The 41,272-nt window shown below is 70.9% G+C and carries 49 protein-coding genes and 2 pseudogenes (1 of these 51 running past the window's edge); 37 read left to right on the forward strand and 14 right to left on the reverse strand.

From position 1 onward, the window contains the following. From mshA to nagB, 3 genes are all read left to right on the forward strand, one after another. Positions 1-1,000 carry the 3' portion of a D-inositol-3-phosphate glycosyltransferase gene (gene mshA, locus ABD908_RS02745; protein WP_385924507.1) on the forward strand. 374 nt of this gene lie to the left of the window's left edge, so the window shows 1,000 of its 1,374 coding nt (coding positions 375-1,374); its start codon lies off the left edge, out of view; the stop codon is at positions 998-1,000. Then, positions 997-1,512: a type III secretion system chaperone family protein gene (locus tag ABD908_RS02750; RefSeq protein ID WP_344990508.1), complete on the forward strand. Its 516-nt coding sequence runs from the start codon at positions 997-999 to the stop codon at positions 1,510-1,512. Before mshA ends, ABD908_RS02750 begins: the two co-directional genes overlap by 4 nt. Positions 1,513-1,577: 65 nt before the next feature. Beyond that, positions 1,578-2,357: a glucosamine-6-phosphate deaminase gene (gene nagB, locus ABD908_RS02755; RefSeq protein ID WP_344990510.1), complete on the forward strand. Its 780-nt coding sequence runs from the start codon at positions 1,578-1,580 to the stop codon at positions 2,355-2,357. Positions 2,358-2,440: 83 nt separating this feature from the next. On the opposite strand, the gene ABD908_RS02760 is transcribed toward nagB, so the two are convergent. Next, positions 2,441-3,433, reverse strand: a complete 993-nt coding sequence (locus tag ABD908_RS02760) for an aldo/keto reductase (RefSeq protein WP_344990512.1) — start codon at positions 3,431-3,433, stop codon at positions 2,441-2,443. Continuing rightward, the gene (locus ABD908_RS02765) at positions 3,430-3,936 is read right to left on the reverse strand and encodes a MerR family transcriptional regulator (protein WP_344990514.1); all 507 of its coding nucleotides are present in this window, start codon (positions 3,934-3,936) and stop codon (positions 3,430-3,432) included. The genes ABD908_RS02760 and ABD908_RS02765 overlap by 4 nt, the downstream gene beginning before the upstream one ends. Positions 3,937-4,106: 170 nt before the next feature. Here ABD908_RS02765 and ABD908_RS02770 point away from each other — a divergent pair, with 170 nt between their 5' ends. The 4 genes from ABD908_RS02770 to ABD908_RS02785 all read left to right on the forward strand — a co-directional run bounded on the left by ABD908_RS02770 (position 4,107) and on the right by ABD908_RS02785 (position 5,630). Beyond that, positions 4,107-4,370 (forward strand): hypothetical protein, encoded by a 264-nt coding sequence (locus ABD908_RS02770; protein ID WP_344990516.1) that lies wholly within the window; start codon positions 4,107-4,109, stop codon positions 4,368-4,370. Between the two features lie 73 nt (positions 4,371-4,443). Continuing rightward, positions 4,444-4,707, forward strand: coding sequence for a hypothetical protein (locus ABD908_RS02775; protein WP_344990518.1), 264 nt, complete (start codon positions 4,444-4,446; stop codon positions 4,705-4,707). 73 nt (positions 4,708-4,780) lie between these two features. Continuing rightward, positions 4,781-5,044: a hypothetical protein gene (locus tag ABD908_RS02780; protein ID WP_344990520.1), complete on the forward strand. Its 264-nt coding sequence runs from the start codon at positions 4,781-4,783 to the stop codon at positions 5,042-5,044. 115 nt (positions 5,045-5,159) lie between these two features. Beyond that, the gene (locus tag ABD908_RS02785) at positions 5,160-5,630 is read left to right on the forward strand and encodes a polyhydroxyalkanoate synthesis regulator DNA-binding domain-containing protein (protein WP_344990522.1); all 471 of its coding nucleotides are present in this window, start codon (positions 5,160-5,162) and stop codon (positions 5,628-5,630) included. A 199-nt stretch (positions 5,631-5,829) separates the two neighbouring features. Here the strand turns inward: ABD908_RS02785 and ABD908_RS02790 are convergent, their stop codons facing one another. The 3 genes and pseudogenes from ABD908_RS02790 to ABD908_RS02800 form a co-directional block, all read right to left on the reverse strand. Next, a complete protein-coding gene (locus ABD908_RS02790; protein ID WP_344990524.1) occupies positions 5,830-6,972 on the reverse strand; it encodes a GDSL-type esterase/lipase family protein in 1,143 nt (380 codons plus the stop codon). Positions 6,973-6,998: 26 nt separating this feature from the next. Then, positions 6,999-7,592, reverse strand: coding sequence for a DinB family protein (locus ABD908_RS02795; RefSeq protein ID WP_344990626.1), 594 nt, complete (start codon positions 7,590-7,592; stop codon positions 6,999-7,001). 83 nt (positions 7,593-7,675) lie between these two features. Then, positions 7,676-8,333: pseudogene (locus ABD908_RS02800) on the reverse strand (ABC transporter ATP-binding protein); the annotation flags it as partial. A 339-nt stretch (positions 8,334-8,672) separates the two neighbouring features. On the opposite strand from ABD908_RS02800, the gene ABD908_RS02805 reads away from it, so the two are divergent. Continuing rightward, positions 8,673-9,302, forward strand: coding sequence for a Fic family protein (locus ABD908_RS02805; protein WP_344990527.1), 630 nt, complete (start codon positions 8,673-8,675; stop codon positions 9,300-9,302). Positions 9,303-9,331: 29 nt separating this feature from the next. Here the strand turns inward: ABD908_RS02805 and ABD908_RS02810 are convergent, their stop codons facing one another. Continuing rightward, positions 9,332-10,111: an ABC transporter ATP-binding protein gene (locus tag ABD908_RS02810; RefSeq protein ID WP_344990529.1), complete on the reverse strand. Its 780-nt coding sequence runs from the start codon at positions 10,109-10,111 to the stop codon at positions 9,332-9,334. A gap of 49 nt (positions 10,112-10,160) precedes the next feature. Here ABD908_RS02810 and ABD908_RS02815 point away from each other — a divergent pair, with 49 nt between their 5' ends. Continuing rightward, positions 10,161-10,925: a methyltransferase domain-containing protein gene (locus ABD908_RS02815; RefSeq protein ID WP_344990531.1), complete on the forward strand. Its 765-nt coding sequence runs from the start codon at positions 10,161-10,163 to the stop codon at positions 10,923-10,925. A 78-nt stretch (positions 10,926-11,003) separates the two neighbouring features. Here the strand turns inward: ABD908_RS02815 and ABD908_RS02820 are convergent, their stop codons facing one another. Further along, positions 11,004-11,918, reverse strand: coding sequence for a LysR family transcriptional regulator (locus ABD908_RS02820; protein WP_344990533.1), 915 nt, complete (start codon positions 11,916-11,918; stop codon positions 11,004-11,006). A 93-nt stretch (positions 11,919-12,011) separates the two neighbouring features. Here ABD908_RS02820 and ABD908_RS02825 point away from each other — a divergent pair, with 93 nt between their 5' ends. The 4 genes from ABD908_RS02825 to ABD908_RS02840 all read left to right on the forward strand — a co-directional run bounded on the left by ABD908_RS02825 (position 12,012) and on the right by ABD908_RS02840 (position 15,361). Further along, the gene (locus tag ABD908_RS02825) at positions 12,012-13,229 is read left to right on the forward strand and encodes an MFS transporter (RefSeq protein ID WP_344990535.1); all 1,218 of its coding nucleotides are present in this window, start codon (positions 12,012-12,014) and stop codon (positions 13,227-13,229) included. Positions 13,230-13,240: 11 nt separating this feature from the next. Continuing rightward, entirely contained in the window at positions 13,241-14,029 is a 789-nt protein-coding gene (locus tag ABD908_RS02830) for an LLM class F420-dependent oxidoreductase (RefSeq protein WP_344990537.1), read from the forward strand. Between the two features lie 191 nt (positions 14,030-14,220). Further along, a complete protein-coding gene (locus ABD908_RS02835) occupies positions 14,221-14,967 on the forward strand; it encodes a phosphoglyceromutase (RefSeq protein ID WP_344990539.1) in 747 nt (248 codons plus the stop codon). 106 nt (positions 14,968-15,073) lie between these two features. Beyond that, positions 15,074-15,361 carry a GNAT family N-acetyltransferase gene (locus ABD908_RS02840; RefSeq protein WP_344990541.1) on the forward strand — a complete coding sequence of 96 codons (288 nt, stop codon included), beginning with the start codon at positions 15,074-15,076 and terminating at the stop codon, positions 15,359-15,361. Between the two features lie 20 nt (positions 15,362-15,381). Here the strand turns inward: ABD908_RS02840 and ABD908_RS02845 are convergent, their stop codons facing one another. After that, complete coding sequence (locus ABD908_RS02845) at positions 15,382-16,548, reverse strand: serine/threonine-protein kinase (RefSeq protein WP_344990543.1); 1,167 nt, start codon at positions 16,546-16,548, stop codon at positions 15,382-15,384. A 96-nt stretch (positions 16,549-16,644) separates the two neighbouring features. Here ABD908_RS02845 and ABD908_RS02850 point away from each other — a divergent pair, with 96 nt between their 5' ends. The 4 genes from ABD908_RS02850 (at position 16,645) to ABD908_RS02865 (ending at position 19,750) form a co-directional block, all read left to right on the forward strand. After that, a complete protein-coding gene (locus tag ABD908_RS02850) occupies positions 16,645-17,931 on the forward strand; it encodes a sensor histidine kinase (protein ID WP_344990545.1) in 1,287 nt (428 codons plus the stop codon). Further along, a complete protein-coding gene (locus ABD908_RS02855; protein ID WP_344990548.1) occupies positions 17,928-18,617 on the forward strand; it encodes a response regulator in 690 nt (229 codons plus the stop codon). Before ABD908_RS02850 ends, ABD908_RS02855 begins: the two co-directional genes overlap by 4 nt. After that, positions 18,614-19,003: a rhodanese-like domain-containing protein gene (locus ABD908_RS02860; protein ID WP_344990551.1), complete on the forward strand. Its 390-nt coding sequence runs from the start codon at positions 18,614-18,616 to the stop codon at positions 19,001-19,003. The genes ABD908_RS02855 and ABD908_RS02860 overlap by 4 nt, the downstream gene beginning before the upstream one ends. Before the next feature lie 153 nt (positions 19,004-19,156). Next, positions 19,157-19,750 (forward strand): cupin domain-containing protein, encoded by a 594-nt coding sequence (locus ABD908_RS02865; RefSeq protein WP_344990557.1) that lies wholly within the window; start codon positions 19,157-19,159, stop codon positions 19,748-19,750. Between the two features lie 6 nt (positions 19,751-19,756). Here the strand turns inward: ABD908_RS02865 and ABD908_RS02870 are convergent, their stop codons facing one another. Beyond that, on the reverse strand, positions 19,757-20,572 hold the full coding sequence (locus ABD908_RS02870; protein ID WP_344990629.1) for a DUF3109 family protein: 816 nt from the start codon (positions 20,570-20,572) through the stop codon (positions 19,757-19,759). Between the two features lie 56 nt (positions 20,573-20,628). On the opposite strand from ABD908_RS02870, the gene ABD908_RS02875 reads away from it, so the two are divergent. From ABD908_RS02875 to ABD908_RS02915, 9 genes are all read left to right on the forward strand, one after another. After that, complete coding sequence (locus tag ABD908_RS02875) at positions 20,629-21,564, forward strand: Ppx/GppA family phosphatase (protein ID WP_344990559.1); 936 nt, start codon at positions 20,629-20,631, stop codon at positions 21,562-21,564. 197 nt (positions 21,565-21,761) lie between these two features. Beyond that, positions 21,762-22,868, forward strand: coding sequence for a hypothetical protein (locus ABD908_RS02880; protein ID WP_344990561.1), 1,107 nt, complete (start codon positions 21,762-21,764; stop codon positions 22,866-22,868). Between the two features lie 42 nt (positions 22,869-22,910). Continuing rightward, a complete protein-coding gene (locus ABD908_RS02885; RefSeq protein ID WP_344990563.1) occupies positions 22,911-23,759 on the forward strand; it encodes a sugar phosphate isomerase/epimerase family protein in 849 nt (282 codons plus the stop codon). Between the two features lie 33 nt (positions 23,760-23,792). Next, positions 23,793-24,668 (forward strand): thioesterase family protein, encoded by an 876-nt coding sequence (locus ABD908_RS02890; RefSeq protein WP_344990566.1) that lies wholly within the window; start codon positions 23,793-23,795, stop codon positions 24,666-24,668. Continuing rightward, positions 24,665-25,459: a pyrroline-5-carboxylate reductase gene (proC, locus tag ABD908_RS02895; RefSeq protein ID WP_344990568.1), complete on the forward strand. Its 795-nt coding sequence runs from the start codon at positions 24,665-24,667 to the stop codon at positions 25,457-25,459. Before ABD908_RS02890 ends, proC begins: the two co-directional genes overlap by 4 nt. Before the next feature lie 131 nt (positions 25,460-25,590). Then, complete coding sequence (locus ABD908_RS02900; RefSeq protein WP_344990570.1) at positions 25,591-25,842, forward strand: helix-turn-helix domain-containing protein; 252 nt, start codon at positions 25,591-25,593, stop codon at positions 25,840-25,842. A gap of 194 nt (positions 25,843-26,036) precedes the next feature. Further along, positions 26,037-26,138, forward strand: a complete 102-nt coding sequence (locus tag ABD908_RS02905) for a 30S ribosomal protein bS22 (protein ID WP_003402602.1) — start codon at positions 26,037-26,039, stop codon at positions 26,136-26,138. A gap of 184 nt (positions 26,139-26,322) precedes the next feature. Beyond that, positions 26,323-27,387 (forward strand): NAD-dependent epimerase/dehydratase family protein, encoded by a 1,065-nt coding sequence (locus ABD908_RS02910; RefSeq protein WP_344990574.1) that lies wholly within the window; start codon positions 26,323-26,325, stop codon positions 27,385-27,387. After that, the gene (locus tag ABD908_RS02915) at positions 27,387-28,454 is read left to right on the forward strand and encodes a lysophospholipid acyltransferase family protein (protein ID WP_344990576.1); all 1,068 of its coding nucleotides are present in this window, start codon (positions 27,387-27,389) and stop codon (positions 28,452-28,454) included. Before ABD908_RS02910 ends, ABD908_RS02915 begins: the two co-directional genes overlap by 1 nt. A gap of 118 nt (positions 28,455-28,572) precedes the next feature. Here ABD908_RS02915 and ABD908_RS02920 read toward each other — a convergent pair whose 3' ends face one another. Further along, on the reverse strand, positions 28,573-29,463 hold the full coding sequence (locus tag ABD908_RS02920; RefSeq protein WP_344990632.1) for an HAD family hydrolase: 891 nt from the start codon (positions 29,461-29,463) through the stop codon (positions 28,573-28,575). Positions 29,464-29,638: 175 nt separating this feature from the next. On the opposite strand from ABD908_RS02920, the gene ABD908_RS02925 reads away from it, so the two are divergent. The 7 genes from ABD908_RS02925 (at position 29,639) to ABD908_RS02955 (ending at position 36,242) form a co-directional block, all read left to right on the forward strand. Beyond that, entirely contained in the window at positions 29,639-29,920 is a 282-nt protein-coding gene (locus ABD908_RS02925; RefSeq protein WP_344990578.1) for a glutaredoxin family protein, read from the forward strand. A gap of 138 nt (positions 29,921-30,058) precedes the next feature. Further along, positions 30,059-31,396 carry a glutamyl-tRNA reductase gene (locus tag ABD908_RS02930; protein WP_344990581.1) on the forward strand — a complete coding sequence of 446 codons (1,338 nt, stop codon included), beginning with the start codon at positions 30,059-30,061 and terminating at the stop codon, positions 31,394-31,396. Positions 31,397-31,446: 50 nt separating this feature from the next. Further along, positions 31,447-32,394, forward strand: a complete 948-nt coding sequence (hemC, locus tag ABD908_RS02935; protein ID WP_344990583.1) for a hydroxymethylbilane synthase — start codon at positions 31,447-31,449, stop codon at positions 32,392-32,394. Between the two features lie 156 nt (positions 32,395-32,550). Beyond that, positions 32,551-34,194 (forward strand): bifunctional uroporphyrinogen-III C-methyltransferase/uroporphyrinogen-III synthase, encoded by a 1,644-nt coding sequence (locus ABD908_RS02940; RefSeq protein ID WP_344990634.1) that lies wholly within the window; start codon positions 32,551-32,553, stop codon positions 34,192-34,194. 20 nt (positions 34,195-34,214) lie between these two features. Next, complete coding sequence (gene hemB, locus ABD908_RS02945; RefSeq protein ID WP_344990586.1) at positions 34,215-35,201, forward strand: porphobilinogen synthase; 987 nt, start codon at positions 34,215-34,217, stop codon at positions 35,199-35,201. Positions 35,202-35,214: 13 nt separating this feature from the next. Continuing rightward, positions 35,215-35,757 carry a hypothetical protein gene (locus ABD908_RS02950; protein WP_344990589.1) on the forward strand — a complete coding sequence of 181 codons (543 nt, stop codon included), beginning with the start codon at positions 35,215-35,217 and terminating at the stop codon, positions 35,755-35,757. Then, on the forward strand, positions 35,754-36,242 hold the full coding sequence (locus ABD908_RS02955; RefSeq protein WP_344990592.1) for a DUF3093 family protein: 489 nt from the start codon (positions 35,754-35,756) through the stop codon (positions 36,240-36,242). The genes ABD908_RS02950 and ABD908_RS02955 overlap by 4 nt, the downstream gene beginning before the upstream one ends. A 13-nt stretch (positions 36,243-36,255) precedes the next feature. Here the strand turns inward: ABD908_RS02955 and ABD908_RS02960 are convergent, their stop codons facing one another. Together ABD908_RS02960 and ABD908_RS02965 are read right to left on the reverse strand one after the other, a co-directional pair. Continuing rightward, complete coding sequence (locus ABD908_RS02960) at positions 36,256-36,729, reverse strand: NUDIX hydrolase (RefSeq protein WP_344990594.1); 474 nt, start codon at positions 36,727-36,729, stop codon at positions 36,256-36,258. Between the two features lie 52 nt (positions 36,730-36,781). Further along, positions 36,782-37,549: a crotonase/enoyl-CoA hydratase family protein gene (locus ABD908_RS02965; RefSeq protein ID WP_344990596.1), complete on the reverse strand. Its 768-nt coding sequence runs from the start codon at positions 37,547-37,549 to the stop codon at positions 36,782-36,784. Positions 37,550-37,671: 122 nt separating this feature from the next. Between ABD908_RS02965 and ABD908_RS02970 the strand changes: the two genes are divergently transcribed. After that, a complete protein-coding gene (locus tag ABD908_RS02970; protein ID WP_344990599.1) occupies positions 37,672-37,875 on the forward strand; it encodes a heavy-metal-associated domain-containing protein in 204 nt (67 codons plus the stop codon). 126 nt (positions 37,876-38,001) lie between these two features. Further along, positions 38,002-38,820, forward strand: coding sequence for a DUF1266 domain-containing protein (locus ABD908_RS02975; RefSeq protein ID WP_344990602.1), 819 nt, complete (start codon positions 38,002-38,004; stop codon positions 38,818-38,820). A gap of 13 nt (positions 38,821-38,833) precedes the next feature. On the opposite strand, the gene ABD908_RS02980 is transcribed toward ABD908_RS02975, so the two are convergent. Further along, complete coding sequence (locus ABD908_RS02980) at positions 38,834-39,781, reverse strand: hypothetical protein (RefSeq protein ID WP_344990605.1); 948 nt, start codon at positions 39,779-39,781, stop codon at positions 38,834-38,836. Between the two features lie 144 nt (positions 39,782-39,925). On the opposite strand from ABD908_RS02980, the gene ABD908_RS02985 reads away from it, so the two are divergent. Further along, entirely contained in the window at positions 39,926-40,420 is a 495-nt protein-coding gene (locus ABD908_RS02985) for a hypothetical protein (protein ID WP_344990608.1), read from the forward strand. On the opposite strand, the gene ABD908_RS02990 is transcribed toward ABD908_RS02985, so the two are convergent. After that, positions 40,417-40,941: a GNAT family N-acetyltransferase gene (locus tag ABD908_RS02990; RefSeq protein WP_344990611.1), complete on the reverse strand. Its 525-nt coding sequence runs from the start codon at positions 40,939-40,941 to the stop codon at positions 40,417-40,419. The two genes, ABD908_RS02985 and ABD908_RS02990, sit on opposite strands and share 4 nt — an antisense overlap. 104 nt (positions 40,942-41,045) lie before the next feature. Between ABD908_RS02990 and ABD908_RS02995 the strand changes: the two are divergent. After that, positions 41,046-41,246, forward strand: a pseudogene (locus tag ABD908_RS02995) (LysR family transcriptional regulator); the annotation flags it as partial. Positions 41,247-41,272 lie beyond the last annotated feature (26 nt).

Below are 41,272 nucleotides of genomic sequence, written 5' to 3' on the forward strand. Positions count from 1 at the left end.
CCAGGTGGGCTGGCTCGCGCGGGACCGGTGGGGAGTGCCGCTGGTGCACACCGCCCACACGCTCGCCGCCGTGAAGAACTCCGCGCTCGCCGTGGGGGACACGGCCGAGCCGCCGGCGCGGGTGATCGGCGAGCAGCAGGTGTCCGACGAGGCCGACCGGCTGATCGTGAACACCGACGTGGAGGCCCGGCAACTCGAGCGGCTGCACGGCGTGGCCCGCGGTCGTATCGACGTGGTGCACCCCGGGGCCGACCTGCGCCGCTACACCCCCGGCTCACGTTCGGCCGCGCGCGCCGCGTTGGGGCTGGCAGACGACGAGGTGGTGCTCACCTTCGTGGGCCGGATCCAGCCGCTGAAGGCCCCCGACCTGCTACTTCGCGCCGCGGCACCGCTCATCGCCGCGCACCCGGAGCGGCGGATCCGAGTGCTCGTGGTGGGCGGCCCGTCGGGGTCCGGCTTGGACCGACCCGACGCGCTGATCGGCCTGGCGCGCGACCTCGGCATCACCGACTCCGTGACCTTCCTCCCGCCGCGGGCCCCCGACGATCTGGTACAGGTGTACCGGGCGTCGGACCTCGTGGTGGTACCCAGCTACAACGAGTCGTTCGGGCTGGTGGCGGTGGAGGCGCAGGCGGCCGGCACGCCCGTGCTGGCCGCGGACGTGGGCGGCCTGTCGGTCGCGGTGGCAGACGGTGTCTCGGGTCGCCTCGTGCAGGGGCACGACGACGCCGCCTGGACGGCCGCCCTGGCCGACCTCACCGCCGATCGGAACCTGCGGGATCGGCTCGCCGCCGGCGCCGCGGCACACGCGGCGCGGTTCTCGTGGGCCGGCACCGTCGACGGGCTGCTCGCCGGCTACGAGGCAGCCGCCCGGCAGAGCGGGAGTGGCCTCTACCTGCGGTCACGGTCGACGGGGCCCGCGCGGCGCGGCCCCGCGCGGTCGCTGTCACTCGACCCGACGCCCGACGAGCTGTCACTCGCGGCGGGCGGTCGGCGATGAGCGCCGAGGACCTCGCCGGGCGGATCGAGCAGGCCCTGGCGGAGCGGCAGATCGACTTCACCCGCAAAGAGGAGTCCGGACGGGACTCGGCGCACTTCGTCGTCGAGCTCCCCGGCGAGAAGAAGCTGAAGACCGTGGCGCTGCTGTCCGTGGGCGAGCACGGCGTGCGGGTGGAGGCGTTCGTGTGCCGCCACGCCGACGAGAATCACGAGGGCGTGTACCGATACCTGTTGCGCCGCAACCGTCGTCTGTACGGCGTCGCATACACGCTGGACGACGCCGGCGACATCTACTTGACCGGCCGGTTCGCGGTCGAGACGTTCGACGACGCCGAGCTCGACCGTGTCCTGGGGCAGGTGCTCGAGGCCGCCGACGCCGACTTCAACGTCCTGCTGGAGCTGGGCTTCTCGGAGTCGATCCGTCGGGAGTTCGACTGGCGTGTCGCCCGCGGCGAGTCGCTCGCCAACCTCGTGCCGTTCCAGCACCTGCTGCCGGAGTTCCCGCAGGACTGAGGGGCGGCGCGCGGATTGCGCGGAGCCTCACCGCTGGGTGCGCCGGGTTACCTAGGATCAGCAGCATGGAAGTCGTGATCCGTCGCACCCCCGAAGAAGTCGCCGCAACCGCCGCTGGGATCGTCGCCGACTACGTCCGGTCTGGACCCAGCGTGCTGGGACTCGCGACAGGTTCGACGCCGCTCGCCACCTACGCCGATCTGATCCGCCGCCACCGCGACGAGGACCTCAGCTTCGCGCAGGCGGTCTCGTTCAACCTCGACGAGTACGTCGGCCTCCCGGCCGCGCACCCCGAGAGCTATCGCTCGGTGATCCGGCGGGAGTTCACCTCGCACGTCGACCTTCCCGACGCCGACGTGCACGGTCCCGACGGCAACGCCGAGGACGTGTTCGCAGAGGCGAAGCGGTACGAGGCGGCGATCGACGCCGCCGGCGGCGTCGACGTGCAGCTGCTGGGGATCGGTACGGACGGCCACATCGGATTCAACGAGCCCGGCTCGTCGCTCGCGTCGCTCACGCGGATCAAGACGCTCACCGAGCAGACCCGCGAGGACAACGCCAGGTTCTTCGAGTCCATCGACGAGGTGCCGATCCATGTGCTCACGCAGGGGCTCGGCACCATCTCGCGCGCGCGGCACCTGCTGCTGCTCGCGACCGGGGCCGGCAAGGCCGAGGCCGTCCAGGCCGCCGTCGAGGGGCCCGTCACGGCCTTCTGCCCTGCCTCGGTGCTCCAGCTGCACCCGCACGTCACCGTCGTCGTCGACGATGCCGCCGCCGGTCGGCTGCGGCTGGCCGACTACTACCGGTACGTGCTCGCGAACAAGCCCACCGGACAGGGTTTTTAAACATGTGCACCCACCCGTCGACCGACGGATGGGTGCACATGTTTGGTGGGGACGATCCAGCCGGGGTATGAAACCCGCGCGGGTCAGCGGCTGGCGGCCTGCGCCGCCCGCGCGGCGTCGTACCGGTCGCCCGCGGCGCTGAGTGCAGACAGCTGCGCGAGCTGCTCCGCGGTCAGGGCCAGGTCCACGGCGCCGAGGTTGTCGGCCAGGTTGGTGCGGCGGCGCGTGCCGGGGATGGGGACGACGTCGTCGCCCTGCGCCAGCACCCAGGCGAGCGCGACCTGTGCCGGGCTCGCGCCGGCACCGTCGGCGATCTCCCGGATACGTTGCACGACAGCCATATTAGACTCCAGGTTCGCTGCCTCCCAGCGTGGCAGGCGGCGCCGGAAGTCGTCCGGTGCCAGGTCCGTCGTGCTGGCCGCCGAACCCGTGAGCATGCCGCGGCCGAGCGGGCTGAACGGAACCAGCGCTGCGCCGACCTCCCGTGCGGCAGGGAGGATCTCGTCCTCGACGCCGCGGGTGAAGATCGAGTACTCGCTCTGCAGAGCGGCGATGGGGTGCGTCGCGGCGGCGCGGCGGATCTGCTCGGCCGACGCCTCGGACAGCCCGATCTGCCGGACCTTGCCCGCGGCGACCTGTTCCGCCATGGCGCCGACGGTGTCCTCCACGGGCACAGCCGGATCCACGCGGTGCAGGTAGTACAGGTCGATGGTGCCGATGCCCAGGCGGGTCAGCGACGCATCGACGCACTCCGCGACCCGCTCCGGGCGCCCGTCCACGCGGCCGGGCAGGCCGTCGGCGCCTGGGAGGAAGCCGAACTTGGTGGCGAGCACCACCTCGTCACGCCTGGTCGCGAGCACCTCCGAGAGCAGTCGCTCGTTGGCGCCGACGCCGTAGATGTCGGCGGTGTCGAGGAGCGTCACGCCAGCGTCGAGTGCGGCGTTGAGGGTGGCGATGGACTCGTCGTGGTCGGCTGGGCCGTACGCGTGGCTCATGCCCATGCAGCCCAGGCCCAGCGCGGAGACCGTCAGGTCGCCGATCACTCGCTGCGGGAACGCGTTGTCGGAGTTTGTCATTGCTGTTCTCCTTCGTCGATGGATCCGGTGTCACAGGAGCCGAGCGTGCCGCCGTAGGTGGTGATCTTGTAGTCGATCACCGCGAGGGACGCCTCGAGTTCCTCGATCTGCGCCGCCACCGCGGCGCGGTGCGCCCGCAGCAGGGCGAGCCGGGCGGGCTCGGTGCCGGCGCCCTGCTCGACGAGCCCGATGTATTCGGTGATCCGTGCGATGGACATGCCCGACAGGCGAAGCCGCGTGACGAACATGATCCGTGCGATCGCGGGCCGGGAGTACCGACGGTGTCCGGCGCCGTCGCGGTCCACTCGCACCAGCCCTATCCGCTCGTAGTAGCGCAGTGTGTGACCGCTGATGCCGAGCAGGTCGGCCATCTCGGCGACGGTGAGCGGCCCCCCGCCGGCCGGCCCCGCGAGCAGCTCGTCGAGGCTGGGGAGTGCGTTCCCCGCGGCGAGGTCCGCTCCTGCGTCGATCAGCGTCCGCAGTCGATCGTGTGCTGTTGTCACGACCACCACGGTAGGAGTTGGAGCGCGGTCGAAGTCAAGCGCCGCCGGGCCACTGTGTGAAGTGCGTCACAACGCGTTGCGTAATGATTGCCCTGATGCGTAATCTCTTAATTACGCAATCGCGTAACAAACGAAAACGTTCGACACACACCTCGACGAAGGAGCCCAGCATGGCAACCCAGACCGCTACCCTCCCGGCTACCACCGAGTCCACCGACGACAAGGCCATCTTCACGACCTTCTTGTCCTCGGTCGTCGACTCCACCAAGGTGCTGGTGGACGACGTCCTCGCCGATGCGAAGAAGGCCGAGAAGGGTGCCCGCAAGCGCATCAACGACATCGCCGACGCGGACCTGCGTAAGACGCTGAAGAAGCAGACGAAGGCGCTGAACAAGCAGGTCGAGAAGCTGAGCACCATCCGCTCGGGCAAGTGATGCCGGCGGGGCTTCGGCCTCGCAGCACGAATACCTCCACGTAGTACCCCACTATCGACAAAGGAGTCGAATCATGAGCAAGACCGCCACCAAGAAGTCCGAGAAGAAGAACACCATCACCTCGACCTCGACGTTGACCAACTACCTGTCCTCGGTCGTCGACTCGACCAAGGTGCTGGTGGACGACGTCCTCGCCGATGCGAAGAAGGCCGAGAAGGGTGCCCGCAAGCGCGCCAACGGTGTCGTCGACGCGGACCTGCGTAAGACGCTGAAGAAGCAGACGAAGGCGCTGAACAAGCAGGTCGAGAAGCTGAGCACCATCCGCTCGGGCAAGTGATGCCGGCGGGGCTTCGGCCTCGCAGCACGAATACCTCCACGTAGTACCCCACTATCGACAAAGGAGTCGAATCATGAGCAAGGCCGCCACCAAGAAGTCCGAGAAGAAGAACACCATCACCTCGACCTCGACGTTGACCAACTACCTGTCCTCGGTCGTCGACTCGACCAAGGTGCTGGTGGACGACGTCCTCGCCGATGCGAAGAAGGCCGAGAAGGGTGCCCGCAAGCGCGCCAACGGTGTCATCGACACAGACCTGCGTAAGACGCTGAAGAAGCAGACGAAGGCGCTGAACAAGCAGGTCGACAAGCTGAGCAAGGTCCGCTCGGGCAAGTGACCCGAAGTCGGGCGGGCGACGATCGCCCGGGACGAGATCGCTCGTTCCGGGCGATCCTCGCTGCGCGTGCCCGGTCGGCGACTGCGCATCCCTCCACCCCCGTCAGGAGAGCACGATGGCCGAGAACGATCCGTACCTGATCAAGCGCTACGCGAACCGCAAGCTGTACGACTCCGCACGCCGCAGATTCACCACGCTCGACGAGATCGCCGCCTTGCTCGAGTCGGGAAGGCGGATCGCCGTGCGGGACCACGACGGTGGCGTCGACCGGACCGACGAGGTGCTCGCGCAGGTGCTGCGCCGGCGCGCGAAGAGCCGCCCCGGATCGTCGAACTTCTTCGCCGACCTGATGCGCGCGCCTGTCGGCGTCGCGCAGAACGTCGTAGGTCTCAGTGGGGCGCGCATCGGCTCGCCGGACGAATCGGGCCCGACGGTCGCGGCGGACGAGCCCTCCCCGGAGGCACCGTCGGCCGCGGAGAGCGAGATCAGGGAACTGCGCGAGCAGGTCTCCCACCTGACCGACGCGGTCACGCTGCTGCTCGAGGAGCGCATCGGCGGCGCGGCCGCGGCCGAGGCGGCCGGCTGATCCCGGATCGGCCATCGGACCGTCTCGACCTCACGTGTAACCGCTGAAACCGCGGCGTGAGCGGCGCGCCTGCGTCCCTCGGCGGGGGCGGGCCGCACAGGCCGCGACGTCATAGGACACTCGACTGCGTAGGCGGGATCGATACTGCATCGCCGCGCTGGTGGCTGCCGCTCCGCGTCAATCGGCCCCCGCTGAACGGTCAGTAGCCGGCGAACACCGCCGCGGCGAACCGCTCGCCGATCAACCGGTGCGCCTCGGGCCCGGGGTGCAGGTTGTCTGCGAGGGGATACGTGTCGTGGTCGCCGGGGCCGTAGAGGTCGAGTCCGTCCACGTACCGCAGGTTCGGGTCCTCGGCGGCGCGTCGGTAGACGATCTCTCGCAGCTCGCGCCGGATCACGGTGAGCGTCAAGCGGCCCCGCGCCACGTCGGCGGGATCGCCCGAGGCACGGAAGCGCATCGTGCCGTCCGCGAAGTCCGGCACACCTGGGCCGGGGGTGTCCTCGTGGATGGGGCAGTACACGGGCGACGCCACCACCAGCGGCGTCGTCGGATGCCCGTCCCGGATGGTGTCGAGGAAGCCGTGCACCGCGGGTCCGAACGCCCGCAGCCGCATCAGGTCGGCGTTCACCAGGTTGATGCCGATCTTGACGCTGATCAGATCGCCGGGGGTGTCCCGCATCGCGCGCGCCGTGAACGGGTCGAGCAGCGCGGCGCCGCCGAATCCGAGGTTGATCAGATCGACGCCGCCGAGTCGCGCGGCGATCGCCGGCCACGTCCCCGTCGGGTGCACGGCATTGGAGCCCTGGCTGATCGAGCTCCCGTGGTGCAGCCACACGGGGGACGTCACCGCGACGGGCGTGACGGGACGGTCGGTGCGCAGCGCGACCAGTTCGGTGATCTCGTTGTGCGGCAACCACAGCTCGATGGTCTTGTCACCGTCGGGCAGGCCCGCGAAGCGGACGGTGCCGACGGGCCCGGGGATCGTCTCCGCGGTCCCGGCGGTGATGTCCATGAGTAGGACATCGCCGCCGGATGCGGTCGCCTGGGCCGCGAGCCGGCCGTCGACGACGAGGTCGTATACACCGTCGGGGCGCGGCGCCACGCCTCGGTAGGCGGGCCGCGTGCGGACGGCGTCGAGCTCGAGCACCGTCGCCCGGGTCCGCAGCACCAGCCGAACGCCGGCCGGCTGCGCCTCGACCATGGCCAGCTGCCGATCATCGGATCGGGCCCGCGCCCGCGCGGGGAGGCGGTGCACACGCAGGCCCCGCGCCGTCGGCTCGAGCTCGGCCGCCCCATGCAGGAGCGGGGCGGTGATCTTGGTGGGCTGCAGCGGTTCGGGCACCAGCCCACCGTGTCACATCGCTCCGGCTACGCCCGCGCCGGCGGCCGCCAGGCTTTGAGGAACGGCTGGTCGCCGAGCCCTTCTGCGGCCGCGGTGAGCTCGTACATCGTTGCACCGTCGATGTTCTCGCGCGTGATATCGGCGTGCCCGGCATGCCGGGCGACCTCCTCGACCAGGTGCAGGATCACCCAGCGTGCCGTCCACGACGAGACGTCCTTCGGGAACCACGGAGCGTCGGGGACCGGCACCGCGACCTCGAGGTCGACGGTGTCGATCGCGCCGAGGGCACGGGCGGTCACCGCGTCGAAGCGCGCGAGGATCGACTCGAGCGTGTCGGCGTCGGACACGACGAAGTCGTCGAGGTATGTGATCTCTGCGTCGTCGATGCTCTTCGGCGCGGGCGCGGCGGGCGCGGCCTCGATCCGCTCGATCCAGCCCTCGGTGCAGTTCATGACGTGCTTGAGCAGTCCGCCGATGGTGAGCGTGGACCGGGTCGGCGCGAGCCGGATCTGCTCCTCGGTGAGGCCGAAGGAGACGTTTCGGACGCCTGCGAGCTGCTGTGCGAGGTAGGCGCGTAGGCCGGCGCGCTCGGTGGGGGCAGCGGTGGGGTGGAACGGCATGGTCGACTCCTTGTCTGCGGTGCCCGGGCCGGCCGGGCGGTACATGAAGTACACCCCGTATTGCGGTCGGTTTCTGTCCGCTATCAGGCGGCGGCGTTCCATCGGCCGCCTTGTCGGGTGATGGTGATGGGGTGGTCGAAGGCCTCGCTGATCCGGGCGGTGGTGAGCACGTTCTCGACGGGGCCGGCGGCGGTGATGATGCCGTCGCGGATGAGCAGGGCGTGGGTGGTGGTCACGGGGATCTCCTCGAGGTGGTGGGTGACGAGGATGGAGGCGAGGTCGGGGTGGGCGTGGCGGGCGAGCGTCGACGGCGGTCAGCAGGCGTTCGCGGGCGGCGAGGTCGAGGCCGGTGGCGGGTTCGTCGAGCAGCAGTAGGGCGGGTTCGGCCATCAAGGCCCGTGCGATGAGTGCGCGGCCGCGTTCGCCTTGGGAGAGTGTGGGCCAGACGGATTCGGCGTGCTTCGACATGCCGAGGGCGTCGATGAGCTCGTCGGCGTGTGCGCGCTGCGGCACCGTCGGCGCCCAGCGGGGCGGGAACTCGGGGGTGTTGGTGAGGCCGGTGAGTACCACGTCGCGCACGGTGAGTGGCACGTCGACCCGGTGCCGCGGGTTGACATGCCCGATGTGCGTGCGGAGTTCGCGCATGTCGATGCGGCCGAGGCGTTTGCCGAGCACGTCGACGGTGCCGCGCGTGGGGTGGGTGACGGCGCCGCACAACCCGAGCAAGGTCGACTTGCTAGCAAGTCGTTAAGACCCCCTATTGTCAGTGCCATCGCTGTGTAGCCCGCGGACATCCACAGACGCGATCCCGCTGGGGCCGACCCGGGCGGTTGATCGCCTGCCGCCCATGTCGTGACCTGGGGCAATGGTAGGTGGAAGCGTCTAGAATCAACCCATGAGCACAACCGGGAGGGCAGATAGGTCGCGGCAGGTGTCGGACGAGGCGATCCGCAGGACCGCGACGCGGTCGACCAGTGCATCGGCACGGCTCGAGAACCGGACCGTTCCGGCTGGGTTCCGTCGATCGGTGAAGGCGCAGCGCTTCGTGGCTGCGATCGAGGCACGCCACAAGCGGTCTTGATGCCGGTCGATCCGGGATATGGCGAGACTCCGCTATCGGAAGAAGACGCTCGAGCGTTGACGGCGGAGGCCCGCGGTGTCGTGGGTGACACTCCCGACAAGATCGATGTCTACGACCTCGAGCAAGCAGCCCAGCGTGTGGTCACGGACACCCTGATCCGATCAGTACTGGACGGCGATCTCCACGTCGAGGACCTGGCCACCGATCACTTCCTCCGCGAGTTGCACGCTGATCTCTACGGGGACATCTGGCAATGGGCAGGTCGGCTCAGGCGTCGGGAGGCGACCATTGGTATCGACCCGAATCTGATTGCCGTCGAACTCCGGGCCGGCCTGGACACGTTGGTGTGGCGATGGACGAACACCACCGATTGGACGGCCCATGAGTTCGGCATCGCCGTTCATGCCGAGACCGTGCGGATCCATCCGTTCGTCGACGGTAACGGCAGGACGACCAGGCTGCTCGCTGACCTGGTGTTCCTCGCCGTGCAGGACGACGAGTACCCGCCGGCGACATACGACTGGAACGTCGACAAGGCCGAATACGTGCGGCTGTTGCAGCAGTTCGACCGGGATCGCGATCCGGCTGCCCTAGCGCGTTTCGTCAGGACTGTGTCCGTGGTGGACTGAAACCGAGCCTCACCACTGTTCGTCGAGGTTCAGGCGGTGGCGTTCCATCGGCCGTTCTGTCGGGTGATGGTGATGGGGTGGTCGAAGGCCTCGCTGATCCGGGCGGTGGTGAGCACGTCACCTACGGGCCCGGCGGCGGTGATGATGCCGTCGCGGATGAGCAGGGCGTGGGTGGTGGTCACGGGGATCTCCTCGAGGTGGTGGGTGACGAGGATGGAGGCGAGGTCGGGGTGGGCGTGGCGGGCGGCGTCGACGGCGGTCAGCAGGCGTTCGCGGGCGGCGAGGTCGAGGCCGGTGGCGGGTTCGTCGAGCAAGAGTAGGGCGGGTTCGGCCATCAAGGCCCGTGCGATGAGTGCGCGGCCGCGTTCGCCTTGGGAGAGTGTGGGCCAGACGGATTCGGCGTGCCGCGCCATGCCGAGGGCGTCGATGAGTTCGTCGGCGTGGACCCGCTGCGCGGGGGTGGGTGCCCAGCGGGGCGGGAACTCGGGAGTGTTGGTCAGGCCCGTCAAGACCACGTCCCGGACCGGGAGCGGGACGTCCAACCGGTGCCGCGGGTTGACGTGGCCGATGTGGGTGCGCAGCTCGCGCATGTCGACGCGGCCGAGTCGCTTGCCCAGGACGTCGACGGTGCCGTGGGTCGGGTGGGTGATCGCCCCGCACAGCCCGAGCAGCGTGGACTTGCCGGCGCCGTTGGCGCCCAACAGCACCCAGTGCTCGCCGCGGTGCACCGTCAACTCGACTCCGGAGAGCAGCGCCCGCCCGCTGCGCACCAGATCGACGCCGTGCAGTTCCAACACCGAATCATCCACGGTGCGTCAGCGTAGCCCGATGGCACAGTCTCGATGGCACAGTGGAGTCGTGAGCACATCCGAGCATCAGTGGGACCCCGGCAAGTATCTCGAGTTCGGGGACGAACGCACTCGCCCCTTCATCGACCTCCTCGCGCGGATCCCGGTCGTCGACCCCGCCACGATCGTCGACCTGGGCTGTGGCCCCGGCAACGACGTCCCGCCGCTGCAGCGGCGCTGGCCCGGGGCGGCGCTTCGCGGGGTCGACTCCAGCCCGGAGATGATCGAGCGGGCGCGTGCCGCCGCACCCGGGGTGGAGTTCGAGGTGGGCGACCTCGCAAAGTGGCACGGTAGTGCCGATCTGGTGGTCTCCAACGCGACCCTGCAGTGGGTGGCGGGGCACCGGGCCCTGCTGCCGCGCCTCGCCGACGCCGCGTTGCGCGCCTTCGCGTTCCAGGTGCCGGGTAACTTCATCGCGCCCTCGCACGTGCTGCTGCGGGAGATCGGCGCGCGGTTCGGTATCACCGATGTGCGGCCGCTGGAGGTGGCCACCGCATCCGAATATCTCGCGGACCTCGCCCGCCCCGGCTGGACGGTCGATGCCTGGGAGACCACGTACTGCCACGTGCTGCTCGGCCCGGACGCCGTCTTCGAATGGGTGTCCGGCACCGGCGCCCGCCCCTACCTGCAGGCGCTGTCGGACGCCGACCGCCCCGCGTTCGTCGAGCAGTACAAGGCGGCGCTGCGGGAGGCCTATCCGCAGAGCGAGATCGGTGGGGAACCGGTCACGGTGCTGCCGTTCCGGCGGATCTTCGCCGTCGCCGTCCGGACGTAGCGGTCGGGATCGCGGCGGGAGGGTGTCGGCACAGCCGTGGAGGCGATGCCGTGGCCGTGGAACCGAGGAGCCGACCGCTCAGCCCTGCGCCTCTCGCCCCTGCGCCTCTCGCCCCTGCGCCTCGGCCAGGGCGTAGTCGCGGAACGCCCGCACCGCCCTAGGGAGCGGCACGTCGGGCCGCCAGATGATGCCGACCTCGCGGGTGGGCGCCGGGCCGGACAGCGGGACCAGCACCAGGCCCGGCGGTAGCAACGGGTCGGACTCCACGGGCATCAGTGCGACGCCCAGCCCCGCCGCGACCAGCCCGGCGATGGTGAACAGCTCCGACGTCTCGAACGTGATCCGCGGCCGGAAACCCGCAGCGGCACAGCGCTCCTCGAGGATCCGGCGCATGCCGAACTCGGGGTACATGGTGATGAAGTCGGCGTCGGCGGCGTCGGCCAGGTGCGCCGTGGCGCGGCCGGCGAGTGGATGGTCGGCGGGAACCGCGAGGGCCAGTCGCTGCCGACGCAGCAGGCTCCACGCCACCGACGCGGTCGTGGGCCGCGGCGAGACGATTGCGAGGTCTGCCTCGCCGGCCACCACCTGCTCGGTCACCGTGCCGGCCGCGAACTGCGATAGCCGGAACGTCACCCGCGGCTCGCCGCGTCGGAAACCCGACACCAGCCGGGGAACCAGGGCCACGCCGAACGAATGGAGGAACGATAGCCGGACGGTGCCCAGCGACGGGCTCGCGAGGTCGGCGATCGCGGCGCGCGCGGCGTCCAGCTCGACGCGGGCGCGACGCGCGTGCTCGAGGTACACCTCTCCGGCGGCGTTGAGCACCAGGCGTCCGTGCATCCGGTCGAACAGCGGCGCACCGACGTCGGCTTCGAGCCGCGCCAGCATGCGGGAGAGAGTCGGCTGGGTGACCCCGAGCTCGGTGGCGGCGTCGGTGACGTGGCCGTGCTCGGCGAGGGTGATGAATCTCACGAGGTCGTCTCGGACGTTCATCGGTGTGCGCCGCCTGCAGTCATGCGTCCCGTCTATCACATTGCCGAGATCAATGTATTTCACACATCGATGGTGCTGGGGGACCCTGAGAACATGACCGCCACCGTCGATAAGAACCAGGTCCAGCCCCTGCGTAGTGGCACGCGTGACTACCGGCACGTGACGCTCGCCCTGTTCGTCGCAGGACTCACCACGTTCGGTTCGATGTACTCGACGCAGGCCGTGCTGCCGGAGCTGACGCATGTGTTCGGTGTGGCGCCGGCGGTCTCGGCGCTCGCGGTGTCGGTGACCACCGGCCTGCTGGCGCTGACGATCATCCCGGTCAGCGCCCTATCGGAGCGGTACGGCCGGACGCCGGTGATGATCGCGTCGGCGGTCGCGTCGGTGATCCTGGGCCTACTGGTGCCGCTCGCCCCGTCGATGGGTGTGCTGCTGGCGCTCCGTGCGGTGCAGGGTGTGGCGCTGGCCGGTGTCCCCGCGGTCGCGATGGCCTACCTGGCGGAGGAGGTGGACGGCCGCGACCTCGGCGGCGCGATGGGGCGATACGTCGCGGGCACCACGATCGGCGGCCTACTGGGCCGGGTGGTCACCGCGTGCGGGCTGGATGTGCTCAGCTGGCGCTGGGCCATGGAGGTCTTCGCGATCGCGGCAGCCATCCTGACCGTCGTGTTGGTCCGGTTGCTTCCGCCATCGAGATTCCATGTGCCGCAGTGTGTCTCGGTCGCAGCGACGGTGCGTAACGTGGCCGGACACGTGCGCCGGCCCGCGCTGGGGGTGCTGTTCCTGCTCGCCTTCCTGCTGATGGGCGGATTCGTCAGCGCCTACAACTACCTCGGCTTCCGCCTGCTCGCCGCGCCGTTCCACCTGCCGTCGGCGGTCGTGGGCCTGGTGTTCCTCATCTACCTCGCCGGCACCTGGTCGTCGGGCCGGGCCGGGCGCCTCGCCGACCGCATCGGGCGCCGCACGGTGCTGCTCGCCTCGATCGCGTGCATGGGCCTCGGGCTGCTGCTCACGCTGCCCGACTTCCTCCCGACGCTGCTGGCCGGCACCGTCGTGCTCACGGCCGGGTTCTTCGGCGCGCACAGCGTCGCCAGCGGCTGGGTCGGATCGCTCGCCACCGAGCACCGCGCCGAGGCGTCGTCGGCCTACCTGTTCTGCTACTACGTCGGCTCGTCTGTGGTGGGTGCGGCGGCGGGCCTGGCGTACACCGCCGGCGGCTGGGCGGGCATCGTGGCCGCGGTCGGGACGGGCGTGCTGATCGCGCTGCTGGTAGCGGCTGGCGTCCTGCGCGGTCACCGGATTGCGGCATAGGGTGGATTCCCGTGACCAAGAGTATTCGAATCGGAGTTCAGTTCGTCCCCCAACACCACTCCGGCTACCAGGCCATCCGTGACAACGTCGCGCGGCTCGATCAGTCCGGCGTCGACATCGTCTACAACTGGGACCACTTCTACCCGCTCAGTGGCGACCCCGACGGCACCCACTACGAGTGCTGGACCATGCTCGGCGCCTGGGCCGAGCAGACCTCCCACGTCGAGATCGGCGCCCTGGTCACGTGCAACAGCTATCGCAACCCCGACCTGCTCGCCGACATGGCGCGCACCGTCGACCACATCTCCGGCGGCCGGCTGATCCTCGGCATCGGCTCCGGCTGGTTCGAGCGCGACTACATCGAGTACGGCTACGACTTCGGCACCGCCGGCAGTCGCCTCGACGACCTAGGCGCGGCCCTGCCCCGGATCACGGCCCGCTGGGGCAAGCTGAATCCTGCTCCGCTGCGCGACATCCCGATCCTGATCGGAGGTGGCGGCGAGAAGAAGACGCTGCGCCTCGTCGCCGAGTATGCGGCCACGTGGCACTATTTCGTGGACGTCGAGAGCTACCGCCGCAAGGCCGAGATCCTCGGGCGGCACTGCGCAGACGTGGGCCGCGACCCCGCCGAGATCGAGCGGTCCGTGGGCCTGCGTGGCGACAACCCCGACGAGGTCGTCGCGCTCGCCGACGCGCTGCTCGCCGAGGGGGTCACGCAGTTCACCGTGAACCTCCATGCGCCGGACTACGACTACTCGGTGATCGACGCCCTGCTGCGCTGGCGCGACGCGCAGCGGTAGGCATCCCGAGTGCCGCCTGAGATCGACAGAATTTTTCGGGCCCCGGGAACGAATGCCCAGGTCGCGGTATCCGGGCCCGAAGAAATTCTGTCGATCTCAGCGCCGTCTCCCCGTGCGGAGCCAGGCCGGCGTTCGCCGGCCTGCCACCAGATCCCGCGCCGCGCTGGAGGCGGCCCATTATGCTGACCCGCATGACTTACGGGACCCTGATCGTGCTGCGCCACGGCGAGAGCGAGTGGAACGCGTCCAACCAGTTCACCGGGTGGGTGGACGTGGCCCTGACCGACAAGGGGCGCGGCGAGGCGACCCGCGGCGGAGAGCTGCTCAAGGAGCGGGGCCTGCTGCCTGACGTGGTGTACACCTCACTGCTGCGGCGCGCGATCACGACCGCCGACCTGGCGCTGGATGCCGCCGACCGGCTCTGGATCCCCGTCATCCGCGACTGGCGCCTCAACGAGCGCCACTACGGGAAGCTGCAGGGGCTCAACAAGGCCGAGATCAAGGAGCAGTTCGGCGACGAGCAGTTCATGCTGTGGCGCCGTAGTTACGACACCCCGCCGCCCGCGATCGACCCGACCAACGAGTACAGCCAGACCGGCGACCCCCGATACGCCAACCTCCCGCAGGTCCCGCTCACCGAGTGTCTGCTCGACGTGGTCAAGCGGTTCGTGCCCTACTACCAGGCCGTTATCGAGCCGGTCGTGGCCGAGGGTAAGACCGTTCTCGTTGCCGCGCACGGCAACTCGCTGCGTGCATTGGTCAAGTACCTCGACGGCATCTCGGATGAGGACATCGCCGGGCTCAACATCCCCACCGGCATCCCGCTGGTGTACCACTTCAACGAGGACGGCACCGTCGCCAACCCCGGCGGCGAGTACCTCGACCCCGAGGCCGCGGCGGCCGGCGCCGCGGCCGTCGCGAACCAGGGCGCGAAGTAGAACCGTCGCACTCACGGTTATCAGGTTCGGCACAGGTTTCTGACGGGTTAGGTCCGGTGTCCACGACTAACGTTGTGGCACGGACCACATACTTCGGGAGGTATCGATGGCGGACGTGCAGGTGACCCATTCCCCGCAGGAGGAGCGATACGTGCTCACGGTCGACGGTGAGCGCGCGGGCTTCATCGACTACCTCGACGAGATCGAGGTGCGGGTGCTCACGCACACGGTCGTGGAGGCCGAGTACGAGGGGCGTGGGTATGCGTCGCAGCTGACCAGGTTCGCGCTGGAGGACATCCGGAACCAGGGGAGGCAGGCGCGCGCGGTGTGCTCGTATGTGGCCGCGTACATCCAGAAGCACCCCGAGTACTCGGACCTGGTCGCGGTCGGCTGATCCAGGTCGTCGGTCCGCGATCAGCCGACCAGCAGCACCACTATCAGCGCGATCACAGCAATGCTCGCCGCCACCGCGACCGAGATCGCGAGCGCGGGCAGGCGCGAGGCCTGCTGGCGGCCCGACGGTGCCGGATGCTGCTGCGCAGGTGGTGCCTGGTACTGCGGGGCCGCCGGCCGGGCTGCGAACGGCTGGACCTGCGGCACCTGCGCGGAAGACGGCCACGCCGGAGCGACGCCGGCGCCCGCCGTCGGGTGAGCCGGGTGCGGGGGTGCTGGGAGGGTCGGCGCCGGGCCGGTGCGCAGCGCGGCGCGCAGATCGGCGCTGAACTGCGCGCAGGTCGGATATCGCTGCTCCGGCCGTTTGGCGAGGGCCCGCGCCAGCACGACGTCGACTGTGGGCGGCACCAGCCGGGACACCGCGGAGACGGACGGTGGCGGCGCCAGCAGGTGGTCCCGCATCAGCGCGGCGGCGGTCCGCGAGGTGAACAGCCGTCGGCCGGTGAGCATCTCGAAGACCGTGCAGGCCAGTGCGTACTCGTCGGTGCGCACGTCGGTCACGTGGTCGTCGAACACCTCCGGCGCGAGGTAGGCGAACGTCCCTGCGGTCACGCCGGAACCCGATCCGCTCGAGCCCGAGCCGACGGTGCCGGGCGCGCCGGCACCGTCGGCGGCCACGCCCGCGGCCCGCGCGATCCCGAAATCCGCCAGCGACACCTCCTCGACCGCGCCGTCGGCGCCCAGCGAGACCAGGATATTGGCGGGCTTGACGTCCCGATGCACCACGCGGTGTCGGGTCCACGCGTAGTCGAGGGCGGCGGCCACACCGTCGGCCACCGCGATCACCTGGTCGACCCGTAGGGGCCCGTTCGTCAGCAGGGCGCCCACGTCGACCCCATCGATGTACTCCATCGTTATCCACAGCCGGCCGTCGAACTCGCCGCGGTCGTAGACACGGATGATGTTGCGGTGGTGCAGCCGCGCAAGGATGTCGGACTCGCCGACCAGCCGCTCGCGGAACTCGGCGTCGCCGCTCACCCGGCGACTGAGCAGCTTCAGGGCGTCCCGCCGCGGCAGCCTCGGGTGCTCGACCAGGTACACCTCGCCCATGCCGCCCGACCCCAACAGTCGGACCACCCGATAGCCCGACACATCGGTGCCGGGAGCGAGCTGGTCACCGTCGGTCATGTCGAGCCCTCCCGTCCCCTGCTCGATCTCTCGCCGCTCGCGTCCAGAGTCGCACATATCGCGGGTCGACGGCCGTCTGTCGTAGGATCATGCAGCGTGACGATCGCCTGGTGCGTTGCTGCCGCCCTGTTGGGCGCGGCCCTCGTCCTGCTGGCTCGTCGTCTGATGCCCCCCCGCCCCGCCCCGCAGCCGTCCGCGCCCACCCGCATGAGCATCGGCGAGCTGCTCGATGCCGTGGTCCGCGGCTCGCCGACCGGCCTGGTGGTGGTCGACCGGTTCCGTGACGTCATCCTGTTCAACCGCCGCGCCGAGGAGTTCGGCCTGGTGCGCGAGCAGTTGCTGGACGAGCGCGTGTGGGCGGCCGCCCGGCGCGCGCTCGACACCGGTGAACCCACCGGTGTCGACGTGATCGCCACCCGCGCCGACCCCGATCGCACGTCCGTCGCCGTGCGCTGCCGGGTCGAGATCGTCCAGGCCGCCCCGCCCGACGGTGCCGGGGCCCCCGCCACCCCGCTCGACGGCGCCGACCGCGAGCGATACGCGGTCGTCTACGCCGACGACGACACCGAGAACCGGCGGATGGAGGCGACGCGCCGCGATTTCGTGGCCAACGTCTCTCACGAGCTGAAGACGCCCGTGGGCGCGATCGGTCTGCTGGCCGAGGCGCTGCTCGAGTCCGTGGACGACCCGGACGCCGTGACGCACTTCGGATCCCGCGTGCTCTCCGAGACGACGCGCATGGGCAACATGGTGAACGAGCTGATCGCGCTGTCTCGTCTGCAGGGTGCCGAGAAGCTACCCGATCTGGGGGTGGTGGACGTCGACGACGTGGTCGGCGAGGCCGTGACACGAGCGCAGGTGACCGCCGAGGCCCACAACATCTCCATCATCGTCGACGACCCTTCCGGGCTCGAGGTGACCGGCGACGACACCCTCCTGCTGACCGCCCTGTCGAATCTGATCTCGAACGCGATCGCGTACTCGCCGCAGAACACGGCCGTGTCGATCAGCCGCCGCGTTCGGGTCGCGGGTGGCCGTACCATGGTCGAGATCGCTGTCACCGACCGCGGCATCGGTATAGCGCCCGAGGACCAGGAGAGGGTGTTCGAGCGGTTCTTCCGCGTCGACAAGGCCCGCTCCCGGATGACCGGCGGGACCGGCCTCGGATTGGCCATCGTCAAGCACGTCGCAGCCAACCACGGCGGCACCATTAGGCTCTGGAGTAAGCCGGGCACGGGTTCGACGTTCACACTGGTACTGCCTGCGGCCGGCCCGCTCGCCGACACCGCGGACAGTCGTGGTGTCGAAGCCCCTGCACCGGACACCCGACCGGACGGGCGACGTTCCGCGCCGAACCACAGTGATGAAGAGGTGCTTCAGTGACGCACGTGATGATCGTCGAAGACGAGGAGTCGTTGGCCGACCCGCTCGCGTTCCTGCTCCGCAAGGAGGGGTTCGAGACCACGGTCGTGGGCGACGGTGCCGAGGCGCTGCGTCAGTTCGACAGCAACGGTGCCGACATCGTGCTGCTGGACCTGATGCTCCCCGGCATGAGTGGCACCGACGTGTGCAAGGCGCTGCGCGCCCGCTCGTCGGTGCCGGTGATCATGGTGACCGCCCGCGACAGCGAGATCGACAAGGTGGTCGGCCTCGAGCTCGGTGCCGACGACTACGTGACCAAGCCGTACTCGGCCCGCGAGCTGATCGCGCGCATCCGCGCGGTGCTGCGGCGTGGCGCCGACAGCGGCGGTCCGGACGACGTGGACGACGGCGTCCTCGAGGGCGGCCCGGTGCGGATGGACGTCGAGCGACACGTGGTGACGGTGAACGGCGAGACGATCACGTTGCCGCTCAAGGAGTTCGACCTCCTCGAGTACCTGCTGCGCAACAGCGGCCGGGTGCTCACCCGCGGCCAGCTGATCGACCGCGTGTGGGGCGCCGACTACGTGGGCGACACCAAGACCCTCGACGTGCACGTCAAGCGCTTGCGATCCAAGATCGAGGGCGACCCCGCGAACCCGAAGCACCTGGTCACCGTCCGCGGCCTCGGCTACAAGCTCGAGCCGTGACGGCGCGGAGGGCCGACGTGCCCGGCATCGACACCGTCCTGGCCGCGGCGCGCGCCACCCTGGACCGCGTCGAGGCCGCGGACGTCCCGTCCGCTGTCGCCGACGGTGCCGTACTGGTGGACATCCGGCCCGCCGCGCAGCGCGCCGCCGAGGGACAGGCCCCCGGGGCGCTCGTGATCGAGCGCAACGTGCTCGAGTGGCGCCTCGACCCCGCGTCGGACGCGCGGATCCCGGAGGCGGGCTCCGCGGACACCCGGTGGTTGATCCTGTGCTCGGAGGGCTACGCGTCGTCGCTGGCGGCGGCATCCCTGCAGGCGGTGGGCCTGCCGAACGCGACCGACGTGGTCGGCGGCTACCAGGCGATGCGGGCCGCCGGCGTGGTCTGATCCGGCGCGTGGTCAGGATCTCGGTTGGTGTGGGTCGGCATGCCCCACACGAGGCCTGGTCGACCGCTACAGCCGAGTTCTGGACTGCGGCCGTTCGGTTCCCGCTGACCGCAACCCTTCCGGCCCCCCGCGCGCGGGCGGACACTGACCGCCATGACCAGCGTGTTCGCCCCGACGAGCCTGACCACGACGGATCTGCTCCGGTTGACCGGTGAGTTCGCCGACGACGTGCGTGCCGGACGCCGCAGGGGCCCGGACGTCTGGCCGCGCACCGAGCGCTGGGCCGAGCGGCTGCACAGCGACGACGACGTGGACGTCTGGCTGATCTCCTGGGTACCCGAGCGGTCGACGGAACTGCACGACCATGCCGGCTCGCTGGGGGCGCTGACGGTGGTGTCGGGCTCGCTGCGCGAGCTGAGCTGGCGCGGAACGCGGATGTGCACACGTCGCATCGACGAGGGCGGGCGTGCGGCGTTCCCGCTCGGGTGGGTGCACGACGTCGCGCGGCATCCCGCCGCCCTCGATTCCGCCACCCCCGATTCCGCCACCCCCGATTCCGCCACCCCCGATTCCGCCACCCTCGATTCCGCCACCCTCGGTCGCGCCGGTGACACCGCATCCGCGCTGCCGCCCACGCTGTCGGTGCACGCCTACTCGCCGCCGCTCACGGCCATGTCGTACTACGAGCTGAAGGCGGGGCGGCTGCGCCGCACGCGGAGCGAGCTCACTACCATCCCGGAGGCGTGAAAATCCTTATATCTCAAGGTATTTCACGTCGTAGTCGAGGCGCTCAGTGGCGGCCGCAGTGGCCGGGTGCACCGCGAGCAGCCGGTCGCGCCGCGCGACGCACGCCTCCGCCAGCACCTCGTATGCCGGCGCGCCGATCAGCTCCGTCAGCTCGGGGCCGTAGCTGAGGAACACCTCCTGCGCGCCCACGTGCGCGTCCGGCGAACCGCTGCAGTACCACTGCAGATCCGCGCCGCCCGGGCCCCAGCCGCGTCGGTCGTACTCGGTGATCACGGTCTTGAGGATCTCGACGCCGTCGGGTCGCGAGATCCATTCCTGCGTACGCCGGATGGGTAGCTGCCAGCACACGTCGGGCTTCACGGTGAGCGGCTCGCGCCCGGTGCGCAGGGCCATCGCGTGCAGCGCGCAGCCCACTCCGCCCGCGAAGCCGGGCCGGTTGAGGAACACGCAGGCACCGTCCACCCGCCGCGTGCGGAGTGACGGTTCGCCCTCGAGGTCGTCCTCCTCCAGGTATCCCTTCTTGCCGAGGCCCTTCCGCTGCAGCTGCCAGTCCTCGGCGGTCAGCAGCTTGACAGCCTTCTTCAGGCGCTTGCGGTCGTCGGCGTCGGAGAGGAACGCGCCGTGGGTGCAGCAACCGTCGTCGCCGCGGCCCGGTTCGATGCCCTGGCACGCTGGGGTGCCGAACACGCAGGCCCAGCGCGAGAGCAGCCACGTCAGGTCGGCGACTATGGTGTGCCCGTCGTCCGCGGGGTCGACGAACTCGAACCATTCGCGCGGGAAGTCCGGCGCCACCTCGGGGGCTGGGACGCGCACCCCGGGCATGGGAAGGTCGGTCACCCGAGCAACGGTAGTCGCGTGGTGGTCGTTAGATTGACCGGGTGAGACTAGGCGTACTCGATATCGGTTCCAACACGGTGCATCTGCTGCTCGTCGACGCCCATCGCGGTGGTCATCCCACGCCGATGAGCTCGACGAAGGCGACGCTCCGCCTGGCCGAGCAGATCGAGCCGCACGGCGGGCTCAGCAAGGCGGGCGAGGAGGCGCTGACCTCCACGGTGGACGAGTTCACCAAGATCGCCACATCGTCGGGTTGCCGGCAGACGATGGCGTTCGCCACGTCCGCGGTACGGGACGCCACCAACTGCGACGAGGTCCTGGCCCGGCTCGAGAAGCAGACCGGCGTGCACGTCGACGTGCTGTCCGGGACCGACGAGGCCCGGCTGACCGCGCTCGCCGTGCGCCGCTGGTACGGCTGGAGCGCCGGCCGGGTCGTCGACCTCGACATCGGTGGGGGCTCCCTCGAACTCTCCAACGGCGTCGACGAGGAGCCCGACGTGGCGCTCTCGCTGCCGCTCGGCGCGGGTCGGCTGACCCGCGAGTGGCTGCAGGACGACCCGCCGGGCCGGCGCCGGGTGGCGGTGCTGCGCGACTGGCTCGACGCGGAGCTCGCCCCCGCCGTCGCCGAGATCAAGGACGCAGGCAAGCCCGACCTCGCGGTCGGCACCTCGAAGACCTTCCGCTCGCTGGCGCGGCTGACCGGCGCGGCACCGTCGTCGGCGGGGCCGCGCGTGAAGCGCACCCTGACCGCCTCCGGCCTGCGGCAGGTGCTCGCGTTCATCTCCCGCATGACCACCGCCGATCGCGCTGAGCTCGAAGGGGTGAGCGGTGATCGCGCGGGGCAGCTCGTGGCCGGCGCGCTTGTGGCAGAGGCGTCGATGCGTGCGCTGTCGCTCGAGCAGTTGGAGATCTGCCCGTGGGCACTGCGCGAGGGCGTGATCCTGCGCCGGCTGGATATGGAGGCGGGGCTGCGCTGACCCCACCCGACGGGCCTCGCGCCGCGGGACACGAGGTTCGGTGCGAGATCGCGTAGGCAACATCGCGTTACACTGCCCCAGAAGTAGCAGTGAGACCGAGAGTGTCTTGTGAGGTTGCTGAGCCCTGATTCCGGGAGCTCGTGGCGGACCGCGCCGGACACCCGAGGATGAACGCAGACTCCAGGACGGTGAAGGCAATGACTGACGATTCGCGGCCGATCTCGGTTGCGGAGCTGCTGGCGCGCAACGCCGCGAATGCGGCCGAGGGCGCCGCATCCGCGACCGGCAGGCGCGGGCGGCGGCATCGCGGCGGCGAGAACTCCGTCACCGTAGCCGAGCTGACCGGTGAGATCCCCGTCGTCCGGGCGGGCGGCGACGCGACCGGTGACGACGCCGACGAGAGTACCCAGGCGGGGCAGATCGCCGACGCCGCTGTCGAGCACGCCGACGATGCCGGGCACGAGGTGCCCGTCGAGGCCGCCGGGTCGCGGGCCGCGCCCGTCGAGGCGGAGCTGCTGCCGGCCGAGGAGACACCCGAGGCGTCCGAGCCCGAAGTGGTGGATGCCCAGGTGGCAGAGGCCCACGCGACCGAGACCCACGCGACAGCGACCGAGGCCGACACCGTCGAACCCGAGCCCGGCCGACCTGAGCCCGACGGGCCCGGGTCCGGCGGCCCGCAGCAGCCGCATGCCTGGTCGCAGTGGGGGACCGGCACACCCGGCATGGCGACCGCCGACTTCAGCACGGCGACGGTGCACGAGCGTGCCCAGCGCGCCCCCGACACCGCGTCGTTCAGCCTGAGCAGCGTCGCCGAGGCCCGCCGCCGCGCCGAGACGGGCGCATGGCCCGACGAGGACGCCGCGACACCGTCGGATGCGGGCCAGACAGGCGCGCAGCCCGAGCACTGGGTCGAGGAGGACGACGACTACGCGACCACCCAGCTTCAGACCCGCGACCGGGGCGAGTTCGACGTCCCCGGTCAGCACGTCGACGAGCGCGACGGGAAGAGCGGCGGCCGCTCGCGCCCCGGCTTCGGCTGGCTGGCGCTGCTCGGCGAAGTGGTCGTGGGCCTGCTGGTGGGTGCCGTGCTGTTCTTCGGCTTCTTCAAGCTGTGGGGCTGGGGCGGCGTGGCGCCGATGATCTTCACCGTGGTGCTCGCGGCGGTGGTGATCATCGCGATCGTCATGTTCACGCACCTGCTGCGCAGGACTACCGATCTGGTGACCCTGGGGCTCGCGTTGGCGGTGGGCATAGTGATCACGTTCGGACCGCTGGTGATGTACCTCTCCACCAGATCGTCGTAGCGTCCGCCATGGGCGTAGCGCCCGCGACGGGTGAGCCGACCGATGGCTGAGCAGATCACCGTCGGCCTGTCGACCGCGTCGGTGTACCCGGAGAAGGCCGAGGCCGCCTTCCACTACGCGGCCGACCTGGGCTACGACGGTGTCGAGCTGATGGTCTGGGCCGAGGCCGCGACGCAGGACGTCGGGCAGATCGCCGGGATGTCTATGCGGTACGACGTGCCGGTGCTGTCGGTGCACGCCCCGTGCCTGCTGATCAGCCAGCGGGTGTGGGGCTCGGACCCGTCCGCGAAGCTGGCGCGCGCGGTCGCCGCGGCCGAGGACCTCGACGCGTCCGCGGTGGTGGTGCACCCGCCGTTCCGCTGGCAGCGGCGCTACGCCGACAACTTCGTCGACCTGGTCGGCGAGCTGGAGGACGACACCGACATCGCGATCGCCGTCGAGAACATGTTCCCGCTGCGCTTGGACGGCTTCTTCGGCCGCACCGCCGGATCGGCCGAACGGCTGCGGCGCCGGGGTGGCGAACCGGGCCCGGCCGTCTCGGCGTTCTCGCCGTCGATCGACCCCACCGACGTGGGCTTCGCGCATTACACCCTCGACCTGTCGCACACCGCGACCGCCGGGATGGACCCACTCGCGCTCATGGACCGCATGGGTGGCGCGCTCAGTCACCTGCACCTCACCGACGGGCTGGGGGCGTCCGTGGACGAGCACCTGCTGCCCGGACGCGGGGCGCAGCCCTGCGTCGCGGTGCTGCGGCGACTCGTGGCGTCCGGTTTCGCGGGGCATGTGATCCTCGAGGTCGGCACCGGCTCGGCGAAGACCCCCGAGGAGCGCCGTGCGATGCTCGGTGAGGCCCTCGCCTTCGCGAGGGCGCACCTGCGTCCCGAGTGAGGACGCCGGGCGAGCGCTGAAGGAGGCAGGCCCGTGGCGACATTCGCCGAGCTGGTCGAGGTGACCGAGGGGGAGGGCGGGTACACCGCCACGATCGATCCGACGTGGACCGTCGGCCCCAAGGTGCACGGCGGCGCGATGCTGGCCGTGTGCGCGTCGGCCGCGCTGGCCGCCTACCGGAGCGCCGACGGTGCCTCGCCCACCGCCGCGCCCATCCTGGTGTCGGCGGACTTCCTGTCGGCACCCGACCCCGGGCCCGTCGCGTTGCGGACCACCGTCGTCAAGCGCGGCCGCACCACCTCCGCCGTCGACGTCGAGCTGATCCAGGGCGGTCGCGCCGCGGTCCGGGCGTCCGTGACCATCGCCGAGCCCGAGACCGGCGACGAGCGCTACCGCGACGACGCCTTCGTCGACTTCCTGCCGCCCGAGCCCGGCGGCGATGCCACCGCGGTGGCCGGCGACCACCCGATGGCCGGCGTGTTCCACGTCGCCGAGGTCGCCGACGTGCGCTACGACCCCACGTCGACCCCCTTCCTGCGGGGCGCTGAGGGGCTGCCGGAGACCCGTGGATGGGTGCGGCTGCGGCCCGCCGCCGACGGTGCCGGCCGCCCCGACGCCGCCGAGCTCGCCATGTTGTTCGCGCTGCTGGCCGGTGATGTGTCGATCCCCGTCGTCGCCAACCTGCAGCTGCTCGGCTGGGCGCCCACGCTGCAGCTGACTGCGAACGTGCGACGTGTGCCCGCACCGGGCTGGCTGCGGTTCCGCGCGTCCGCCTCGGTGATCGGCGAGCGCTGGTTCGAGGAGGACCATCTGGTCGTCGACTCCGCGGGGCACGTCGTGGTGAGCACACGGCAGCTGGCGATGCTGCCCACCCGCCGCCCCACCCAACGAGTAGAGGAGCAGCTATGAACATCACCCTGATCGGCGGCGGGCGGATCGCCGAGGCGCTGTTGGGCGGCCTGATAGCGGCAGGGCGCGAGGCCGGGACGCTGACGGTGGTCGAGCCGAGTTCCGAGCGGGCCGCGGCGCTCGAGAAGCGCTACGGCGTACGGGCGACGACGGTGGCGGCCGACGGCCTCGCGGGAGCCGACATCGCCGTGGTCGCGGTCAAGCCCGACGTCGTCGACGCGGTGCTGCCCGCGATCGCCGCCGCCGGTACCGGGCTGGTGGTGACGGTGGCGGCGGGCGTCCCGATCAGCCGCTACGAGGCCGTGCTGCCCGCCGGCACGGCCGTCGTGCGGGTCATGCCGAACACGGCGATGCTGGTCGGTCGGTCGATGAGCGGCGTGAGCGGCGGGAGCGCGGCGACCCCCGAGAACGTCGCACTGGTCGGGGAGTTGCTGGGCACCGTCGGCAAGGTGCTCGTGGTCCCGGAGTCGAAGCTCGACGCGGTCACCGCGTTGTCCGGTTCCGGGCCCGCCTACCTGTTCCTGGTGGCGGAGGCGATGATCGACGCGGGGGTCGACCTGGGACTCACCCGGGACCAGGCCGCGACCCTCGCCACGGAGACGATCGCGGGTGCAGGTGCACTAATGGTTGAGACTTCCAGCTCGCCTACCGAACTCCGGGCGGGAGTCACCTCGCCGGGTGGCACGACCGCCGCCGCCGTCCGGGAGTTGGAGAAAAATGGCCTCCGACCTGCATTTTATGCAGCGACCCGGGCGTGTGCCGAGCGTTCGGCCGAACTCGGCGGGCGCTGACCAGCGGGTCGATGGCCTCACTCCCGTCGCAATTTCCCCATTGGTACCGCTAAGCTGCTCGAAGCACGTGCGTGTCTGGTCCGCCGGAGGGGAAGCCGGCGGCGCGACGCGTGCCGGAGGATGTGGAGTAGATGGCACCCAGAAACCTGGATCCCGGAAACAAGAGCGCCAAGCCCGCAGAGTTGGGCGCGGTCGAGGCCGGTGGTGGTTCGTCCTTCCTGACCGTCGCGGAGGTCGCAACGCTGATGCGCGTGTCGAAGATGACCGTGTACCGGCTGGTGCACAACGGCGAGCTCCCCGCAGTGCGCGTGGGTCGCTCGTTCCGTGTGCACGAGAAGGCCGTGCACGACTACCTGCAGACCTCCTACTTCGACGCAGGCTAGCCGCCTCCACGGCGCCGGCGGCGGTGCGGCCGCTAGGAGGCGATTTCGCCCGCGCCTGACGTGCGGGTATCGTGGACTCCTGCTGCGTCGCTACGGGACGGGCCCTTGGATGGCCGGGACGGTGGCGGCGGGGCGGCTCGCAGGTCGCCCGCCGAAGCAACCGTATCCCCGTAGGACGAGAGATAGAGGAACCCATGGGTTCAGTGATCAAGAAGCGCCGCAAGCGCATGTCGAAGAAGAAGCACCGCAAGCTGCTCCGTCGCACCCGGGTGCAGCGTAGGAAACTCGGCAAGTAGCGCCGGCGCTCCCCGCCGCCGCGTCGTACGCGACCGGCGTGGATCACTGGATGTGTGGCTTCCACCGCGAGGACCCGCCCGTTTCCCGGGCGGGTCCTCGCGTGTCTGTCGGTGCCGCCCGTGGGCTCGTGCGCCTGCCTCGCTCGTCGGGCGATGTGTCGGCCGTCTGCCGTAGGGTGAGGGGATGACCGAACCGCCGACGCCCGCTCCGCCCCGCGTGGTGATGGTGACGGGTGCCTCCACCTTCCTCGGTGGCTATCTGGTGCGTCGGCTCGCGAAGCGTTCCGATATCGAGCGGGTGATAGGCGTCGACGCGGTTCCGCCCACCAAGGACATGCGCCGCCGGATGGAACCCGCGGAGTTCATCCGCGCCGACTACCGCAGCCACATCTTCGGCAAGATCATGGCGACCAACGAAGTGGACACCGTGGTGCACGCCGCCACCTCGATCATGGACAACCACTGGCCGTCCGGCGCGACGAAGGACGCGATCGTGTTCGGGTCGATGCGGGTGTTCGCCGCGTGCCAGAAGTCCGAACAGGTCAAGCGCGTCGTCATGCGCTCGTCGACCACGGTGTACGGCTCGCGCTCGCGCGGGCCGTCGCTGATGCCGGAGGACGCCGTCGACACCGGCCGGGCCGCCGGGCACGCACGCGACCTGCTCGACGCCGAGACGTACGCGCGCAGCATGGCGCGTCGGCGCTCCGACATCGCGCTCACCGTCCTTCGCACGGCGCCGATCCTCGGCCCCGACATGGAGTCGCTGATGCGGTCGCTGTTCGAACACCCGATCGTGCCCACGCTGTTCGGGCGCGACGCGCGGCTGCAGCTGCTGCACCAGGACGATGCACTCGGCGCACTCGAGCACGCGGTGTCGGGCGGCAAGGTGGGCACGTTCAACATCGCAGGTGACGGTGCCATCGCCATGTCACAGGCCGTGCGGCTCGCGGGCCGACTCCAGGTGCCGGTGATCCGCCCCGCCTTCGGGCTGACGGTGTCGGCGCTGCGCGGAAGGCCCACACTGAGCGGCCCCCAGTCGCATCTGGACTACCTGAGTTACGGGAACGCCTTCGACACCACCCGGATGCGAGACGAGTTCGGCTTCGTGCCCAAGTACACGACGCGGGCGACGATGGAAGACGTCACCCGCCGCGGGCCCGTGGAATCTACAATCAGTGTGGACTCGATAACGGCGGTGGAACAGCGGGTGGTCTCGCTGGCGAGACGGTTGGCGACGGTAGGGACCTGATGACGAAGGCAGAGACGAGCGAGCACGCGAAGGTTCTCCAGTTGCCGGTGTCGATCGACACCCAGCGCCGGACCGCGGGGCGCGAGCGTGCGCAGCAGCGGCACCCGTCGGCGCTGGCCGGTGAGCCGGTGCGGCCGCGCGGCGCCACCGTCCACGCCCTCAACCCCACCACGGTGCCGGACGTCGACACGGCAGACGCGGACTCGGCGCGCGGCTGGCGCGACCGGGCCGCCGACCAGGTCGCCGGTGGCGCGGCCTTCGTCCGGGAGCGCCTGACCGGCGACTACGACATCGACCCCTTCGGTTTCGACCCGCACCTGACCGACGCCGTGTTCCTGCCCGCGCTGCGCCCGGTCTATGACAAGTGGTTCCGCGTGGACACCTCGGGTGTCGAGCATCTTCCCGCTGAGGGCGGCGCCCTACTGGTCGCCAACCACTCGGGCGTCATCCCGCTCGACGGCCTCATGTCGGCGGTCGCGGTGCACGACAACCATCCGGAGCAGCGGCACCTGCGGCTCCTGGCCGCCGACCTGGCGTTCGAGTATCCGGTGATCGGGGAGGTCGCCCGCAAGCTGGGCGCCACCGTCGCCTGCAACGCCGACGCGGAGGCCCTGCTGACCCGCGGTGAGTTGGTGGCGGTGTGGCCGGAGGGTTTCAAGGGCATCGGCAAGCTCTACCGCGACCGGTACAAGCTGCAGCGGTTCGGCCGCGGCGGGTTCGTGACCGCCGCGATCCGCGCGCAGGTGCCGATCATCCCGGTGTCTATCGTGGGCGCCGAGGAGACGTACCCGATGCTGTACGACGTCAAGCCCGTCGCCCGGCTGCTGGGGCTGCCGTACGTGCCGGTCACGCCGTTCTTCCCGTGGTTGGGCCCGCTGGGCATGGTGCCGCTGCCGTCGAAGTGGCATATCGAATTCGGTGAGCCCATCTCGACCGAGGGCTACGAGCAGGCCGACGCCGACGATCCGATGGTGGTGTTCGAGCTCACCGACAACGTGCGCGAGACGATCCAGCAGTCGCTGTACCGCATCCTGGCGCGCCGGAAGAACATCTTCCAGGACTACTGAGTTCCCAACCTGTGCACCCATCCGTCGGTGTGCCCATCCGTCGGTGTATCTCCGCGAAGTCTCCGTGTGACCGCGAAGTCTCCGTGTGACGGCGGCGACGCATGGGTGCACAGGTCGGTTACTTGCGCAGGTACTTGATCGCCGCGGCGGTGCCGCCGGCGGCCACGCCCACGCCCAGCGCGGTCGGGACGCCGATCCGTGCGGCCTTGCGGCCCGTGCGGTAGTCGCGGATCTCCCAGCCGCGCACGCGGGCCACGTCCCGCAGGTCCGAGTCGGGGTTGATCGCGACCGCGGTGCCCACCAGCGAGAGCATCGGGACGTCGTTGTGTGAATCGCTGTAGGCGGTGCATCGCTTGAGGTTGAGCCCCTCGCGGATCGCCAGCGACCGCACCGCATGCGCCTTCCCCAACCCGTGCAGGATGTCGCCGACCAGCTTGCCGGTGAAGATCCCGTCCTCCGATTCGGCGACGGTACCCAGCGCCCCCGTCAGCCCCAGCCGCGTCGCGATGGTCTGCGCGAGTTCGACGGGGGTCGCCGTCACCAGCCACACCTGCTGACCCGCGTCGAGGTGCATCTGGGCGAGGGCGCGCGTGCCGGGCCAGATCTTGTCGGCGATCACCTCGTCGTAGATCTCCTCGCCGAGCAGCCGCAGTTCCTCGGTGGAGCGCCCGGCGATGAACGACAGGGCCTTGTCGCGGCCGGCCGACACGTCGTCCGAGTTCTCCTTGCCGGTGAGCCGGAACTTGGCCTGCATCCACATCGCGCCGGCGATGTCGGAGTAGCTGAAGTACTTGCGGGCCGCCAACCCGCGCGCGAAGTGCACGATCGACGCGCCCTGCACCATCGTGTTGTCGACGTCGAAGAATGCCGCAGCGGTGAGGTCGGGCGGAACCGTCTCGCCGTCGGCGAACTCCTCCTGTGGCCCGGCGGTCTCGAGCAGCATGGTGTGCGCTGCGTCGGCGCTCGCCTCCCCGGCCTCGCTCTGGCGCCGCTCGTCGGCACTCGGCAGCCGGCCGTTGTTCTCCCACCAGGTCGGGCCGGCCTGCGCTCGGCCCGAATCGCCCTCTGACACGGCTACCTCCCGAACGGGTCCGGCGGATGAGTACCAGTCAACCTTAGCCGCGCGTGCTCGGCACCGTCGGCGAGCGGGCGTGCGAATCGAGCCGCATGGGAGACTCGGTCGCATGGTTGGTCCCGGCTCGCCCGACGGCGATGTGCACGTCACCCTCCTCACGCGTGCGGGCTGCGCGATGTGTGAGCGCGCCCGCGCGGAGCTCACGCCGCTGTGTGCCGAGTCGGTGGTGGTGCTGGACGTCGTGGACGTGGACGCCGTCGAGGACGGGGAGCTGCGGGCCGAGTTCGGCGACCGCCTGCCGGTGGTGCTGCTGCAGGGGGAGGAGCACGCGTACTGGGAGGTCGACGTGCCCCGTCTGCGCGCGGACATCGCGAGGCTGCGGAATCGGTGACCTACATCACGTCCCGGTAGTGCGGACGGTGGCGGAGATCATGCCGCGTGCGGCCGTTTTCCGGAACCGGGTGGAACGGGAGTACGGTGCAGATACCACCGCCGTGGCAGGGGCCAGCGAGGTAAAGGAGCAGCTCAGGTGTCGGTACTGCTGTTCGGCGCGTCGCATCGCAGCGCGCCGGTATCCGTACTCGAGAAGCTCGCGATACCCGATTGCGACCGCCCCAAGGTGCTCCACGAACTGCTCGAGTCGCCCCATATCGACGAGGCGATGGTGGTCGCGACCTGCAACCGCATCGAGGTCTACGTCGTCGTAGAGGCGTTCCACCCGGCTCTCGAGGCCGTGGGCGACGTGCTGTGCCGCCGGTCCGGCCTGAGCCTCAGCGAGCTGTCGCAGCACGCCTTCGTGCGCTACTCCGAGGCCGCGGTGCACCACCTGTTCTCGGTCGCCAGCGGCCTCGATTCGATGGTCGTCGGCGAGCAACAGATCCTCGGCCAGATCCGCACCGCGTACGCGGCGTCCGACGAGCATCAGGTCGCGGGCAAGGTCATCCACGACCTCGCGCAGCGCGCGCTGCACGTCGGCAAGCGGGTGCACAGCGACACCGGCATCGATCGGGCGGGTGCCTCGGTGGTCTCCGTCGCCATCGACCGCGCCGCGAACATCCTCGACCGGCAGGGCGGCCGCATCCGCCGCGCCGTCGTGCTCGGCGCCGGTGCCATGGGTTCGCTGGCGGTCACGCACCTCGCGCGCGCCGGCGTCACCGACATCGCGATCCTCAACCGCACGGTGGAGAAGGCGGAGCGGCTCGCCGCCACGGCGCGCGAGGCGGGCGCCGACGGTGCCCGCGGCATGGGTATCGAGCGCCTCGTCGCCGAGCTCGCCGGCGCCGACATGCTGGTCACGTGTACCGGGGCGGTGGGCACCGTCGTCACCCTGGCCGACGTGCACTCCGCCCTCACCGCCCGCGCCGCCGCCACGGGCCTGGTGGTGTGCGACCTCGGCCTGCCGCGGGACGTCGATCACGCCGTCGCGGGCCTGCCGGGCGTGGCCGTCGTCGACATCGAGACCCTCGCCCGTGAGCCCGGCGCACAGGCCGCCGAGGACGACGCGCAGAAGGCGCGGGACATCGTCAAAGCCGAACTAGCCGAATATCTTTCAGCGCAGCGATCCGCCGAGGTGACGCCGACGGTGACCGCGCTGCGCCGCCGCGCCGCGGAAGTGGTGGAGGCCGAGCTGCTGCGGCTCGACTCCCGCGTTCCCGGTCTCGACGGCCAGTACCGCGACGAGGTCGCGCAGACCGTCCGGCGCGTCGTCGACAAGCTGCTGCACGCGCCGACGGTACGGGTCAAGCAGCTCGCGGCGACGCCGCAGGGCGACTCCTATGCGGAGGCCCTGCGGGAGCTGTTCGAGCTCAAGCCGGGCGCGACCGGCGCGGTGTCGACGGCGGAGGCCGCCGAGGACCCGCGTGCCTGAGAGCTCGGTCCCACTACACCAACCCCGCAACCGATCGGCGAGACGACACCGTGGCTGACAGCACCCCGAAGACCGTCCGCATCGGTACGCGCGGCTCCCTGCTCGCCACGACGCAGGCCGGCACCGTCCGCGACGCCCTGATCGCCGCCGGCCACCCGGCCGAGCTGGTGATCGTCAAGACGCCCGGCGACCTCAGTTCGGAGCCGGTCGAGAAGATCGGCGTCGGCGTGTTCACCTCCGCGCTGCGCGATGCGCTCGCCGAGGGCCACGTCGACGTGGCGGTGCACAGCTTCAAGGATCTCCCCACGGCCCCCGACGACAGGCTCGCCCTCGCGGCCGTACCGCCGCGTGTGGACGCCCGTGACGCCCTCGTCGCGCGCGACGGGATGGTGCTCGGTGAGCTGCCCGTCGGCTCGGTGATCGGCACCTCCAGCCCGCGTCGGGCCGCACAGCTTACCGCACTGGGTCTGGGTTTGGAAATCCGCCCCCTAAGGGGCAATCTTGATTCTCGGTTACGCAAAGTAGCGGACGGCGAGTTCGACGGAGTGGTGGTCGCCCTCGCCGGGCTGGTGCGGATCGGTCGACAGGACGAGGTCACCGAGGCACTGGATCCGGTGCAGATGCTGCCCGCGCCCGCCCAGGGTGCGCTCGCAGTCGAATGCCGTCGCGACGATGCCGTAACCTACCGCATCCTCTCCGGGCTGGATGATCCGGGGACGCGAGCGGCGGTCACCGCCGAACGCGCCCTGCTCGCCGAGCTGGAGGCAGGATGCACCGCGCCCGTCGGTGCGATCGCGGATGTCGTCGAGTCCTTGGACGACGACGGTCGGATCTTCGAGGAGCTGTCGCTGCGCGGCATCGCGCTGGCTGCCGACGGCTCCGACTCGGTCCGGGCCTCCACGGTCGGTCCGCTGGGTGATGCCGGCGCGCTGGGCAGCGCGCTGGCGCGGGAGTTGCTCGACCTGGGCGCACGCGATCTGATCGCCGACCGCGGGTAGGGCGGCGCTCGCACCCATCACGGCCCGGCCGCCAGCCGGGCGAAACAGGGGACAACAGAGAGCTAGCACATGAGCCGCACTGCACAGTCCGCGAACACCGCACCTCCGGGCGGTCAGCCCCGCCAGGGCAAGGCCCCCGCGAAGGGCCGCGTCGCGATGCCGGGACGCATCACCTTCATCGGCTCCGGTCCTGGCGATCCGGGGCTGCTCACCCTTCGTGCTCAGCAGACTATCGTCACCGCCCGCACGGTCTACACGGACCCGGATGTTCCGGTCGGTGTGCTCGATCTGGTAGGGACCGAGCTCGAGCCCGAGGCCGTCGCCGACGGTGCCGAGCAGGCCGTCACGAAGGACGCAGCGGCCCGGGACGACGCGGCCAGGGTCGCGGACAAGCCGAAGCCCGGCGTCAAGGGGCCTGCGCTGGTGAACCCCGCGCGGGTGATCCCCGCCCTCGGCGAGCCCGCCGAAGTCGCGAAGGCGCTCCTCACGCAGGCCCGCCACGGCTATGACGTGGTCCGGCTGGTGGCCGGCGACCCGATGGCGTCGGAGGCCGTGCTGGCCGAGGTGCAGGCCGTCTCCCGCACCCAGATCGCCTTCGAGATCGTGCCCGGCCTGTCGCCGCTCGCCGCCGTGCCGACCTACGCGGGCATGGCCCTCGGGGGCGCGCACACCCAGGCGGACGTCCGTGGTGAGGTCGACTGGGCGGCGCTCGCCGCGGCCCCCGGCCCCCTGGTGCTGAGCGCCGCCGCCGAGTACCTCGCCGACACCGCGGCCGCGCTCATCGCGCATGCGCTGCCGGCGTCGACGCCGGTCGCGATCACGTCGTCCGGCTCCACCTGTAAGCAGAAGACCGTCGAGGCCACCCTCGGGACCCTCGACGAGGCCGGTGTCGCGCTGCCCGGGCCGCTGGTCGTCACCGTCGGCAAGGTGGTCACGCACCGCACCCGGCTGTCGTGGTGGGAGTCCCGCGCGCTGTACGGCTGGACCGTTCTCGTGCCCCGGACCAAGGACCAGGCCGCCGAGATGTCCGGGCGCCTGCGGGGGCACGGCGCCATCCCGATGGAGGTGCCCACCATCGCGGTCGAGCCGCCCCGCAGCCCGGCGCAGATGGAGCGCGCCGTCAAGGGCCTGGTGGACGGCCGCTACCAGTGGGTGGTTTTCACCTCCACCAACGCGGTCCGCGCCGTGTGGGAGAAGTTCACCGAGTTCGGCCTCGACGCCCGCGCGTTCTCCGGTGTCAAGATCGCCTGCGTCGGCCAGTCGACCGCCGAGAAGGTGCGCGGCTTCGGCATCGAGCCCGAGCTGGTGCCCAGCGGCGAACAGTCGTCCCTCGGCCTGCTCGACGACTTCCCGCCGTTCGACGACGTCTTCGACCCGGTCAACCGGGTCCTGCTGCCCCGCGCCGACATCGCCACCGAGACCCTCGCCGAGGGGCTGCGCGACCGCGGCTGGGAGATCGACGACGTCACCGCATACCGCACCGTCCGGGCCGCGCCGCCGCCGGCGTCGACCCGCGAGATGATCAAGACGGGTGAGTTCGACGCGGTGTGCTTCACGTCCAGTTCCACGGTGCGCAACCTGGTCGGCATCGCCGGCAAGCCGCACACCCGGACGATCGTCGCGTGCATCGGCCCCAAGACCGCGGAGACCGCGATCGAGTTCGGCCTGCGGGTGGACGTGCAGCCGGAGACGGCCTCCGTCGAGGACCTGGTCGAGGCCCTGGCCGCGCATGCGTCGCGGCTGCGCGCCGAGGGTGCGCTCCCGCCCCCGCGCAAGAAGCCGAGGCGGTCGCGATCCTGATCACTGGTGTGGGTACTGATATGACGGCGAGCTTCCCCAACGTCCGCCCGCGCCGGCTGCGCGCCACCCCGGCGATACGGCGCCTGGTCGCCGAGACGACGGTGGCGCCGCGCCAGCTGGTGCTGCCGATGTTCGTGCGCGACAAGGTGTCCGAACCGGTGCCGATCGCGTCGATGCCGGGGGTCGTGCAGCACACCGTCGACTCCCTGCGGGCCGCGGCCGACGAGGCCGTACGCGCGGGTGTGGGCGGGGTGATGCTGTTCGGCGTGCCCGACGAGGCGGACAAGGATCCCGCGGGGACGGTGGCGTCCGAGCCCGACGGGATCCTCAACCGCGGCCTGGCCGCGCTGCGCGCAGACCTCGGCGATGCCACGGTGATCATGGCCGACACCTGCCTCGACGAGTTCACCTCGCACGGGCATTGCGGCGTGCTCACCGACTCCGGCGAGGTCGATAACGACGCGACGGTGGAGCGCTACTGCGCGATGGCGCTCGCGCAGGCCGAGGCCGGGGCGCACATGCTGGGGCCATCCGGGATGATGGACGGCCAGATCGGCGCAATCCGGTCCGCGCTCGACGGTGCCGGACGTGCCGACGTCTCCCTGCTGGCGTACACCGCGAAGTACTCCTCGGCGTTCTACGGCCCGTTCCGGGAGGCCGTCGGCTCGTCGCTCGAGGGCGACCGCCGCACGTACCAGCAGGACGCGGCCAACCGCCGCGAGGCCCGCCGCGAGCTGGAGCTGGACCTCGCAGAGGGCGCAGACCTCGTGATGGTGAAGCCGGCGATGAGCTACCTCGACGTGCTCGCCGACGTCGCCGCCGCGTCGCCGGTGCCTGTCGCCGCCTACCAGATCTCCGGCGAGTACGCGATGATCACCGCTGCCGCCCAGAACGGCTGGATCGATCGCGACGCCGCGATCGTCGAGTCGATCACCGCCATCCGCCGCGCCGGCGCGGACGTCGTGCTCACCTACTGGGCTACCGAGTTCGCGCAGCGCTTCGCCTGAGAGGCTGTACCGCGTGACGTCCACACCACCGCCGCGGCCCCTGCCGCCCGCGACCCCGCATCCCGGTGCGCCGAGTGCCCCGAAGCGGCCGCGCCCGGCCGACCTGGTGCTGTCCCTGCAGATCTGGGTGTTCGTGATCCTCGCGATGGCGATCGCCAACGGCTACGGCACGTGGACCGGCAGCAGCGACACGCGACTGCGTACCGCCTACGACGACTTCCAGACGAAGAGCGGGAAGCAGCAGTCGCTGACCCTGGACTACGCGGAGTTCCGGACGATGACGCTGGTGATCGCGATCGGCCTGATCGTGGTCGTCGTCGCGGTCGCCGCCCTGCTGCTGTTCCTGCTGTGGCGGGGTGTCGGCTGGTCGCGGGCGCTGCTCGACGTGGGCGGGGCGTTCGCCCTCGCCCAGGGCGCGATCTCGCTGGTCTCCTCGCACGACCCGTACGCCGCGGTGCCGTCGATCCTCGGGGCGGTCGCTGCGGTCGGCGCGCTGATGATGATGCACACGAAGGAGTCCACCGCGTTCCTGCAACCGAAGGGCAGGGATCGATGAGCCCCGAGACGGTGTACCGCGAGCAGGGTGTCTCGGTGTGGTGGCTGGCGGTCGCCCCGATCCTGGCCGTGATCGTGTCGGCCACCGAGATCGCCGTCGGCATCACCGTGCACTGGTGGCAGTGGACGGCGCTGGCCGTGACCATCGACCTGCTGGTGTGGCTGCAGGTGGCGGGCGGGCGCACGCACATCTCCGTCGCACTCACCCGGGACACGCTGCGGTGCGGCAACGAATCGCTGCCCGTCGACCGGATCGCCGAGATCCTCCCCGGCTACGCGCCCGACGACGTGCGCCGCACCAAGAGCGCGGCCGAGCCCGAGCGGCCCGAGTGGATGTCGGCGCGCACCCTCGGGCAACTGCCGCGCGTTCCGCGCCGTCGCTACCCCGTGGGGCTCGTCCTCGCCGACGGCGAGACCGTGCAGGCGTGGGCCAAGAACGACTACGCCCTCCGCGAGGCGCTCGCCCCGCTGCTGCCGACGCACTGATCGTCGGGTGAGGTCAGGAGGGCAGCCACGCAGGTGTGCGCGGCCCCAGCGCCCGGTGGATCCGGGCGAGCTGCCGGGGCGGCATACCGTCGGGCAGGTCGTTCGGGTCGAACCACCCCACGTCCGTGGACTCGTCGTCGGCCACGTGTGCCTCGCCCGACACGTACCGGCACAGGAACAGGATCGACAGGTACTGCGAGACGTCCCCGTTCGGGTAGGTGACCGGTGGGTCGGACTCGATCGACACCAGGTCCACGATCCGCGCCGTCACCCCGGTCTCCTCCGTGATCTCGCGCAGGATCGCATCGGCCGGCTGCTCGCCGGGCTCGAGGACCCCCGCAGGGCTGGCCCAGTGCCCGAAGTCGGAACGGCGCCCCAGCAGGATCTCCCCGGCATCGCTGACCACGACGGCCGCCACCCCGGGTAGCCACAGCAGGTCGGTCCCGATCTTGGTGCGGACGGTGCGGATGTACTCCGGTACGGGCATGGCCACAGCCTACGGGCGGGTCCGGGCCGCTGCCGGTCCCCGCGGCACGGTCTCAGATGTCCTCGAACGAGCCCCCGCGCCCGCGCCCGGACGCGAACCGGGCGGCACCCCCGACACCGTCGGCGACGAGCGAGGCCATGCCGATGGAGAACTCGCGTCGCATCGCGACGACCTCGTCGTCGCCCCACTGCGCGCGGGCCGACCGCCGGTCGCCGCGCATGCAGGTCTGCGGCATCCGGGCGATGTCGTGGGCGAGGGCGATGGCCGCCGCCCGCGCGGTGCCGCTCGGCACGACCCGGTTGACCAGGCCGATGAACAGCGCCTCCTGCGCGTCCACCGGGCGACCGGTGAGGATCAGGTCCATCGCGCGGCTGTGCCCGATCAGGCGGGGGAGCCGGACCGTTCCGCCGTCGATCAGGGGAACGCCCCAGCGGCGACAGAACACCCCGAGCGTCGCATCCTCGTCGGCGATGCGCAGGTCGCACCACAGCGCGAGCTCCAGCCCGCCCGCCACGGCGTGGCCCGAGATCGCGGCGATCACCGGCTTGTCGAGGTTCAGCCGGGTGGGGCCCATCGGGCCGTCGCCATCGGGATCCAGGACGTTCCCGCGTTCGGTGCCCACGCCCTTGAGGTCGGCGCCGGCGCAGAACGAGGGCCCGTCCCCGGCCAGCACCGCGACCTTCGCGTCCGATGCCTCGAACTCGCGGAACGCCTGCGCGAGCTCGGCGGCCATGGGCCCATCGACTGCGTTGCGCCGCTCGGGGCGGGCCAGCGTGACGACGGTCACGTCGCTGTCGGTCTCGACGCGGATGTCCTGCACGGTGGCTCCGTTTCCTCGACTGCTGTGAGTCTGGTCGCACACGCGCGACCCGCGCATACCCCTGAGGGGTATATTCGACCGGGTAGCGGGCATGATGGCACGCGAGAAGAAGGAGATGTCGGATGACTGTCGAGACCTACACGGTGACGGGCATGACCTGCGGCCACTGCGCCGCATCGGTGCGCGAGGAGATCTCGGAGATCGCGGGTGTGACCGGGGTCGACGTGAACCTCGAGACCGGTGCCGTGACCGTGACCAGCGACGCGGAGCTGGCACGGGACGCCGTCGCCGCGGCCGTGGACGAGGCCGGTTACGCCCTGGTCTGAGGAGTGCCCCGAAGTCGACGCTCCAGCGGCGCAGACCCCCGATTCGGACGGGTCTGGGCCGCTGGGCGGTCGATTTCGGGGGAGCGCTCCATCGGATGGAACACCGTCGAGCGGTAGCGTGGCCGCATGAGCGCGCCGGCGACCCGTCCTCCCGTCACCCTGTGGCCCAGTGGGGATATGCGCGGCGAGTTCGACTGGTCGGGCGCGGCGATCCCGGATCATCGCCTGCGCGCGCTCGCGCTCGGGGCGTACGTCGACCGTGGCAGCCACACCGTCGACGAGTTGCGGCGCGCCTGTCTGAGGCACGGAGACGACCCGACGGCCTGCGCCCGACGTGCCCTCGCGGATGACTGGGGCATCGGCGACGCGGTGGAGCTGCGCAAGATGGTGGCGCGGCTGCTCGACGGCATGCACAGCGCAGACTACGAGACCGTGTATCCGCTGGCGCACCGCCTCGGTGTGCAGGTGCGTGACGGCAAGCAGCCGGTCTCGCCCGACACCCTCGAGGAGCACCAGCGGTTCCTCATCATCCGCGGGGCATTGCTCGATCAGGACCCGCGGGATCTACTGCAGGCGCACGAGGCCGTGTACCGGCTGCTCGCGATGAACCTGCTGACGCACCTCACCGACAACCGCACCCTGCCGAGGCACATCCGCGCGTGGGATCTCGCCCGCGTACCGATCATCGTGCGGTGCGGTTTCACCGTGGGGATGATCGACGAGGGGGAGGCGTGGGGGATGCTCGAGGCTGCTCTGCGTCGCGCGCAGGCCGAGTACGCCGACTGGGAGATGTTCGCCGACGGCCTGCTGACGGGACGGGCCTACTGGCTCGCGCTCGACGACATCACACGCGTCGCCGGCGAGGAGAAGCGCGTCGCTGCGGAGCTGCACCAGCTGTTCGAGGCACCCACCAGCCCGTGGCGCCGGGTGACGCTGCAGGGCTGAGCCGACGGCGGGGTCAATCGGCCTCGCGGAGCGTCACGCCGAACACGGCGGCGGTCCGGCGGCCCAGCTCGTCCTCCTGGACGGTCCCCTCGGCGACCGCCCGGTGCAGCTGCGCGATCTTGTCGTACTGTGCCTCTATGTCCGCCCCGAGCGGGGGCTCGGGTGCGGGCGGCGGCGATACCGTCCGCCGGCTGCGGGCGCTGGTGACGGCCGTGAACAGCGCTGAGAACGCGTCCACGTTGCGCATCCACAGCCGGTGATAGCCGGTGCGGTCGGTGATCCGGGCCTCGACCTGCCCGTCGGCGGTGTCACCTTTGTACAGGCCGACCACGGCGCCGATCGGGATCTCGTACAGCGCGGGCGAGGGGCGCTCGGTGGCGCGGAGGATGCGTCGATCGGTGACCACCACCAACTGCCAACCCTCGTCCTTGTTGCGCCATGCGTCGAACGCGCCGAGCACCATCTCGTCGTCGGCGACCGTCTCGACGATCCAGCGGTCCGGATTCGGGAGCTGCGCGAGGTGCCGGAACCAGTGGAAAGCGGCCTTGATGTCGGGGCGCTCGCGGGTCGCGGGGCCGTACGACGCCCGCGTGGCTCGACGGTGCTCCAGCGTCACGTGCGGGATGTCGTCGGCGCCGGCGCGCTCGTCCTCCGGCTGCGCAGTGCTCGGTTGCCCGGCACCGTCGGATCCCGTCTTGTCGCGGGCCGCGAGTACCGCCGCGCGTAGGCTCTCGGCCGCCGGCGCGTCGCCGGGCGCGATGAGTAGGACGCACGGGTCGTGGGCGGCACTGACGGGGTTCGCCGCTACCTGGCCCAGAACCCGCACCTGCAGATACGCGGAGCCTACCGTGACGTCCTCGATCTCGGACAGGGCGACGGTGACGCGACTCGCGGGCCGTGTGATCACCACGGATGCGCCCTCCAGCGCCACCCTGCCCGAGGGCGTGACGAACTCGACCATGTGGGCGATGCTACCGGTGCCCTCCGACACTCCACGGCCGCTCGGCCGCCGTCGGTCGCGCACCCGGCTCGCGGGCGCGAAAGGACGCCCAGCCGCCAAGTCGCGGCCAACCGCGAGGCAGGTCGGCTGCTCTACCGTGGCCCGGTGAGCATGTACCCCGATCCCGCCGCTCCGTCCGTGCACCACGAGTGGGTCGCGGCCCCCGGCGACGCCGCGCGACTCGCCCGCGCCGCCACCCTGTCCGTCGTCCGTCGCCCGACGGTCGCGGTATGTCTGGCCATACCCGTGGTGTACGTGGTGGTGCGGGCCGTACTGCTCGGGCCCGACGCGTGGCTTGCCGCCGGAATCGCGTTCCCGGTCGTGTTCATCGGACTCCTGTACGCGCAGGCCGCCCGCGGCACGCGGGCCTCGATGGTGCCCGGCAGCCGGTGGGTGTCCGGCTTCGGGGAGCACGAGCTGATGATCGGCACACCGATCGGGCGGACCGTACTGCCGTACCGCTCGGTGAAGGGCATCCGCCGCGCCGGTCCGCTGGTGCTGGTCACCGTGGCGCCGCGTCGGCGGCTCGGATTCCCCGCTCCGCTCTTCCCACCCGCCGCCGTGGACTTCGTGCGGGCCCGGATCGCACACACGACCTAGAGAGGCAGGTCCATGAAGACGTCGGCGCGCGCGTAGTAGTCGTCCACGGGGAGGTCCGCCCGCGTGATCCGGATGAAACCCGCCTCCTCGTAGAGGTGCAGGGCGGGGCCGAGGACGTGGCTGCTGCCCAGGAACACCCGCCGAGCGCCCAGCCGCCGAGCCTCGTCGACGGCGGCCGTCACCAACCGCCGGCCGATCCCGCCGCCTTGGAAGCCGGGGCTCACGCCCATCTTCGAGAGTTCGAAGACGCGGTCGGGGTACGGGAGCAGCGCGACGCAGCCGACCGGCTCGCCGTCCGCGTGCGCGATCAGCACGGCGCCGCCGCGCTCCACGATCCGGCCCCGCGGGTCGCCGAGCAGATCGGCGTCCGCATCGGTGACGCTGAAGAGCCGCGTGAGCCACTCCTCGCCGATCCGCCGGAACGCCTCGGCATCGGCCGGCGTGCGCATCGGCCCGACGGTGACGGTGCCCGGTCGCGTGAACGAGGCGCGGGCCTCGGGGGTCGTGGGTTCGGCTGTCATACATCTGCTCCTTCGCGTTCCGGATTCGAGCCTCCCGCGCTGCGGCCGATATGTCCAATACCTCTTCGAGAGTCGATCGATATCATCAAGATATGGATCCCGGTATCGAGATACGCCACCTCCGGTACTTCGTGGCCGTTGCCGAGGAGCTGCACTTCGGGCGCGCGGCCGAGCGGCTCCGGATGGCGCAGCCGCCGCTGTCCCAGCAGATCCGCCGTCTCGAGCAGCTGGCCGGTGCCGACCTGTTCGTGCGGACCAGCCGCACCGTCGCCCTCACCGCGGCGGGCGCGGCGCTGCTGCCGCGGTGAGGGCGACGAGGCGCGGCGTATCC

It is taken from the genome of Tsukamurella soli, assembly GCF_039541155.1.
Lineage (GTDB): Bacteria > Actinomycetota > Actinomycetes > Mycobacteriales > Mycobacteriaceae > Tsukamurella > Tsukamurella soli.

Bases quoted from the DNA above. Each gene is read 5' to 3' on its own strand.
- ABD908_RS02750 (WP_344990508.1), top strand. From the start codon at position 997: ATGAGCGCCGAGGACCTCGCCGGGCGGATCGAGCAGGCCCTGGCGGAG.
- nagB (WP_344990510.1), top strand. From the start codon at position 1,578: ATGGAAGTCGTGATCCGTCGCACCCCCGAAGAAGTCGCCGCAACCGCC.
- ABD908_RS02760 (WP_344990512.1), bottom strand. From the start codon at position 3,433: ATGACAAACTCCGACAACGCGTTCCCGCAGCGAGTGATCGGCGACCTG.
- ABD908_RS02770 (WP_344990516.1), top strand. From the start codon at position 4,107: ATGGCAACCCAGACCGCTACCCTCCCGGCTACCACCGAGTCCACCGAC.
- ABD908_RS02775 (WP_344990518.1), top strand. From the start codon at position 4,444: ATGAGCAAGACCGCCACCAAGAAGTCCGAGAAGAAGAACACCATCACC.
- ABD908_RS02780 (WP_344990520.1), top strand. From the start codon at position 4,781: ATGAGCAAGGCCGCCACCAAGAAGTCCGAGAAGAAGAACACCATCACC.
- ABD908_RS02785 (WP_344990522.1), top strand. From the start codon at position 5,160: ATGGCCGAGAACGATCCGTACCTGATCAAGCGCTACGCGAACCGCAAG.
- ABD908_RS02795 (WP_344990626.1), bottom strand. From the start codon at position 7,592: ATGCCGTTCCACCCCACCGCTGCCCCCACCGAGCGCGCCGGCCTACGC.
- ABD908_RS02805 (WP_344990527.1), top strand. From the start codon at position 8,673: ATGCCGGTCGATCCGGGATATGGCGAGACTCCGCTATCGGAAGAAGAC.
- ABD908_RS02820 (WP_344990533.1), bottom strand. From the start codon at position 11,918: ATGAACGTCCGAGACGACCTCGTGAGATTCATCACCCTCGCCGAGCAC.
- ABD908_RS02825 (WP_344990535.1), top strand. From the start codon at position 12,012: ATGACCGCCACCGTCGATAAGAACCAGGTCCAGCCCCTGCGTAGTGGC.
- ABD908_RS02835 (WP_344990539.1), top strand. From the start codon at position 14,221: ATGACTTACGGGACCCTGATCGTGCTGCGCCACGGCGAGAGCGAGTGG.
- ABD908_RS02840 (WP_344990541.1), top strand. From the start codon at position 15,074: ATGGCGGACGTGCAGGTGACCCATTCCCCGCAGGAGGAGCGATACGTG.
- ABD908_RS02845 (WP_344990543.1), bottom strand. From the start codon at position 16,548: ATGACCGACGGTGACCAGCTCGCTCCCGGCACCGATGTGTCGGGCTAT.
- ABD908_RS02865 (WP_344990557.1), top strand. From the start codon at position 19,157: ATGACCAGCGTGTTCGCCCCGACGAGCCTGACCACGACGGATCTGCTC.
- ABD908_RS02870 (WP_344990629.1), bottom strand. From the start codon at position 20,572: ATGCCCGGGGTGCGCGTCCCAGCCCCCGAGGTGGCGCCGGACTTCCCG.
- ABD908_RS02880 (WP_344990561.1), top strand. From the start codon at position 21,762: ATGACTGACGATTCGCGGCCGATCTCGGTTGCGGAGCTGCTGGCGCGC.
- ABD908_RS02885 (WP_344990563.1), top strand. From the start codon at position 22,911: ATGGCTGAGCAGATCACCGTCGGCCTGTCGACCGCGTCGGTGTACCCG.
- proC (WP_344990568.1), top strand. From the start codon at position 24,665: ATGAACATCACCCTGATCGGCGGCGGGCGGATCGCCGAGGCGCTGTTG.
- ABD908_RS02900 (WP_344990570.1), top strand. From the start codon at position 25,591: ATGGCACCCAGAAACCTGGATCCCGGAAACAAGAGCGCCAAGCCCGCA.
- ABD908_RS02905 (WP_003402602.1), top strand. From the start codon at position 26,037: ATGGGTTCAGTGATCAAGAAGCGCCGCAAGCGCATGTCGAAGAAGAAG.
- ABD908_RS02910 (WP_344990574.1), top strand. From the start codon at position 26,323: ATGACCGAACCGCCGACGCCCGCTCCGCCCCGCGTGGTGATGGTGACG.
- ABD908_RS02915 (WP_344990576.1), top strand. From the start codon at position 27,387: ATGACGAAGGCAGAGACGAGCGAGCACGCGAAGGTTCTCCAGTTGCCG.
- ABD908_RS02925 (WP_344990578.1), top strand. From the start codon at position 29,639: ATGGTTGGTCCCGGCTCGCCCGACGGCGATGTGCACGTCACCCTCCTC.
- ABD908_RS02940 (WP_344990634.1), top strand. From the start codon at position 32,551: ATGCCGGGACGCATCACCTTCATCGGCTCCGGTCCTGGCGATCCGGGG.
- hemB (WP_344990586.1), top strand. From the start codon at position 34,215: ATGACGGCGAGCTTCCCCAACGTCCGCCCGCGCCGGCTGCGCGCCACC.
- ABD908_RS02955 (WP_344990592.1), top strand. From the start codon at position 35,754: ATGAGCCCCGAGACGGTGTACCGCGAGCAGGGTGTCTCGGTGTGGTGG.
- ABD908_RS02960 (WP_344990594.1), bottom strand. From the start codon at position 36,729: ATGCCCGTACCGGAGTACATCCGCACCGTCCGCACCAAGATCGGGACC.
- ABD908_RS02970 (WP_344990599.1), top strand. From the start codon at position 37,672: ATGACTGTCGAGACCTACACGGTGACGGGCATGACCTGCGGCCACTGC.
- ABD908_RS02975 (WP_344990602.1), top strand. From the start codon at position 38,002: ATGAGCGCGCCGGCGACCCGTCCTCCCGTCACCCTGTGGCCCAGTGGG.
- ABD908_RS02980 (WP_344990605.1), bottom strand. From the start codon at position 39,781: ATGGTCGAGTTCGTCACGCCCTCGGGCAGGGTGGCGCTGGAGGGCGCA.
- ABD908_RS02990 (WP_344990611.1), bottom strand. From the start codon at position 40,941: ATGACAGCCGAACCCACGACCCCCGAGGCCCGCGCCTCGTTCACGCGA.